The organism is Aeromicrobium sp. EU05-FHT14F07, from assembly GCF_058790455.1.
On sequence record NZ_JBYTCR010000011.1, the window covers coordinates 76,406 to 122,907 of the forward strand.

The window sequence follows — 46,502 nt, forward strand, 5'->3', positions numbered from 1 at the left end:
GGTCGTGACCTTGGTGGTGCGCTGGCTGCGGTGGTCGTGACCTTGGTGGTGCGCTGGCTGCGGTGGTCGTGACCTTGGTGGTGCGCTGGCTGCGGTGGTCGTGACCTTGGCGGTGCGCTGCCTCGGCTTGCGCTGGGTGTGGTCTCCGAAAGGGCCTCGACCGGCAGCGGGTCTGGGGGTGGCTTCGGGTCTCGGGGTCCGGTTTGGGCTCGTGGGTGACGCAGGATTCTTCCTTTGCGCGAGATCCGTCCAAGATTCTGCGTCTCGCGTGCCGGCGGTGGATGCGCCACCTTCTGAGCGCTGTTCAGGTGGCAGATCCACCGCTGAGCGGGGGAGGGGTGTGAAGGATTCTTCTTTCTCGTGGACCGTTCCACGAGAAAGAAGAATCGTTCGTCTCCCCAACGCAAAGGGCACCCAAGATTCTGCCTTCCCGCGAATGAGGTCGAACGCTTCTGCGTTCACGACGGGATCCCGTAGCAAACGCAGCATCCTTGGCCATTCCGCACACGAACGCAGCATCTTGCGTCCACCCACAGCGCGAGCCACAGCCCGAGACCCGAAACCGACCCCCGCCCAGCCGCCCGGTCGAGGCCTTTCGGAGACCAGACCCAGCGTCAGCCGAGGCAGCGCACCAGCACGACGAGATCCCCTACGGCAGCGCACCAACACGACGAGATCCCCTACGGCAGCGCACCAGCAAGGTCACGACGACTGCAGCCAACGCACCAGCAAGGTCACGACGAACCGCCGCCAGCGCGGCGGCGGGTCGAGACCGCTCAGCGGTCGACGAGGGTGACGTCGAAGCTGTAGAGGCCGGGGCGGTAGGCGTGGCGGCCGAACTCGACGGCGCGGCCGAGGTTGTCGTAGGCGGTGCGTTGCATGGTGAGCAGGGGGGCGTCGACGTCCTCGCGGAGGAGGCGTGCCTCGACGGGGCGGACGCCGCGGGCGCCGATGCTCTGGCGGGCGACGCGGATGACGAACCCGGCGTCGCGCAGGTAGGAGTACAGGCCCTGGGCCTCGAGGTCGACGTCGCCGAGGTCGACGATGGAGGAGGGCAGGTAGTTGTGCATGACGGCGAGCGGCTCGCCGCCGGCGATGAAGCGCAGCCGGCGCAGCGACCAGACGGGTTCGCCGAGGCCGACCTGCAGCTGCTCGGACACCTGCTCGTCGGCCGGCACGAGCAGCTGCTCCAGGACGGTCGTGCGGGGGTGCTGGCCGGCGGCCGCGAGGTCGTCGAACAGGCTGGTGAGCTCGACCTGGCGGCGCACCTGCCCGTGCACGACCTGGGTGCCGACGCCGCGGCGACGCACGAGCATGCCCTTGTCGACGAGCACCTGGATGGCCTGGCGCATCGTCGGCCGCGACAGCCCGAGGTCCTGGGCCATGGTGATCTCGTTCTCGAGCCGCTCCCCGGCCCCGATCTCGCCGGACACGATGGCGCGCTCGAGCTGCTCGGCCACCTGGAAGTACAGGGGCACGGGGCTCGAGCGGTCCAGGGTGATCCGGGGACTCGACATGCACGCAACCTAGCAGCCGAGGTTCAGACGTCAAGATGTCCTGACAAATGCTTGACAGTGACCCAGGACACGGTCCAGAGTCTTCCACGGACGTCATGTCCTGACATTCGAAACCGCCGCTCTTCCCACTCGAGGACCCCCATGTCGCAGATCGCCTCCCGTTCCCGCATCGCCGGTGCCCCCATCTCGTGGGGCGTGTGCGAGGTGCCGGGCTGGGGCCACCAGCTGCCCGCCGACCGCGTCCTCCCCGAGATGCGCGAGCTGGGCCTCGCCGCCACCGAGTTCGGCCCGGAGGGCTTCCTGCCCGACGCGCCGCAGGCCAAGGCCGAGCTGCTCGAGTCCTACGGCCTCGCCGCGGTCGGCGGCTTCCTGCCGCTCGTGCTGCACACCGACCACGACCCGATGCCCGAGGTCGACGCCTTCATCGACGACTGCCTCGCCGCTGGCGCCGGTGTGGTCGTCATCGCCGTCGCCACGGGCCAGGACGGCTACGACGCCCGCCCCGAGCTGAGCGACGTGGAGTGGAAGACACTGCTCGGCCACCTCGACCGGATCGCCGACCGCGCCAGGGAGCGCGGCGTCGTCGCGGCGGTCCACCCGCACGTCGGCACGCTCGTCGAGAACGCCGAGGAGACCCAGCGGGTCCTCGACGGGTCGCACGTCGGCCTCTGCGTCGACACCGGCCACCTGGTCGCCGCCGGCGCCGACCCGGTCGCCATCACGCTCGCCAACCTGGAGCGCGTCGTCCACGTGCACCTCAAGGACGTCGACGCCGCCCTGGCCGCCCGCGTCCAGTCCGGCGACCTCGCCTTCTCCGACGCCGTCTCCCAGGGCCTGTGGACGGTGCTCGGACGCGGCAGCGTCGACGTCGCCGCGATGATCTCCGCGCTCGAGGGCCACGGCTACACCGGCTGGTACGTCCTCGAGCAGGACCTCAAGCTCACCGGCGAGCCCGAGGGAGAGGGCCCGAAGGTCGACGTCGCCGCCTGCCTCGCGTACGTCGAGGGCGCGCTCGCCATGGAGACCGTGGCATGACGCACGAGGTCATCACGCTCGGCCGCTGCGGCGTCGACGTCTACCCCGAGCAGGTGGGCGTGGGCCTGGAGGACGTCGCGACGTTCGCGAAGTTCCTCGGCGGCTCGCCCACCAACGTCGCCGTCGCGGCGTCGCGACTCGGCCACCGCAGCGCCGTCGTCACCAAGACCGGCGACGACCCGTTCGGTCGCTTCGTGCGTCGCGCGCTCGAGGGCTTCGGCGTCGACACCGCGTTCGTCGGCACCGACCCCGACCTGCCCACGCCGGTCACCTTCTGTGAGATCTTCCCGCCGGACGACTTCCCGCTCTACTTCTACCGCCGTCCCTCGGCGCCGGACCTGCAGCTGCGCGCCGACGAGCTCGCCCCCTCCACCGAGCTGTACCGCAGCATCCAGGAGGCGGACATCCTCTGGTTCACGGTGACGGGCCTCAGCGAGGAGCCGAGCCGCGAGGCCCACCTCGCCGCGCTCGAGGCACGGGGCAAGGACCGGCTGACGGTCATCGACCTCGACTACCGGCCGATGTTCTGGTCCGACCCCGCCGACGCCACCGCGGCGATCGCGGAGGTGCTGCCGTACGTCTCGGTCGCCGTCGGCAACCGCGAGGAGTGCGAGGTCGCGATCGGCGAGACCGAGCCGCAGGCCGCCGCCAAGGCCCTGCGCGCAGCGGGCGTCGAGACCGCGATCGTCAAGCAGGGTCCGGCCGGTGTGCTGGGCGTGCGCGGCGACGAGTCCGTCGTGGTGCCGCCGGTGCCGGTCGACGTCGTCAACGGTCTGGGTGCGGGCGACGCGTTCGGCGGGTCGCTCGTGCACGGACTGCTCTCGGGGTGGAACCTGGAGCGCACGCTCCGTTTCGCGAACGCGGCCGGCGCCTACGTGGCCGGCCAGCTCTCGTGCGCGGACGCCATGCCCACGCCCGACGTGGTCGAACAGGTCCTGAGCAACGGGAAGGTCGTCGCATGAGCATCGCCGAGCAGGACCGGAAGGGTCGCGCCACGGTCGACCAGGCCGCGATCAGCCGCATCATCGAGCAACGGGTCAGCGACCCGGCCGCCATCGCCCGAGCCTGGGCCGAGCGTCGCCGTCCGACGTCGCTCGTCGGCAGCACGGGACGCCTCATGCTCGTGGCCGCCGACCACCCCGCCCGTGGCGCGCTGCGCGCCGGCGACGACGCCCTCGCCATGGGCGACCGCGCGCGTCTGCTGGACCGCATGGTCCGCGCGCTCGCCCGGCCCGGCGTCGACGGCGTCCTCGGCACGGCCGACGTGCTCGACGACCTGCTGCTCCTCGGCGCCCTTGACGACAAGGTCGTCATCGGCTCGATGAACCGCGGCGGTCTTGCGGGCACGGCGTTCGAGATCGACGACCGCTTCACCGGCCACGACGCCGCGACCATCAAGCGCGACGGCATGCAGGGCGGGAAGATGCTGTTCCGCATCGAGCCCGACGACGCCGGCACGGTCGCGACGATGCAGGCGTGCGCCGAGGCGGTGCGCGACCTCGCCGAGGCCCAGGTCATGGCGATGGTCGAGCCGTTCATCTCCCACCGCCGCGACGGACGCGTCGTCAACGACCTGTCGACGGCCGCGGTCGTGCGCTCGGCGACCGTAGCCGCCGGTCTCGCGCCGACGTCGGCCTACACGTGGCTGAAGCTGCCCGTCGTCGACGACATGGACGCCGTCCTCTCGGCCACCGGCCTGCCGGTGCTGCTGCTCGGCGGCGAGGTCTCGAGCGACCAGGAGGCGCAGTTCGCGGCCTGGTCGAAGGCCCTCGCGCACCCGGCCGTCCGCGGCATGGTCGTGGGTCGCAGCCTGCTCTTCCCGCCCGACGGCGACGTCGAGGCGGCGGTCGACGCCACGGTGGCGATGCTCTGATGTCGCACGTCGTGCGCAAGGGCGAGGGTGCGGTCGCACCCTTCGTCCTCGACGTCACCCCGAAGAGCGCGGGCTGGGACCACACCGGTCTCAAGGTGCTCGAGCTGGCGCCCGGCGACTCGCAGACCGTCACCGAGGACGGCCACGAGCTGCTCGTGCTCGCGCTGTCGGGCTCGGCCACCGTGGTCGTCGACGTCGACGGCAGCCAGACCTCCTACGACCTGGCCGGACGCCCCGACGTCTGGTCCGGGCCGAGCGACGTGGTGTACGCACCGCTGGGCTCGGCCGTCACCGTCACGTCGGCCGCCGGTGGCCGGTTCGCGATCCCGACCGCCGCTGCCACGGCGCGTCTGGAGCCCGCGTACCTGCCCGCGGCCGACGTGCCGGTCGAGCTGCGGGGAGCGGGCCAAGCGAGCCGCCAGGTGAACAACTTCGGCGTCCCCGGCGTGCTCGAGGCCGACCGCATCATCGCCTGCGAGGTGCTGACGCCCGGCGGCAACTGGTCGTCCTACCCGCCGCACAAGCACGACGAGGAGCGCGAGGGCGAGACCCGGCTCGAGGAGATCTACTACTACGAGGTGGCGAGCGGCCCCTCCGCACCAGGAGTCGGCTACCAGCGCGTCTACGGCCACGAGCAGGCCGAGATCGACGTGCTCGCGGAGGTGCGCGACGGCGACGTCGTGCTCATCCCGCACGGCTGGCACGGACCGTCGATGGCGGCCCCCGGCTACGACCTCTACTACCTCAACGTGATGGCCGGACCCGGCGACGAGCGCGCGTGGCTGATCTGCGACGACCCCGCCCACACGTGGGTCCGTGACACCTGGGCCGACCAGCCGGTCGACCCCCGACTTCCCTTCGGAGGGAACAAGTGACCAGGAACGAGACGGTGCGACTCACCGTCGCCCAGGCGACGGTCCGCTTCCTCGAGGCGCAGCACGTCGAGCGCGACGGTGACACCCACGCCTTCTTCGCCGGCTGCTGGGGCATCTTCGGCCACGGCAACGTCGCCGGCGTCGGGCAGGCGCTGCTCGAGCGCTCGCAGTCCGACGACCCGTCGCGCCTGGAGTTCTTCCACGGCCGCAACGAGCAGGGCATGGTGCACGCGGCCGTCGCCTACGCCCGCCAGTACGACCGTCTGCGCGCCATGGCGGTCACCGCCTCGGTCGGCCCGGGCTCCACGAACATGGTCACGGGCGCCGCGCTCGCCACCATCAACCGTCTGCCCGTGCTGCTGCTGCCTGGCGACGTGTTCGCGACCCGCCCGGCCAACCCCGTCCTCCAGGAGCTCGAGGACCCCTCGAGCATGGACACGACCGTCAACGACTCCTTCCGTGCCGTGTCGCGCTACTGGGACCGTGTGACCCGCCCGGAGCAGCTGCCCTCTGCGCTGCTGCAGGCCATGCGCGTGCTCACGGACCCGGCCGACACCGGCGCCGTCACCCTCTGCCTCCCGCAGGACGTGCAGGCCGAGGCGCACGACTGGCCGGTCGAGCTGTTCGAGACGCGGGTCTGGCACGTCGGCCGCCCGGTCCCGCAGCCCGCGGAGCTCGAGCGGGCCGTCGAGGCCATCAAGGCCAGCCGGCGTCCCCTCGTCGTCGCCGGCGGCGGCGTGATCTACGCCGGCGCCGGCGCCGCGCTCGCCGCGTTCGCGGAGGCCACCGGCATCCCGGTGGGGGAGACCCAGGCCGGCAAGGGCTCGCTCCCGTACGACCACCCGCAGGCGCTCGGCGCGATCGGTGCCACCGGCACCACGGCCGCCGACGCGGTGGCCGCGGAGGCGGACCTCGTCATCGGCATCGGGACCCGGTACAGCGACTTCACCACGGCGTCGCGGACCGTGTTCGCCGCCGACGGCGTCCGCTTCGTCAACGTGAACGTGGCCCGCATCGACGCGCTCAAGCTGTCCGCCGCCACGCTCGTGGCCGACGCCCGCGAGGCGCTCGAGGCGCTCACCGGCGCCCTCGACGGCTGGCGCGTCGACGACGCCTACGCGGAGCGCAACACGGCGCTCGCGCAGGAGTGGGACGCGGTCGTCGAGGCGTCGCACCAGGCCACGTCCGGCGACACGCGACTCGTCCAGTCCGCCGTCCTCGGCGTCGTCAACGAGACCTCCGACCCGCGCGACGTCGTGCTCTGCGCGGCCGGCTCGATGCCGGGCGACCTGCACAAGCTGTGGCGCACGCGCGACCGCAAGGGCTACCACGTCGAGTACGGGTTCTCCTGCATGGGCTACGAGATCGCCGGCGGCCTCGGCGTCAAGATGGCCGCCCTCGACCAGGCCCGCGAGGGCACCGACGAGGACCGCGACGTGTTCGTCATGGTCGGCGACGGCTCCTACCTGATGATGAACACCGAGCTCGTCACCGCGGTGGCCGAGCGCGTGAAGATCATCGTCGTGCTCGTGCAGAACCACGGCTACGCCTCGATCGGCGCGCTGTCGCAGAGCCTCGGCTCGCAGCGCTTCGGCACCCGGTACCGCTACCGCACCGACACGGGTCTGGACGGCGACGTGCTCCCGGTCGACCTCGCGGCCAACGCGGCGAGCCTCGGCGCCGACGTGGTCGTCGCGAGCAGCCTCGAGGACCTGCGCTCGGCCGTGGTGAAGGCCAAGGAGTCGACCCGCACGACCGTGATCCACGTCGAGACCGACCCGCTGGTGCCGGCACCGGCCAGCCCGGCCTGGTGGGACGTGCCGGTCGCGGAGGTCTCCGCGCTCGACTCCACCCGCGAGGCCCGCACCACCTACGAGCAGCACAAGGCCGACCAGCGCCACCACCTGGCGCCCACCGACACCCCTTCCACCGCACAGCAGAGCGAGGACACCCCCCGATGACGTACGAGACCACCTACGACCACTGGATCGGCGGACAGAGCGTCGCCGGCACCTCCGAGCGCGTCGGCGACGTGTTCGACCCGGCCCTCGGCACGCCGCAGAAGGGCGTCCGCCTGGCCTCCGTCGAGGACGTCGACGCCGCCGTCCAGGCCGCCCGCACCGCGTTCACCACGTGGAGCGAGACGTCCGTGACGGCCCGCTCGCGCGTCATGTTCGCCTTCCGCCAGCTGCTCGTGGAGCACGAGGAGGAGCTGGCGCAGGTCATCAGCGCCGAGCACGGCAAGACCCTCGACGACGCGCGGGGCGAGGTCGTCCGCGGTCGCGAGGTCGTCGAGTTCGCCTGCGGCATCCCGCAGCTGCTCAAGGGTGAGTACAACGACCAGGTCTCCGGGTCGGTCGACTCCTACTCCTTCCGCCAGCCGCTCGGCGTCGTCGGCGGCATCACGCCGTTCAACTTCCCGATCATGGTGCCGCTGTGGATGCACCCGGTCGCCATCGCCACCGGCAACACGTTCGTGCTCAAGCCGTCCGAGCGGGTGCCCGGCGCGTCGGCCCTGGTCGCGCGGCTCTACCAGGAGGCCGGTCTGCCCGACGGCGTCTTCAACGTCGTGCACGGCGACAAGGTGGCCGTCGACGCGCTCCTCGACCACGCCGACGTCGACGGCGTCTCCTTCGTCGGCTCCACGCCGATCGCCCGCTACGTGCACGAGCGGGCCTCGGCCGGCGGCAAGCGCGTGCAGGCCCTCGGCGGCGCCAAGAACCACGCCGTGGTCATGCCCGACGCCGACCTCGACTTCGCCGCCGACCACATCGTCGCCGCGGGCTACGGCTCGGCCGGCCAGCGCTGCATGGCCATCTCGGCCGTCGTCGCCGTGGGCCCCACGGCCGACACGCTGGTCGACAAGATCCGCGAGCGCACGCACGTGATCAAGGTGGGCGTGGGCACCGACCCCGACGCCGGCATGGGTCCCGTCGTCACCCGCGCGTCGCGCGACCGCATCGTCGACTACATCGGGCAGGGGGAGTCGGCGGGGGCGAAGGTCGTCGTCGACGGCCGCGACCTCGTCGTCGAGGACCACGAGGAGGGCTTCTTCGTCGGCCCGACGCTCATCGACCACGTCACGACCGACATGAGCGTCTACACCGACGAGATCTTCGGACCCGTCCTCGCGGTCCTGCGGGTCGACAGCCTCGACGAGGCGCTCGACCTGATCAACAGCAACCCCTACGGCAACGGGACGGCGGTGTTCACCTCCTCGGGAGAGGTGGCCCGCACGTTCCAGCGCCGGGTGCAGGTGGGCATGATCGGGATCAACGTCCCGGTCCCCGTGCCCATGGCCTTCCACTCCTTCGGAGGCTGGAAGGACTCGCTCTTCGGTGACCACCACGTCCACGGTCCCGAGGGCATCCGCTTCTACACCCGCGCGAAGGTGGTCACCGCCAGGTGGCCGCACGTGAGCGAGGAGTCCCTCGCCGCCCTCCATTTCCCGACGGCTCACTGACGCCGGGCCCAGAAAGAGAAGGAAACCCCCACCATGAAGAAGCTCAAGGTCATCGGCGCGGTGATCCTCGCCGGATCGCTGCTCGCCGCCTGCTCGGGCACCGGCAAGGAGGACACCGGAGCGTCCAGCGACACGAAGGACCTCACCTACGCGGTCATCACGCACTCCGGCCCCGGCGACGCGTTCTGGGACCGCGTCAAGTCCGGTGCCGAGCGCGCCGGTGACGACTACGGCGTCAAGGTCGACTACAACGCCGACCCCGACCCGGCCAAGCAGTCGCAGCTGATCGACAACGCGGTCGCGCAGAAGGTCAACGGCATCGTCGTCTCGATGGCCAACCCCGACGGCCTCGAGTCGAGCATCAAGAAGGCCGTCGCCGCGGGCATCCCCGTCGTGACGATCAACTCCGGTGTCGACCGCTTCAAGGAGTTCGGCGCGATCACGCACATCGGCCAGTCCGAGACCATCGCCGGCGAGGCCGTCGGCGAGAAGCTCAAGGAGGCCGGTCTGAAGAACGGCATCTGCGTCATCCAGGAGGCCGGCAACGTCGGTCTGGAGGAGCGCTGCAAGGCCGCCGCCTCGACCTTCGGTGGAAAGATGAGCAACATCCAGGTCGACGGCACGAACGACGCCGAGGTCAAGGCCACCATCAAGTCCAAGCTGCAGTCCGACGACAGCATCGACGCGGTGCTGACGCTCGGCGGCCAGTACGCGATCGACGCCGTCGGCGCCGTGGACGAGTCGGGATCGAAGGCCAAGGTCGCGACGTTCGACCTCTCCGAGGACGTCGTGAAGGACGTCGAGGCCGGCAGCATCCTGTTCGCCGTCGACCAGCAGCCCTACGTCCAGGGCTTCCTCGGCGTCACGACGCTCTACCTGAAGTCGATCAACGGCAACGACGTGGGCGGTGGCCAGCCGATCAACTCCGGCCCCGCGTTCGTCACGAAGGACAACGCGGCCGACGTGGCGAAGTTCGCCTCGCAGGGCACGCGCTGACCCCGGGGGACGGGGACGATCCGGGGGATCGTCCCCGTCCCACCCCGGCGGCCCCGCCCGCCGACCACCACCCCGCGCACCGCCCCACCCGTACGATCCCGCTCGGCCCCCGCCGGGCCCCACGAAAGGAGCTGTCATGACGACAGCCACGGCAGCACCAGACGAGAGACTGGCGACCACGTCGACGGTGTCGCGTCTCCTGACCCGCCCGGAGATGGGCGCCGCCGTCGCGGCCATCGCCGTCATGATCTTCTTCTCGCTCAACAGCGACCGCTTCCTCACCACGGCCGGTGCCGGCGTGTGGCTGGAGTCCGCCTCGACCTTCGGCATCATGGCCGTCGCGGTGGCCCTGCTCATGATCGGCGGCGAGTTCGACCTCTCCGCCGGCGTCATGACCGGCTTCACCGCCCTCGTGGTCGGCATCCTGACCACCAACTACGGGCTCAACATCTGGGCCGCGGTGCTCATCGCGCTCCTGCTCGCACTCGCCGTGGGCGCGTTCAACGGCTACATGGTCATGCGCACCGGCCTGCCGAGCTTCATCATCACGCTCGGCACGTTCTTCATCCTGCAGGGCATCGACCTCGCGGTGACGAAGCTGATCATCGGCCAGGTGACCATCCAGGGCATGACCGACGTGCCCTTCTACGACAGCATCCAGCCGGTCTTCGGCGCGTCGTTCACGATCGCGGGCGGCACCTTCTACGTCTCGGTGCTCTGGTGGCTGGCGGTCACCGCGATCGCCACCTGGGTGCTGCTGCGCACCAAGGCCGGCAACTGGATCTTCGCCGTGGGCGGCGCGCAGCAGTCGGCCCGCCAGGTCGGCGTGCCGGTGCTCAAGACCAAGATCGGCCTGTTCATGACCACGGCCGCGGCCGGCTGGCTGGTCGGCATGATCTCGCTGTTCCGCACCTCCACGGTGCAGGCGAACACCGGCGTCGGCCAGGAGTTCATCTACATCATCTGCGCCGTGGTCGGCGGCTGCCTCCTCACCGGCGGCTACGGCTCGGCGATCGGTGCGGCCCTGGGCGCGCTGATCTACGGCATGACCTTCCAGGGCATCACCTTCGCGCAGTGGGACACCAACTGGCTGCGCACCTTCCTCGGCGCCATGCTGCTGGCCGCCGTGCTCCTCAACAACTGGGTCCGGACCCGAGCGGAGACGTCACGATGAGCAACGACACCACCAAGCACCAGTCCACCGACACCGAGGCGCCCCCGGCGCCGGGCACGCCCCTCATCGAGGTCGTCGACATCGGCAAGCGGTACGGCAGCATCATCGCGCTGTCCGACGTCACCACGTCGGTAAGGGCTGGGGAGGTCACCTGCGTCCTCGGCGACAACGGCGCCGGCAAGTCGACGTTCATCAAGATCCTGGCGGGAGCGCACGAGCACACCGACGGCGAGCTGCGGGTCGACGGGAAGGCGACGACCTTCTCGGGACCCCGCGAGGCGCTCGAGGCCGGCATCGCGACGGTCTACCAGGACCTCGCGGTCGTCCCGCTCATGCCGGTCTGGCGCAACTTCTTCCTCGGCTCGGAGCCGAGCAAGGGGTTCGGTCCGTTCAAGCACATGGACGTCGACTTCATGAAGCGCACGACGAAGGCCGAGCTGGCCGCCATGGGGATCGACCTGCGCGACGTCGACCAGCCCATCGGCACGCTGTCCGGTGGCGAGCGCCAGTGCGTCGCCATCGCCCGCGCCGTGTACTTCGGCGCACGGGTGCTGATCCTCGACGAGCCCACCGCGGCCCTCGGCGTCAAGCAGTCCGGGGTCGTGCTGAAGTACATCGCGAAGGCCCGTGAGCGTGGCCTCGGCGTCGTGTTCATCACCCACAACCCGCACCACGCCTACCCGGTGGGCGACCGCTTCATGCTGCTGCGTCGCGGCAAGAGCATGGGCGACTTCCCGAAGAGCGAGATGACGCTCGACGACCTGACGTCGATGATGGCCGGCGGCGCCGAGCTGGAGTCGCTGGCGCACGAGCTGGAGCGCACCATGGGCACCGACTCGGCCGTGGCGCAGCAGCTGAAGGACGAGGTGGGGGCGTGACGCAGGAGACCACGCGGCGCCCGGAGCTGCGCGTCGGCGTCGTCGGCCTCGGCTGGATGGGGCAGGTGCACGCCCGGGCGATGACCCGCCTGCTGCACCACTACCCGGACGCCCCGCTGCGTCCGCGCCTGGTGGCCGTGGCCGAGCCGGTCGACGACGAGCGGACCCGGAGGGCGGTGGACGCGCTCGGCTTCGAGCACGTGCACACCGACTGGCAGTCGCTCGTCGAGCGCGACGACCTCGACGTCGTGTGCGTCACCGGCCCGAACTTCATCCACCGCGACGTCGCGGTGGCCGCGGCTCAGGCGGGCAAGCACCTGTGGGTCGAGAAGCCCGCGGGACGCGACGCCTCCGAGACGGCCGAGATCGTCGCCGCCGTCGAGGCGGCCGGCGTGCAGGCCGCGGCCGGCTTCAACTACCGCAACGTGCCCGCGGTCGAGCTCGCGAAGGAGCTCGTCGCGTCGGGTCGCATCGGTCGCGTGGAGCACTCCACCGTGCGCTTCCTCGCCGACTACTCCGCCGATCCCGACGCCGCGCTGTCGTGGCGGTTCCGCACCGCGACCTCCGGCACCGGCGTCCTCGGCGACCTGGTGAGCCATGCCGCCGACCTGCTGCGTCACGTGGTGGCGGACGTCGAGGAGCTCGTCGTCGACCGCGCGACGTTCATCGCGCAGCGGCGCGAGGCCGTCGCCGGCGCGATGCACTACGAGAAGGGCGCCGGAGCGCTCGGCGACGTCGAGAACGAGGACTACGTCAGTGCGCTGCTGCGCCTCGCCGACGGCTCGCGCGCGGTGCTCGAGTCGAGCCGCGTGGCCGTGGGGGAGCAGAACCGCTACGGCCTGGAGGTGCACGGCACCGAGGGATCGCTGTCGTGGGACTTCCGCCGCATGAACGAGCTCCAGGTGAGCACGCGCGGCGCGGACGGCGCCTACCTGAACGCGTTCTCCACGACGCGCTACGCCACGCCCGGCGACGGCGAGCTGGGCGTCTTCCAGCCCGGCGCCAACAACCCCATGGGCTTCGACGACCTCAAGGTCGTGGAGGCCCGCCGGCTCGTGGAGTCGATCGCGACCGGCAAGCCCGTCGGCGCGACCGTCCACGACGCCCTGTCGGCGGCACGGGTCGTCGACGCCATGATCACCTCCAGCGACGAGAAGAAGTGGGTACGACTGTGAGCAACACCAGGCTGCGCGTGGGTGTCGTGGGCGCGGGTGCGATGGGGGCGGCGCACGCGCGCACGCTCGCCACGTCCGTGCCGGGCGCCGAGGTCGTGCGCGTCTTCGACATGGACACCGAGCGGGCCAAGCAGGTGGCCCACGGTGTGGGCGCCGAGGCCGCCGACAGCGCTGAGGCGCTCGTGGCCGACGTCGACGCGTTCGTCGTCGCCTCGCCCGACTTCACGCACGCCGACCTCGCGGTCGCCGGCATCGAGGCCGGCAAGCACGTGCTGTGCGAGAAGCCGCTGGCCGTCACGGCCGACGACGCACGTCGCGTCGTCGACGCCGAGGTGGCCGCGGGCCGCCGGTTCGTGCAGGTCGGCTTCAACCGCCGCTTCGACCCCGGCTTCGTCGACCTCAAGGCCGCGATCACCGACGGCTCGCTCGGCGACGTGCGCGTGCTGCACGGCATCCACCGCAACGCGTCCAACAGCACCAGCACCGACGACGCCACGCTCGTGACCGGCTCGATGATCCACGAGCTCGACACCTTCCGCTGGCTGCTCGACGGCGAGATCGTCGCGATCCGCGTCGAGTCGCCGGTCGTCGACGGCTTCCGCGACCCGCAGGTCGCGACGCTGTGGACCGACGGCGGCCAGATGGCCACGGCCGAGGTGTTCGTGAACGCGGCGTACGGCTACGACGTGCGCGTCGAGGTCGTCGGCACGGGCGGCTCCGCGTCGCTCGAGCCGCGGCACCCCGTGCTGCGCCGGGTCTCGGGTCAGGGCGGCTCGGCGATCGGCAGCGACTTCGTCGCGCACTTCGCCGAGTCGTACCGCATCGAGCTGGCGGCCTGGGCCGACGCGTCGCTGCGTGGCGAGGTCGTCGGCGCGAGCGCCTGGGACGGCTACCTGGCCAACGTCGTGGCCGCGGCCGGCGTCGACGCGCTGCGGTCGGGCGAGAAGCGCGACGTCGAGGTGCCGGAGCGACCCTCCCTGTACGCACGATGAGCTTCACCCTCGCCATCTGCTCGGAGATGGTGCTGACGGAGCTGCCGCACCTCGAGCGGGTGCGGCGCATCGACGACGCGGGCTTCGCCGTCGAGATCTGGGACTGGACGCAGAAGGACGCCGAGGCGCTGCGTGCGACCGGAGCGTCGTTCACGTCGATGACCGGCTACGTCACGGGCGACCTCACGACGCCAGGCGGTGCCGACGACCTGCTGCGGACGGCCGAGGAGTCGATCCCGTTCGCGCAGGCGATCGGCTGCCCGTCCCTCAACATCCACGGCACGGGCCTGGGGGAGGGCGGCCTGCCGGTGCGGCCCGTCGAGGTCACGACCGGCGAGGACTGGGTCACCGCGGTGCGCACGCTCGAGCGCGTGGCCGAGCTGGCCGAGCGGCACGACGTCACCTACGTGCTGGAGAACCTCAACACGGCCGTCGACCACCCGGGCACGCCGTTCGCCCGGGCCGCCGACACGCTCGCCCTCGTGCGGGCGGTCGGCAGCCCGCACCTGCGGATGAACCTCGACCTGTACCACGCGCAGATCGGCGAGGGGAACCTCGTCGAGCTCGTGCGCGAGGCCGTCCCGTACACGGGGGAGGTGCAGGTGGCCGACGTCCCCGGCCGCTGCGAGCCCGGCACCGGCGAGGTGCGGTGGTCGTTCGTGGCGCAGGCTCTCGCCGACGCCGGCTACACCGGCGTCGTGGCGATGGAGGCGTGGGCGAGCGACCCCTCCGTCGACGGGAGCCGCCGCGCGATGGACGCCTTCCGCGAGGCCTTCACCGTCTGACCTCTGACCCTCCCCCTCGCGCTATCTATCCGCCCCCGCTGAGCGTGACGTTTGCGGGGCGAATCGACCGAATTCGCCCCGCAAACGTCACACTCAGCGGGGGCTGGTCACTCTCAGTGGGGGCTGGGCGTGGTCAGGGGGTGCCGAAGGCGCGGGGGAGGTTGAACGGCGTCACGACCTGGACCTGCGACGGCACCGACGTCGGCGCGCCGGGGAGGGCGCCGTGGTGCTGCAGGAGGAGGCGGCAGGCCCGCCGGGTGTCGGCGCGCAGGTCGTGGTGCAGGGCGTAGTGGACGCGGCGCGTCCGCAGCAGTTCGGTGTTGTCGGCGTCGAGGTCGTGCGCGACGAAGACCCGCGGCGCGCGTCCGGCGTCGGCGAACGCCTCGAGCGTCGCACGGTTGCCGCCGCCCACCGAGTAGACGGCGTCGAGGTCGGGGTGGTCCGCCAGCGCGGCCCGCACACCGGTGCCCGTGGTGGGGTCGAGGCCGTCTGTGTCCGTCAGGTCGACGACGCGACGGGCGGGGGAGAGGTCGCGCAGTGCGTCGACGAACGCCGACACCCGCTGCTCCTCGCCCCGGAAGTCGCTGCGGCTCAGCGTCACGAGGACCGCGCCCGACCCTGGCGCGCCCTGCGCGACCAGGTAGGCGGCGGTGCGCCCGGCGGCGTCGTTGTCGATGCCGACGTACGCCAGCCGGCGGCTGCGCGGCACGTCGGTGACCAGCGTGACCACGGGGACGCCCGCGTCGGCCAGGGCCGCCACCTCGTCCGCGACGTCGGGATGGTCGGGCGCCTTCAGCACGACGCCGTGGGAGCGCCGACGTCGTACGTCGCGCAGGGTCGCGACCATGGCACCGACGTCGGCCTCCTCGCGCAGGTGGAACCGCGAGCGCACCACCGCGGGTCGCAGCGACGGGAGCTCGGCCTCCAGCGCCTGGCGCACCGCCGTGCTGAACCGGACGGGAGCCTGCATGACGAGGTCGAGCAGGAACGTGCGCCCGACCAGCCGCAGCTGGGACGCCTGCCGGTCGAGCTCCTCGACGGCACGCTCCACCTCGGCCACGGTGGCTGCGCGCACGCCCGGGCGTCCGTGCAGCACGCGGTCGACGGTGGCCTCGCTCAGCCCGCTCTGCTGCGCGATCTCGCGGACCTTGTGACGGTGGGGCACCTGCGCAGCCTAGTGCGCGCGAGCTCTTCCTGAGGTGTTCTTGAGGGGTTCTCGACCCTCCACGCGCGAGCGGACGGACCTAGCGTGGTGGCGTACCCACCCGCCCCGCCCGACCCGAGGAGCCGAGCATGAGTCTCGTCGACCACACCGCCCCTGCCGACCGAGGCACCGCGCGCCGCGCGCGGTTCACCCCCGACGACGTGCGACTCGCCGACCTCGTCGAGGTCGTGTCCGAGCCCACCCGCGCCGACGACTACCCCCACGCCGACGGGGTCGAGCAGGGTGTCGTCGTCTACGCCTCGGCGACGCTGCGCGCTGCCGTCGCGTCGCCCGAGGGCGAGGACGCCGTGCGTGCCGAGCTCGTCCACGCCCTCACCGACGGACCGGGGATCGTCGTGCTCAAGGGGGCCTGGGACGACCATGACGTCGTCGACCGCGCCACGGCCGCCTTCGAGGAGGTCATCGCCCAGGAGAAGGCCGCCGGGGGAGCCGCGGGCGACCACTTCGCCAAGCCCGGTGCCAACGACCGCATCTGGAACGCGCTGGAGAAGCTGGCCGTCACGGACCCCGCCACGTTCGTCGACTACTACGCCAACGACGTCCTGGCCCTCGTCTCGACCGCCTGGCTCGGCCCCGCCTACCAGGTGACGTCGCAGGTCAACGTCGTCCGGCCCGGCGGCGTGGCCCAGGACCCGCACCGCGACTACCACCTCGGCTTCCTGTCCGACGAGGTCGCGGCGCGGTACCCGGCGCACGTGCACCTGCTGTCGCCCGTGCTCACCCTCCAGGGCGCGGTCGCGCACGTCGACATGCCCGTCGAGAGCGGTCCGACGCTCTACCTGCCGCACTCCCAGAAGTACGGACCCGGCTACCTCGCCTACCGTCGCGACGACGTGCGCGACTACTTCGCCGAGCACCACGTGCAGCTCCCGCTGGAGAAGGGCGACGCCGTGTTCTTCAACCCGGCCCTGCTGCACGGGGCGGGCAGCAACGTCTCGGCCGACGTGCAGCGCGTCGCGAACCTCCTGCAGGTCTCGTCGGCGTTCGGGCGCGCGATGGAGGCCGTCGACCGCGCGCGTGCGACGACGGCCGTCTACCCGACCCTGCTCGAGCGCAAGGCAGCCGGCTGGTCCGACGCCGCCCTGCGTCGCGTGGTCGCGTCGGTCGCCGAGGGCTACCCGTTCCCGACCAACCTCGACCTCGACCAGCCGGTCGACGGCATGACCCCGCTCTCGCAGGCGGAGGTCGTCGAGCAGGCGCTCGCCGCAGGCCGCGACGTCGACCAGGTGGGCCAGGCGCTCGGCGCGTACGCCGCGCGTCGTCGCACCGACGGGGCGGGCTGACGTGGGCTCCCTCGACGGGCGTGTCGTCCTGGTCTCCGGAGGCACGCAGGGCGTCGGCCTCGCGATCGCCCGCGCCGCGCTCCGCGAGGGCGCCCGGGTGGTCGTGACCGGACGTCGCGCCGACGTCGGCGAGGCAGCGGCCGCCGACCTGTCCGCGCTCGGTGACGCCACGTTCGTGCGCTGCGACGTGGCCGACGTCGACGCGTGCCGCGGCGCCGTGGAGGCCACCGTGGCCGCACACGGCCGGATCGACGGATTGGTCAACGCAGCCGGGTTCACCGAGCGCGGCAGCGTGCTCGACACGACGCCGGAGATGTTCGAGCAGCACGTCGCGGTGAACCTGCGCGGCCCGTTCTTCCTCATGCAGGCGGCGATCGGCGACATGGTCCGCCGCGGCGAGCCGGGGTCGGTCGTCAACGTCCTCACCATGAGCGCGCACGGCGGCCAGCCCCACCTCGCGCCGTACTCGGCCACGAAGGCCGGGCTCGCCGGACTGACCAAGAACGCCGCGTACGCCCACCGGTTCGACCGCGTGCGCGTGAACGGCGTGAACATCGGATGGACCGACTCCGACGGCGAGGACGTCATCCAGCGTCGCTTCCACGACGCCGGTGACGACTGGCGCGAGCGGGCTGCCGAGCGGCTGCCCGCCGGTCGGCTCGCGACGCCCGAGGACGCGGCCGGCATCGTCGTGCTGCTGCTGAGCGACGCGAGCGGGGTCGTCACGGGCTCGGTCATGGACTGGGACCAGACCGTCGTGGGCACGTCGGACTGACCGGGTCGGGGCGCGAGGCGTGTCACGCTGTCAGCGAACAGGGCGTGTTCGCGCGTGTCTCGCGCCCCTTCGCCCTCTAGGGTCGAGAGCGTGAACACACCAGACGTCAGCACCCAGCACGGTCCGGGTCCGGACGCGTCGGGCCTGCGCATGATGGCCGGCACCGACGTCGGGCCCTCCGACCTCGACGGCCACATCTACCAGCGCCTGCTGCGCGAGCGGATCATCTTCCTCGGGTCGGAGGTGCGCGACTCCAACTCCAACGCGATCTGTGCGCAGATGCTCCTGCTCAACGCGGAGGACCCGAACGCCGACATCTTCCTGTACATCAACAGCCCCGGCGGCTCGGTCGACTCCGGCATGGCCATCTACGACACCATGCAGTTCATCTCCAACGACGTCGCCACCGTGGCCATGGGCCTCGCCGCGTCGATGGGGCAGTTCCTGCTGGCCGCCGGCGCGCCGGGCAAGCGCTACGCCCTGCCGCACGCGCGCATCATGATGCACCAGCCCTCGGGCGGCATCGGCGGCTCCGCGTCGGACATCAAGATCCAGGCGCAGCAGTCCATCCTGCTCAAGAAGCAGCTCAACGAGCTCCAGTCGCTGCACACCGGCCAGACGATCGACCAGATCGAGGCCGACGCCGACCGCGACCGCTGGTTCACGCCCGAGCAGGCGAAGGACTACGGCTTCATCGACCAGGTCATCAAGAACGCCGGCGAGGTCGGGAACAAGGGGAGCGAAGCATGAGCTACTACATCCCGCAGTGGGAGGAGCGCACGTCCTACGGGTTCCGGCGCATCGACCCCTACGCGAAGCTGTTCGAGGACCGCATCATCTTCGTCGGCACGCCGATCAGCGACGACGTGGCCAACGCGGTCATGGCGCAGCTGCTCTGCCTGCAGCAGATGGATGCCGACCGCGACATCCAGCTGTACATCAACAGCCCCGGTGGCTCGTTCACGGCGATGACGGCCATCTACGACACGATGCGCTACCTGAAGTCCGACGTGCAGACCGTGTGCCTGGGCCAGGCGGCCTCCGCCGCCGCGGTGCTGCTGGCGGCCGGCACGCCGGGCAAGCGCTACGCGCTCCCGAACAGCCGCATCCTCATCCACCAGCCGTACACCGAGGGCACCGGCGGCCAGATCTCCGACCTGGAGATCCAGGCCAACGAGATCCTGCGCATGCGCGCGCTGATGGAGCAGATGATCGCCGACGCGACCGGCAAGACGCCCGAGGACGTCAGCAAGGACGTCGAGCGCGACAAGATCCTGACGGCCGAGCAGGCCAAGGAGTACGGGATCATCGACCAGGTCTTCGACTCGCTGAAGACTCCCGCCGTCTGACCGGCCCGGCGACGCCACGACACGCGCGTGGCGTCGCCGGTTCGCAGGTGGTGGTCCGAGCCGGCCGGTAGTGTGAGGCTGGCGACACGACGTCCGCGTCGTGAGTGTTCGTTCGACGGAAGGGAGCGCGCCCGTGGCACGCATCGGTGAGACCGCCGACCTCTTGAAGTGCTCGTTCTGCGGCAAGAGCCAGAAGCAGGTCAAGAAGCTCATCGCCGGCCCCGGCGTGTACATCTGCGACGAGTGCATCGACCTCTGCAACGAGATCATCGAGGAGGAGCTGGCCGAGGGCGCCGAGCTGAGCCTCGGCGAGCTGCCCAAGCCCCACGAGATCTTCGACTTCCTCAACGGCTACGTCGTCGGGCAGGACAACGCCAAGAAGAACCTCGCCGTGGCGGTGTACAACCACTACAAGCGCGTGCAGGCGCAGGCCACGAGCGGGCGCGCCAAGGACGACGGCGTCGAGCTGGCGAAGTCCAACATCCTCATGGTCGGCCCCACGGGCTGCGGCAAGACCTACCTCGCCCAGACGCTGGCGCGCATGCTGAACGTCCCGTTCGCGATCGCCGACGCCACCGCGCTCACCGAGGCCGGCTACGTCGGCGAGGACGTCGAGAACATCCTCCTCAAGCTCATCCAGGCCGCCGACTACGACGTCAAGAAGGCCGAGACGGGCATCATCTACATCGACGAGGTCGACAAGATCTCGCGCAAGGCCGAGAACCCGTCGATCACCCGCGACGTGTCCGGCGAGGGCGTGCAGCAGGCGCTGCTGAAGATCCTCGAGGGCACCACCGCGTCGGTCCCGCCGCAGGGCGGGCGCAAGCACCCCCACCAGGAGTTCATCCAGATCGACACCACCAACGTGCTGTTCATCGTCGGTGGCGCGTTCGCCGGGCTCGAGGAGATCATCGAGCAGCGCAGCGGCAAGGTCGGGCTGGGCTTCAACACCGGGGGAGTGGCGGAGAAGAAGCCCGAGACGGCCCCGGAGAAGCTGTTCTCCCAGGTGCTGCCCGAGGACCTCCTCAAGTTCGGCCTGATCCCGGAGTTCATCGGCCGACTGCCCGTCATCGCGGCCGTCGACAAGCTCGACAAGCCGGCGTTGGTCTCGATCCTCACCGAGCCGCGCAACGCGCTCACGAAGCAGTTCGTGCGGCTCTTCGAGCTCGACGACGTCGAGCTCGAGTTCACCGACGACGCCTGCGAAGCGATGGCCGACCTCGCGCTCGCCCGCGACACCGGCGCCCGCGGTCTGCGCTCGATCATCGAGCACGTGCTGCAGCCCGTCATGTACGACATCCCGTCGCGCGACGACGTCGCGAAGGTCGTCGTCACCGGCGCGACGGTCCGCGGCGACGAGGGTCCGACGGTCCTCACCCACGACGAGGTGGCCAAGAAGGCCTCCTGACCGTCGCCGCATACCGTCGGTATCCGGGGTCGGCTAGGGTCGACGGCATGACCGTCGACATCACCCTGTTCGGGGCGACCGGCTTCACCGGGACGCTCACCGCCGTCTACCTCGGCACCCACCTGCCCGAGGGCGGCACGTGGGCGGTGGCCGGGCGCAGTGCCGCGAAGCTGCAGAAGGTCGTCGACGAGGTCGAGGCCGCGGGCGGCGTGGCGCCGCAGGTCGTGGTCGCCGACGTGTCCGACGCCGACTCGATGCGGTCCATGGCCGAGGGCACGCGCGTCCTCATCTCGACCGTCGGCCCGTACGTCCAGCACGGCGACCCGGCCGTCCGGGCGGCCGCCGAGGCCGGTATCGCCTACGTCGACCTGACCGGCGAGCCCGAGTTCGTCGACCGCACCTGGTTGGAGCACCAGGAGACCGCGCTGCGCACCGGCGCGACGCTGGTGCACGCCTGCGGGTTCGACTCCATCCCCTACGACCTCGGGGTGCTGTTCACCGTGGAGCAGCTGCCCGAGGGCGTCCCGATCGACGTCAAGGGCTACATCCGCGCCGGGGGCACGGCGTCGGGCGGCACCTACCACTCCGCCATCGGCGCGTTCTCGCGCCTGCGTCAGTCAGCGGCCACGGCCAAGGAGCGCAAGCAGCGCGAGCAGCGTCCGCAGGGCCGCTCGGTCCGCGGCGGCGGCTCCATCGGCCGAGGCGCGGGAGGGAAGGGCTGGGCGCTCCCGCTGCCGACCATCGACCCGCAGGTCGTGCTGCGCTCGGCGCGCGCCCTGGAGCGCTACGGCCCGCAGTTCACCTACTCCCACTTCGCCCAGTTCAAGAAGCTTCCTGTCCTGGCCGGCACCGTGGTCGGGGCGGGCGTCCTGCTCGCGGGCTCGCAGCTCGCGCCGACCCGCAAGGCCCTGCTGAAGCTGCGCGCGCAGGGCGATGGCCCCAGCCCGGAGAAGCGCGCGTCGTCGTGGTTCTCGCTCCGCCTGGTCGGTGAGGGCGGCGGCAAGCGCGTCGTCACGCAGGTGAGCGGCGGCGACCCGGGCTACGACGAGACCGCCAAGATGCTCAGCGAGTCGGCGCTGTGCCTCGCGTTCGACGACGTGCCGAAGGTCGCGGGCCAGACCACGACGGCCGTCGCGATGGGCCGCCCCCTGATCGAGCGCCTCCAGGCCGCCGGCATCCGGTTCGAGACCCTCGAGTCCCGCTGACCCCTCGCGCGGAGTGCACGTGTGCGTGGGGCCCCACGCAAACGTGCAGCCGCGGGAGGGCTACTCGGTGGGGGCGAGGGTGGCGTCGGTGACGAGCTCGGTGGTCGAGTCGTCGGCCGACGTGGTCAGCTCGCCGGTCACGCGACCTGCGGCCTTGACGTCGTCGACGGCCAGCAGGAGGCGGTCGAGCGACGCCTGCGGTCCGCGGACCGTCACCGCCGTCACCTCGGTGCGCTGGCTCACCTTGGCCACCGACTTCGCGCCCCGGATGCCTGCGAGCGCCTCGGCGGCCGTCGGCAGCAGGGCGACGTCGCCGTCCACCGCGACGTCGTCGGGCGTCGGCCAGGACGCGCGGTGCACCGAGCCCTCCTGCCACCAGCTCCAGACCTCCTCGGTCACGTAGGGCAGGAACGGGGCGAGCAGCCGCAGCTGGGTCGACAGGGCGAGCACGAAGGTGGCCTTCGCCGACGTCCCGCCCTCGTCGTCGCGACGGGCGCGCTCCTTCACCAGCTCGAGGTAGTCGTCGCAGAAGTCCCAGAAGAACTTCTCCGTGACCTCCAGCGCTGACGAGTAGTCGTACGCCTCGAAGTGGGCGGTCGCCTGCTCGACGACCTGTCCGAGCGCCGCGAGCACCGACCGGTCGAGCGGCTGGGTGACGGCGTCGAGGTCGAGGTCGGCGGCGGTGGCGCCGAGTCCGTAGTCCTCGGGCGCCGCCAGGACGAACTTGCTCGCGTTCAGCACCTTCATCGCCAGCCGACGGCCGACCTTCATCTGGGTCTCGTCGAACGGGGAGTCCGAGCCGGGACGCGCCAGGGCGGCGCGCCAGCGCACGGCGTCGGCACCGTACTTGTCGAGGATCTCGTCGGGCACGACCACGTTGCCCTTGGACTTGCTCATCTTCTTGCGGTCGGGGTCGACCACGAAGCCCGACAGTGACGTGTGGCTCCACGGGACCTGCCCGAACTCCTGGTGGGAGCGCACGACGGTCGAGAACAGCCAGGTGCGGATGATGTCGTGTCCCTGCGGGCGCAGGTCCATCGGGAACGTGCGCGCGAAGAGGTCGGCGTCGCGCTCCCAGCCGCACACGATCTGCGGGGTCAGCGACGACGTGGCCCAGGTGTCGAGCACGTCGGGGTCGGCGACGAAGCCGCCGGCCTGGCCGCGCTGCGACTCCTCGAAGCCGGGCGGGGCCTGCGACGCGGGGTCGACGGGCAGCGTGTCCTCGGCGGCGAAGATCGGGTCGTCGTAGTCGGGCTGTCCCTCGGCGTCGAGGCGGTACCAGACCGGGAACGGGATGCCGAAGAAGCGCTGGCGGCTGATCAGCCAGTCGCCGTTCAGACCCTCGATCCAGTTGGTGTACCGGCTCTGCATGTACGCCGGCGTCCAGTGGATCTCGTCGCCGCGGGCGACGAGCGCCGCGCGCAGGTCGGCGTCGCGGCCGCCGTTCTTGACGTACCACTGGCGCGTGGAGACGATCTCGAGCGGCTTCTCGCCGCGCTCGTAGAAGTTGGCGACGCGCTGCGTCGGCTCGGGCTCGCCGTCGAGGTCGCCGCTGTCGCGCAGCGCCTGCACGATCGCCTCGCGCGCGCTGAACGTCGTCTTGCCGGCCAGCTCGGCCCACAGCTGCTCGCCCGGGCCGCCCGCGATCCACTCGGGCACGTCGCGCAGCACGCGGCCGTCGCGGCCGATCACGGTGCGGTTGGGCAGCTGCAGCTCGCGCCACCACTGCACGTCGGTCAGGTCGCCGAACGTGCAGCAGTGCACGATGCCGGAACCCTTCTCGGGGTCGGCCAGGGTGCTGGGGTGGATCGGCACCTCGACGCCGAACAGCGGCGACGTGGCCGTGCCGCCGAACAGGTGCTGGTACCGCTCGTCGTCGGGGTGGGCGATGAGCGCGACGGCGGCCGGGGTCAGCTCGGGACGCGTTGTCTCGACGTGCACGCGGCTGCCGTCGGGCAGGTGGTAGGCCACGCGGTGGTAGGCGCCGGGGTAGTCGCGGGCCTCCAGCTCGGCCTGGGCGACGGCGGTCTGGAAGGTGACGTCCCAGAGGGTCGGCGCGTCCTGCATGTACGCCTCGCCGCGGGTGACGTTGCGCAGGAAGGCGCGCTGGCTGGTGGCCTGCGCGTCGGCGCCGATGGTCGTGTACGTCTGGCTCCAGTCGACCGACAGGCCGAGCGTGCGCCACAGCTTCTCGAAGACCTTCTCGTCCTCGAGGACCAGCTCGTTGCACAGCTCGATGAAGTTGCGTCGGCTGATCGGCACCTGCCTCCCCCCGCCCTTCGACCCCGTGTCGGGCTTCGCGGGCGGCGTGAAGTCGGGGTCGTAGGGCAGCGACGGGTCGCAGCGCACGCCGTAGTAGTTCTGCACCCGACGCTCGGTGGGCAGGCCGTTGTCGTCCCAGCCCATCGGGTAGAACACCTCCTTGCCGCTCATCCGCTGGTAGCGGGCGACGAGGTCGGTGTGGGTGTAGCTGAACACGTGTCCGACGTGCAGCGAGCCCGAGACGGTGGGCGGCGGGGTGTCGATGGAGTACACCTCGTCGCGGCTCTTGCTGCGGTCGAACGCGTAGGTGCCCTGCTCGGCCCATACCCCGCTCCACCGCTCCTCGAGTCCTTCGAGGGCGGGCTTGGCCGGGACGCGGTTGTCTGCAGTGGTCACGGGAGCACAGTCTAGGAGGTCGCCCGGCGGGGGTGCCGGGCCGTGGGCGGCGACGGGTGCGGGGGGTGCCGGGCCGTGGGCGGCGACGGGTGCGCGGGGGTGCTCAGTCCAGGTCGAGGGAGAGCGGCTTGGGGTCGCGGAGGTCGGCCCGCTCCTCGGCCGAGAGGCTTCCGCTCTTGACTTCGGCACCGCTGGTCTTCGCCTTGAGGATCAAGCGCCGACGGTCTGCGTCCAGGGTGGCGACGACCGCGTGGTCGTCGGCGGTGGCGGTCATCCCCTGTCTGCCCTGAGGCAGGCTGGCGATGGCTCCTGGGGCGAGCCCCAGATCAGTCAAGGCGGCCCGGACCTTCTCGAAATCGATGGGGCGGTCGGCGCGGAAGGTGACCTGCGCGTCGTAGCCGTACAAGAGGGTGGAGCCGGAGTACCCCGCCTGAACGTAGCCGCCCACGGCCCGCTGCGGCTCGACCTCGATCGCAGCACCCACCGCGGGTGCCACCTGTTCCAGACCTCGATCCGCTCGGGTCTTGATCTCCTCGAGTCCTTGTCGGCCGTCGGACACGTGGCTCCCGCTGCCGCATGCGGCGAGCAGCGCGCCGGCCAGCGCCAGCGCCATCGCGGCAGCCGCCACCGGTGCGCGCCTCATGGTTCGAATCCCGTCGGGATCTCGTTCGGGCGTCGATCTTCCTCGGGATCCTGCATCGGCCCGTACCACGGATCGTGGCGGTGCTCGGCGGTCAGTACCTGGTCGTGGGTGCCTGCGACGATCTGGCCCATGTTGTAGAGCGACTCCGTGTCCGGTTCGTAGTACTGGTTGTGGTCCCAGATCCAGTCGTGGGTCCCGCGCTGGACGTTCTCGGCCTGGAACCGCTGTGCGCCGAAGTCCTCGTCGGTGGGGTCGAGCCCGAGGCCGGTCCCGACCCAGCCGTTGCGGGCGAGGTGGCTGACGGCGTCCTCGCTGGCCGACCCGGCCCAGACCTGGTCGGCCGCCAGGCCGAGGTCGGTGGCGTGGTCGGCGGCGTGTCCCGCGCCGGGGCTGCCGATGAGCACGACGTCGTCGGCAGGGATGCCGTGGTCGGTGGCGGCGTTGCCGACCGTGGTCGACCCGTAGCTGTGACCGATGACCGTCAGGTTCGCCCGTCCGTGAGCGTCCTCGTCGCGGACGGTGCGCATGCCGTCGAGGAAGTCGGCCAGACGGTCGCCGCCGGCGTCGGCGAGACCCTCGTCGATCACCTGGAGGGTGTCGAGTCCGTGCAGACCGAAGTTCGACGGTGCGTCGTAGCCGATCCACATCGTCGAGGCCACGGACTGGTCGGGGTCGGCCAACCGGGCCGTGCTGTAGAGGTTCCCCACGCTCTCGGTGCCACCCTCGATGGAGGCGCCGTCGTTGAGCATCCCGGGCACCGACACCGACACGTTCTGGGCGGTGTCGGGGTTGCCGACCGAGACGGCCACGGCGCCGTCACCGTCGAACGCCGTCGGGTCGTAGAGGCTCAGGTAGCCGTCGAGCGCCTCGCCGGTCACCGGGTCCTCCCGCGCTGCGACGTTGTCGAGGGCCGTCTGCGCGGCTTGTGCCCGCTCCAGGTGCCGGCGCTCGGCGAACGACATCGGCTCGCCGCTGTCCTCGCGGGTCTCGAGCCGGTCGAGGTCGAGGGCGAGGGAGATCCGGTTCGCCTCGTCGCGAGCGGCGGTGGGGATGCCGTCCGTATTGCCGATGATCTGGGGGTGCGCGGCGATGAGCGCCTGCTGCTGCGCCTCGTCGAGCGACGTCCACCAGTCGTGCACGCTCTGGACGGTGGCGCCGTCCGTGCCGGGGGCGCCGGGGCGCTGCAGCAGGGCGTCGGCCGGATCGGTGAGCCCGACGGCCGACTGCGTCACCTCGCCGGCGGTGTCGACGGCCTGCAGGTGCTGCACCATCTGCTCGTCGGCCGTCTGGCAGTCGGACACCAGCGTCGCGTGGTCCTGGTCGAACGTGGCGATGGAGACGCGCAGCTGCTCGGCCCGCTGCTCGAGGGCGTCGATCTCCGCGTCGCTGACGTCGACGGCGGCGTTCACGTCGGCGAGGAGGTCCTGCCGTCCGGACACCAGCGTGGAACGACGCTCGACGAGGTCGGTGCGCCGCCGCTGGCGGTCGGCGAGCCCGGTGGCGTAGTCCTCGACCTGCCCGGCGACCTTGCGCAGCACCAGCGAGCGGTCGTCGGCGTCGTCGGCGGTGCCCACGGCGGCCCGGCGGTACGCCTCGGCCGCGTCTCCGTCCCAGCGGTCGCCACTCAGCACGTCGCCGGCGAAGGTGGCGAGGTCGTCGAGGCCGGAGGAGACGGTGAGCAGGTCGGCGGCGAAGCCCTGGAGCGCCGCGACGTCGCCCGGCACCTCGGCGACCGCGACGGCGTCCGCGGGGATCGCGATCGTGACGGTGGTCATCGCTCGCCCTCGCCCATCTGCAGGAGCCACTCCTGGAAGGCCTCCTGGCTGCGGACGTCGGAGTCGACGTAGGCGGTGTGCGCGTCCAGCATCCGGCTCTCGAAGTCGCGGGACGTCGCCTCCAGGCTGTCGACCATCCCCGCCCACTGCTGCCGGAAGGTCGTGGCGGCGCCGCTCACGCCGGGCGGGAACCCGGAGACGTCGGCCGAGCGGAGACGCCGTGACAGGCCCTCCAGTGTGTCGGCGTGGTCGCGCCAGTCGTACGACGCGGTGATCAGCGCGCCGGGATCGACGGACCAGTAGCCGCTCACGACCGCTCCTCCGCCCGCAGCGCCCGGAGCGTCCGGGGGGCGATCGGCACGGTGGTGCCGCGCACCTCGAGCCGCGCGGCGTCGTCGTGCACGGTCAGCTGGAGCTCCTGCCCCTCACGCTCGGCGACGAGCAGCGGGAGGCCGGCGGGGGGCTCCGACGTCGACCAGCCCAGGTCGGCGAGGATCGGTCGGGCCGTGCCGACGAGGTCGAGGGGGACGTGCTCGCCGCGCTGCGACCGCACGGGACGGGCGGTGCCGGGCACCAGGCCGCTGGTCCAACGCACGGGCGACGCCTCGGGAGCCGTCCCGAGCAGCGTCTGCCACAGCGCCGCGAAGTCGTGGTCGAGCCGGTCGGCGACGCCGTGCGCCTCCTCGACGGTGACCGGATCGCCCTGGACGGGCGGTGGCGTCGTCGTCCCTGCGGGTGGCAGCAGGACGACGTCGACGTCGGGGTGTCGACGTCGCACGACGTCCCAGAACGGCTCGCGTCCCCCCGGTTCGCTCATGGGCAGGAGCGTAGTCGGGTTCCCGGTCTGGGTGAAGTGTCCAGGTCAGGTCAGCCAGCGGAGCGTGCGGCCGTGACCATGGGTCCACGCGACGGACCGACCGTCGACGCCGAGGACGAACGTGGGCCGGCCCGACTCCGGCAGCGGGCCGGTGGAGGTGACCGAGGGCAGGACGTTCGCCGACTCGTTGCTGACCCAGTGGCAGGCGCCGTCAGCGACGAGGCCGCGGACGAGGGTGTCGAAGGCGCCACGCTGCGCGTCGTCGAGGTAGGCGGCGACGGCGCTGTGGAAGACGACCACGGGTCCGTCCGCCGCGGCCTGCTCCACCTGGCGCGGGAGCTCGTCGAGCAGGTCGCCCCGGACGATGTGCGGTGGGTCGGTGCGGGCCACGTCGATCGCCTGGCGCAGGCGGGCGCGGCGGTCGTCGTGCTCGGGCCACACCAGGGCCTCCAGCCAGGCGGCGTCGTCCGGCGACGTCGGGTCGAGCGGGTGGAGGTCGATGCCCCGCCGTGCCGCGACGGGCGGCACCTCCTGGGGGAGAGGTGCCCAGCCCTTCACGCGGCACGGGAGGTCGGGACCCGCACCGACGACGACGTCTCCGTCGTCGGTGCGCCATCGGTACGTGTACCGGTCGGGGTACAGGCAGAGCCCCGCGCTCGAGCCGACCTCCAGGAGCGACAGCGCGGCGCCTCCGTGACGTGCCGAGAGCTGCGCGAACGCCGGGACGAGCGTCGCCAGACGACCGACCTCGTTGGTCTGCGTCGAGCGCTCCAGCACGGTCGCGCGGATCGGTCCGTCGGGTCCGTCGTCGAGGAGGGCCGCACGGAGGGCGGTGTACGGACCGGGGGCGGGTACACCGTGGACCCGGGCGGCCGCGAAGACCAGGTTCGGCTGCTGCTTGGCGCGCGGCAGGGTCGACAGCCAGTCGAGCACCTCCGCGTCGTCGGCGACCGCGGTCGACCAGGCGGCGAACGTGGGGGAGTCCGCGGCCTGGGCGGCGAACTCACGGTACTGGTCGACGACGTCGTGCCAGAGGTCCATGGGGTCAGTCTCCGCCGCGACGTGGGGAGCACGTCACCAGGGTCGGCCGCGCAGGTCGACGTCACCCGCCGGCCAGACCGTCACCGGCCGCCGGGCGCCGTGCACCAGGACCGGCGGACCGGGCTCCTGGACCTCCGCTCGGCCGTCGACGCGGCTCAGGCTGCGCTCGCGAGCGGTGACGCGGTCCATTCGCAGAGCAGTGAGGCTCGACCACGAGGACCTCCACCAGACGGCCCTCAGGCGCGGTGCTCGGGGGAGTCGTGGCGGGTCACGGGGTCGGCCGGGTGCCCGGTGTCGGCGACGTGGTGGGCCACCGCGTGCCCGCTCGCCGTCGCGTGCCCGCCGTCGGTGCGGAAGAGGGCACTGGGCCACCACATCCACCGGCCGAGGTCGAGGGTGAGGGCAGTGACCAGCACCGAGCGGACCACCAGCGTGTCCAGGAGCACGCCGAGCGCCACCGCGAAGCCGAGCTCGGCCAGGAAGACGATCGGCAGCGACCCGAGCGCGGCGAACGTGCCGGCCAGCACCAGCCCCGCCGAGGTGATCACACCGCCCGTGGCCGCGAGCCCGACGAGGGCACCGCGACGCGTGCCGTGCACGAGCGACTCCTCGCGCACGCGGGTCATGAGGAAGATGTTGTAGTCGATGCCGAGCGCCACCAGGAACACGAACGCGTAGAGCGGGAACGAGGAGTCGGTGCCCCCGAACCCGAACAGGTGCCGGAACACCAGGGCGCTGATGCCGAGCGCGGCACCGAACGAGAGCACCACGGTGACGAGGAGCACCACCGGCGCCATGACCGAGCGCAGCAGGACCCCGAGGATCAGCAGCACCGCGAGCAGGACGACGGGGATGATCAGCCGCGTGTCCGCCGCGGACGCCTGCTGGACGTCGTGGTTGATCGCCGTCGTGCCGCCCACGAGGGGGTCGCCCGGGACGTCGGCCATCGCGTCGCGGGCCCGGTCGACGGTGTCGGAGGCCGCCCGGGAGTCCGGAGCCGCCTCCAGCGTGCCCTCGACGTAGCCGACGTCGCCCCGCACGACGGGCTCGGAGACCGAGTCCGGGGCGATGCCGCGGACGTCCTGCAGCGCGGCGGCCGCCTCGTCGACGTGTGCGGCGTCGACGACCACCTGTACCGGCGCCCCGGCTCCTCCGGGGAAGTGGTCGGCGAGCTTCTCCTCGGCGACGATCGACGGCTGCTCGGTCGTGAACTGCTCGGCGTCGGAGAGTCCGTTGGCGTCGAGCTGCACGAGTCCGACGGTGAAGACGGCGAGGAGAAGCGTCGTCACCGCCCACACAGCGCGGGGACGACGGGCGATGCGACGTCCGACGCGACCCCAGACGCCGTCCTCGGCGGGCTGCGGGTCGCCGTGGTGCGGGACGAAGGGCCAGAACACCCAGCGTCCGCACACGACCAGCAGCACCGGCAGGAGTCCCAGCATGGTCACGAGGGCGACGACGATCCCCGCGGCGGCGACGGGACCCAGACCGGCCGTGGCCTGCATCTGTGCGAGCAGCAGGCAGAGCAGCCCCACCACGACCGTCGAGCCGCTCGCCAGCACGGCCGGCGCGGCCCGGTGGAGGGCGTGCGCCATGGCCTCGTGACGGTCGGCCGTGTTCCGCAGCTCCTCGCGGTACCGGGCGACGATGAGCAGGGCGTAGTCGATGCCCGCGCCGAGCACGAGGACCGAGAGGATGCCGGCGCTCTGCCCGTTGACGGTGAGGCCGGCGTGCTTGGCGAGGAGATAGACCACCCCCTGCGCCGCGAACACGCTCAGCACGCCGCAGAACAGGGGGATGATCCACAGCACCGGGCTGCGGTAGGTGAGCAGCAGCATGACGACGACGACCGAGATGGCCGCGAGCAGCAGGATCCCGTCGATCCCCGCGAACGCCTGCGCCTGGTCGGCACCGAGCGCGGCGGGCCCGGCGACGTACACCTCGGCGCCGTCGGCCTCCTTCTCCGCGAGGTCGCGCAGTTCCTGCACCGCGTCGGGGAGCCGCTCCAGCCCGGCGTCCGCGTCGACGCGCAGGTTCACGACCAGCTCGGCGGCCTCGCCGTCCCGCGAGGGGATCGGGCCGACGACGTCGCCGGTCACCTCGGGGACGCTCGCGAGCTCGGACTTCAACGCGGTGAGGCGCTGCAGGTCCTGCGGTCGCGCGCCACCGTCCCGCACGAGCAGCACGATCGCCGGCAGCACGTCGGGGTCGGCGAAGCGCGACGCCCGCTCGATCACCTGGGTCGACTCCGCGTCGGCCGGAAGGAACGACGACGCCTCGTTGCGCTGGACGTCGCTGAGCTTGGTGCCGAAGGCCAGCCCGAGGCCGAGGAGGAGGCCGACGAGGACGACGAGCACCGCCCACTTGCCCGCGCGGTGCGTGATCCAGCTGCTGACCTGCCGGCCCATCGGAACCTCCTCGACCCTCCGCGCGACGCTCGTCGCGGCGGGACCAGCATGGCGGACACCGGGTGTCCGGGGGAATGGGTGACAACCCTGGTCCGGTGTCGGGGGTGGGCACCTGCGCCGACCGACGCGGGTGCGGGCCCGCCTGGGATACTGGCGGCGATGAACCCCACCTACGCCGAGGTCGAGGCCGCCCTCCTGGGCCGCTGGCCCGAGACCAGGCTCGAGCCCTCGCTCGAGCGCATCACCGCACTCTGCCGCCTGCTCGGCGACCCGCAGGACGCCTACCCCGTCGTGCACCTCACCGGCACCAACGGCAAGTCGTCGACCGCGCGCATGGTCGACGCCCTGCTGCGCGCGCTCGACCTGCGCACCGGCCGGTTCACCAGCCCGCACCTGCAGAGCATGACGGAGCGCATCAGCCTCGACGGCGAGCCGCTCACCGAGGAGCAGTTCGTCGAGGCGTTCGCCGACGTCGCCGCCTACGCGCAGGTCGTCGACGACAGCCAGCCGCACCCGGTCTCGTTCTTCGAGCTGACCGTCGCCATGGCGTTCGCCGCGTTCGCCGACGCGCCGGTCGACGCCGCCGTCGTCGAGGTGGGCATGGGCGGCTCGTGGGACGCCACCAACGTCGCGCACGGCAAGGTCGCCGTGGTCACCCCGGTGGCGGTCGACCACGCCCGCTACCTCGGCGACACCGCCGCCGAGGTCGCCGTCGAGAAGTCGGGGATCATCAAGCCCGGCTCGCACGCGGTGCTCGCCGGGCAGGAGCCCGACGTGCTCGACGTGCTCGTGCGCCGCAGCCTCGAGGTCGGTGCCACGGTGCTGCGCGAGGGCGTCGACTTCGGCGTGGTCGAGCGGCTCAACGCCGTCGGCGGCCAGCAGATCTCGCTGCAGGGCCTGAACGCGCGCTACGACGACGTGCTCCTGCGGCTCCACGGTGCCCACCAGGCGCAGAACGCTGCCGTCGCGTTGGCGACGGTCGAGGCGTTCGTCGACGCCGAGCTCGACGCCGACCTCGTGCGCGCCGCCTTCGGCGAGGTGACCTCGCCGGGTCGTCTGGAGGTCCTGCGCCGCAGCCCGACGGTGCTGGTCGACTCCGCCCACAACCCGCACGGTGTTCGGGCGGCGGTCGAGACGGTGCAGGACGCGTTCACGTTCAGCCCGCTCGTGGGCGTCGTCGGCGCCATGGCCGACAAGGACGTCGAGGAGATGCTGCGTGAGCTCGAGCCCGTGCTGGCGCACGTGGTGTGCACGCAGAACAGCCTCGACCGGTCGATGCGCGCCGAGGAGCTCGGCGAGCTGGCCGAGGAGGTGTTCGGCGAGGACCGCGTGACGGTCGTGCGCAGCCTCGACGACGCCCTGGTCCGGGCGATCTCCATGGCCGAGACCGGCGAGGGCATGGAGGAGGCCATCGGCAGCGGCGGCGTCCTCGTCATCGGTTCGGTCGTGACCGCCGGCGAGGCGCGCATCCTGCTCGGCGGCGGACCTTCCGGCGGCGCCGCATGAGGGGCATGTGCGCCGCGGTGCTCACCTTCGAGGCGATCCTGCTCGGGCTCAGCACCCCGGTGATGATCACCGTCGAGGACGTGCCGGTGTCGACCGCGCTCCCGCTCGGGCTGGGGCTGGCCGCGCTGTGCATCCTCACCGCAGGCATGCTCCGCCGCTCCTGGGGCTACACCGTGGGGCACCTCATCCAGGTGGCGTCGGTCGCGCTCGGCTTCCTCGTGCCGGCCATGTTCTTCGTGGGCGGCATGTTCGCGCTCCTGTGGGTCAGCGCGTTCGTGCTCGGCCGGCGGATCGAGGAGGACAAGCGGCGCTGGGCCGAGGAGGGGCCGGACCCGGCCTGAGGGTCTCGCGTCGCGGGCCCGACCTGCCTACGGTGGAGCCATGGTGCGTGTGCTCGCGGTCTCCGACGAGGTGGTGGACTCGATTCACCACCCGCAGGTGCGTCGCCTCGCGCCCGACCTGGTCGTCGGCACGGGGGACCTGCCGTGGGACTACCTCGAGTTCCTGGCCTCTGCCCTCGACGTCCCGGTCGTCTTCGTCCCGGGCAACCACGACCCGGAGGTCGTCACGCGGGTGACCGGGTGGCGGGCGGTGCTGACGGGCGACGGCATGCCGCGCGCCGACCCGCGACCGATCGGCTGCAGGAGCGCCGACGGCCGGGTCGTCGAGGCGGCCGGTCTGCGCATCGCCGGCCTCGGCGGCAGCATCCGCTACAGCCACGGCGCGAACCAGTACACGCAGCGCCAGTTCGCGCGACGCGCCCGGCGGCTCCTGCGCCGCGCCGGCGACGAGCCCGTCGACCTCCTCCTCACGCACTCCCCGCCGAGCGGCCTCGGCGACGAGGACGACCCGCCCCACCGGGGCTTCGACGCGCTGCACCAGGTGCTCGACGTCCTGCGCCCGACGTGGCACCTGCACGGGCACGTGCACCCCTACGGCATGGCCAAGCCCGACCGGCACGTCGGGCCGACCACGCTGCGCAACGTCATTCCCTACCAGCTCATCGACGTCGAGCCGATCCGTCGGCCGGTCGGCGTCGCCGTCGAAGGAGGTCCCGATGGTCAGTGACTCCGGCTCGCCGAGGGTGGACGCCGAGAGCGACTTCCTCCGCGCCCGACGCGCGCAGGTGCTCTCCTCCCTGGCGGCGCGGCTGCGCAACGACCGCGACGACGTCGTGCGGTCCCTGTCGTTCGACGAGGTCGTGGAGGCGCTCGGACGTCGTGGTGAGCACTACGTCGGGACGAAGGTCATCCCGCTCGACGCGATCGTGGGGTCCGTGGACAAGGAGCGCGACTTCGACCGACGCTTCCGCCCGACGTCGACGCGCAGCCGCGAGCGCTGGGAGAGGCTCGCGCTGGCCACCCGCCGGGGCGAGGTCATCCCGCCGATCGAGGTGTACCAGGTCGGCGACTACTACTTCGTGCGCGACGGGCACCACCGCGTGTCCGTCGCCCGGAGCATGGGCGACTCGGTGATCGAGGCCCGCGTCACCGCGGTCGACACGCTCCTCACCCCGACGGGCGTCGACGTGCGGTCCGACCTCGAGCTGAAGCACTGGCGGAGGCTCATGCTGGAACGCGTGCCGTTCACGGGGGAGGCCCGTGCCGCGATCGCCTTCGACCACCCCGAGCAGTACGGGGAGATCGCCGAGACCGTCGAGGCGTGGGGAGCGCGGACGATGCACGCCGAGGGCGCCTACATGGACAAGCCGACGATGGCGGCGCGCTGGTACGCCGAGGAGTTCGAGCCCGTCGCGCGTCTGATCGAGGACGCGGGCGTCCGCGGCCCGAAGGAGCGTCTGGCTGCCGCGTACCTGCGGGTGGCCTGCGAGCGCTACCGCCTCATCCGCGAGCACGACTGGAACGCCGAGGTCATGGGTCAGGTGCGCGTGCGGTCCCGGCCGCCGCGACGCTGATGCGCCGCGACGACCGGCCCGCTGGTGCGGAGCACCAGGACGAGAGTCCCGCGGTCAGAGCCCGACGGTGAGGTTCTCGCCGCTCTTCGGGTCGAAGAAGTGCAACCGGTCGGAGTCGATGAACAGCGTCACGTCGTCGTCGCCCTGCGCGCCGCTCGCCGCGTCGAGCGAGACGACGAGCTGGGTGCGCAGCGACTCGCTGTCGGCCTCGCGGGCGAGGTCGCGCAGCTGGTCCTGGACCTGCGCCTCGGCGTCGTACGGGACGTAGGCGTACTGCTGGTCGCCCAACCACTCGCGGACGTCCACGTGCGCCTGGAACGTGCGCGTGCTGTCGACCGCGTCGTCGGCCATCACGGACACGTCCTCGAAGTGCTCGGGCCGGATACCGGCGAGCAGCAGGCCCTTGCCCTCGGTGCGCTCGGCCTTGTCGGCGGGCAGCGGGAACGTGCCGAACGGGAGCGTGACCTGTCCGTCCTCGACGGTGGCGGGCAGGAAGTTCATCGGCGGGGAGCCGATGAAGCCGGCCACGAACAGGTTGACGGGCTGCTCGTACAGCTCGCGGGGCGACGCCAGCTGCTGCAGCACGCCGCGCTTCATGACCGCCACCCGGTCGCCGAGCGTCATGGCCTCGGTCTGGTCGTGCGTGACGTAGACGGTGGTGATGCCGAGCTGCTTCTGCAGCCGGGCGATCTCGGTGCGCATCTGGCCGCGCAGCTTCGCGTCGAGGTTCGACAGCGGTTCGTCGAACAGGAACGCCTTCGCGTCGCGGACGATCGCGCGACCCATCGCCACGCGCTGGCGCTGGCCGCCGGACAGGTTGCCGGGCTTGCGCTCGAGGTGCTCGTCGAGGTCGAGCGTCCTGCTCGCCTGGCGGACCTTCTCGTCGATCTCCTTCTCCGGGCGCTTCTTGAGGCGCAGCGGGAAGGCGATGTTCTCGTACACCGTCAGGTGCGGGTAGAGCGCGTAGTTCTGGAACACCATCGCCAGGTTGCGGTCGCGCGGGGCGAGGTCGTTGACGCGCTCGCCGTCGATGACCATGTCGCCGGAGGTGATGTCCTCCAGGCCGACGATCATCCGCAGCAGCGTCGACTTCCCGCAGCCCGATGGGCCGACGAGGATCAGGAACTCGCCGTCGGCGACGTCGATGCTGACGTCGTTGACCGCGGGGAAGCCGTCACCGTACTTCTTGACGATGTTCTTCATCTCGATGGTGGCCATGGATCAACCCTTCACTGCGCCGGCGGTGAGGCCCGCGACGATCTTTCGCTGGAAGAACAGGACGAGGAGGATGACCGGCACCGTGGCGACGACGGCACCGGCGGCGAGCAGCGACGCCGGCCGGTTGAACGGGTCGGCGCCGACGAAGAACGACAGCGCCGCGGGGATGGGGCGAGCCCGTTCGGTCGACGTCAGCGAGATGCCGAAGACGAAGTCGTTCCACGCGAAGAAGAACGTCAGGATCGCCGCCGTGAACACGCCGGGGGCTGCCAGGGGGACGATCACCTTGCGGAAGGCCTGCCACGACGTGGCGCCGTCGACCTGGGCGGCCTGCTCCATCTCCCACGGGATCTCGCGGAAGAACGCCGACAGCGTCCAGATCGCGAGGGGGAGCGTGAAGCTCATGTAGGGGATGATCAGGCCGATCCAGGTGTCGTAGATGCCGAACGTGCGCCACATGTCGAACAGCGGGCCGACGAGCGAGACCACGGGGAACATGGCGATGACCAGCGCGGTGGTGAGCACGAACTTCTTGCCCTGGAACTCCAGGCGTGCCACCGCGTAGGCAGTGAGGGTCGCGAGCGCGACCGAGAGGATCGTGGCCGTCAGCGAGATGCCGATGGAGTTGAGGATGGCGCGACGGAACTGCTCGTCCTGCAGGACGTCGACGTAGTTCTGCCAGCCGGCGCCACCCCCGCTCTGGGGGAAGAACCCGGGGCTGCCGTTGGTGACGGCCTCCTGGCTCTTGAACGACAGCGAGATGATCCAGGCCACCGGGAGGAGGCACCACAGCAGGATCAGGACGAAGCCGACGAGCGTGCCGACGCGGGTGAGTGCGTTCTTGTTCATCTCACGCCTCCTGCCGTGCGTCCGCGAGGTTGACGCGGAAGATCTTGACGATGAGGAAGGCGACCACCAGCACCGACAGGAACAGCAGCACCGAGAGCGCGGAGCCGATGCCCAGCTGGAACTGCTCGATCACCTGCCGGTAGGTCAGGAACGAGATCGACTCCGTGTTGTTCGCGCCCGCCGTCATCACGAAGATGTTGTCGAAGATGCGGTAGGCGTCGAGCGCGCGGAACAGCACCGCCACCATGATCGCGGCCCGCATGTTCGGCAGGATCACCTTCCACAGCCGCTGCCACCACGTGGCGCCGTCGACCTTCGCCGCCTCGAGCATGTCCTCGGGCACCTGGGCCAGACCGGCGAGCAGGAGCAGCGCCATGAACGGCGTCGTCTTCCAGATCTCCGACACCATGATCGCGACCATCGAGCTCTCGTAGCTCGCGAACCAGTTGAAGTCCGAGCTGACGAACGGCAGCCAGCTGTTGACGAAGCCGTTGGTGTTCGAGAACGCGAACTGCCAGGCGAAGCCGGAGACCACGGTGATGATGCCGTAGGGGATGAGGATCGAGGTGCGCACCAGCCCGCGCGCGAAGACCAGCCGGTGCATGACCATCGCGAAGGCGAAGCCGATGACGAGCTCGACCGCGACGGTCACCACCATGATGAAGACGGTGTTGCCGGTGTCCCTCCAGAACAGGCTGTCGGTCAGGGCCGTCGCGTAGTTGTCGAGGCCGACGAACTCCCGCTCGTCCGGTGCCGTCAGCGAGTAGCTGAAGAAGGACAGGTAGAGGGCGCGCAGCATCGGGAACGCGGTGACGAGCAGCATCAGTGCGACGGCCGGTGCCACCAGCTTCAGGGCGAGCCGGTTCTCGCCGCGGCTGCGGTCGGAGGCGCGGGTGGCGGTGGAGGTGCTCACAGCAGGGCCTCCCCTCGGAGGACGGCGCCCAGGAAGTCGGCCGACTTCTTCGGCGTGGTGTCGGGGTCGACCTGGCGCGGCGAGTGCCAGACCGACTGGATCGCGCTCGAGATCTGGCTGTAGAAGGCGCTCTTCGGCCGGGGGCCGCCGGTGTCGATGCTCTCGGCCCACAGGGCGAGCAGGTCGGCCGGGTAGGCCTCCTTGAGCGCCGCGGAGTCGTACACCGACTGGCGGGCCGGCATAAGTCCCTCGTTGACGGCGAGGTCGCGCTGCGCCTCGGCGTTGGTGACGCACACGGCGGCCTCCTGCGCGAAGTCGGGGTGCTTCGAGAAGGCGCCGACGCCGATGTCGATGCCGCCGATCGGGGGCCGGGACTCCTCGCCCGCCACGGTCTGCGGGTAGCGCGCCCACCCGAGGTCCTTCAGCTGCTCCTCGTCCGCCGGCCCACCCGGCTTGCCGACGAGTCCCTCGTAGTTCTTGTAGACGAAGGTCCAGTTGGTCATGAACTCGCCCGGACCCTCCTGCGGGAACATCTGGCCGAGGCTGGTGCCCTCGTTCGACGTCGTCAGGTCGGGCTGCGCGGCCTTGGACCTCGCGAGCTTCTGGATGACCGCAGCGGCCTCCTTGCCGGCCTGGCTGTCGATGGTGACCTTGGCGTCGCGACCGTCCTCGACGGTGGACGGGTCGAGGATGTCGCCTCCGGCGCCCTGGATCAGGCTGTTGATCCACACGACGTACGCCTCGTACTTGTTGGCCTGCACCCCGACGGTGCCACCCTCCTGGGAGGCGGCGTCGATCACCTGGTCCCACGTGACCGGCTTGCTCATGTCGAGGCCCGCCGCCTGCGCGAGGGACTTGCGGTACCAGAGCACCTGGGTGTTGGCCCACTGCGGCGCGGCGACGACCTGGTCGTTCCAGGTGACCGTCTCGGCGGCGCCCTTGAGGACGTCGTCGTCGAGCACCGCGTCGGCCTGCTCGCCCTCGAACGGCCTCAGCCACTTCGCGTTGGCGAACTCCGGCACGAAGACCGGGTCCAGGCTCATGAGGTCGGTCGAGTCGTCGCCGGCCGCGAGGCGCCGCGCGAGCTGGGTGCGCTGGTCGGTGGCGCTGGCGGGCAGCAGCTGGATGGCGATGTCGTAGTCGTCGGTGCTGCACCGCTCGGCGAGCTGGTTGAGCGTGTCCTGGCCGTCGGGGTTGATGTACCAGTTCAGCGTCGGCTTCCCGCTCGACCCGCCGCACGCGGCGAGCAGCGAGGAGCCGAGCGCGACGCTCGCGACCACCGCTGCGGTCCGTCGTCGTCTGCCCGTCATGAGCTGCCTCCCGTTCGCTCGTCCCGTGGTGATCGGCGCCACACGGGACTCCTCAACGTAGGGGGGCGTCGGCGACGACGCAAGCCAGGACCGGGACGATCGGTCAGGACCCGACGGGCCGCGTCCACACGGTGGTGTCCGACGGGAGCCGGCCGTCGTCGAGGTCGCCGCTGGTCACGAGGACCTCGCCGGCGGGCAGCGCGACGGGTGCGTCGGACAGGTTGGTGCGCACCTCCGCGACGGCTGTGCCGTCGGCGTCGAGGAGCCGCAGAGCGAGCACCCCGGCCGGGGCGTCCGGCAGCCACGTGAGGGTGGCGGTGCCGATCCCGAGGGCGCGACGGACGCGCAGGAGACGACGGTAGAGCTCGAGCGTCGAGCCCTCGACACCGCGCTGGAGACCGGGTGCCAGGTCGGCGTACACGGCGGGCTGCGGCAGCCAGGGCTCGCCGGGGCCGAAGCCCAGGGACGGCCCCTCGGCCGCCCACGGCACCGGGACGCGGCACCCGTCGCGGCCGTGGCGGGTGCCGCCCGACCGCGCGAACGTCGGGTCCTGCAGCACCTCGTCGGGCAGCCGGGTGTGGTCGGGCAGGCCCAGCTCCTCGCCCTGGTACAGGTAGGCCGAGCCGGGGAGCGCGAGCATGAGCGCGGTGGCCGCGCGGGCGCGGCGCAGACCGAGGACGGGGTCGGGCTGCTCGTCGCGCGGCCCGATCCCCTCCACCTCGGCCACCTCGGTCGCGTCGGAGCGACCGAGACGTGTCGCGTGGCGCACGACGTCGTGGTTCGAGAGCACCCACGTCTGCGGCGCACCGACCGCGCCCGCGCTGGCCAGGGCGTCGTCGACCGCCGTGCGCAGGGCGTCGGCCCGCCAGGGCGTCATGAGGAAGGAGAAGTTGAACGTCTGGTGCAGCTCGTCGGACCGCACGTACGCCGCGAGCGCCTCGGCGGGCTGCACCCACGCCTCGCCGCACAGCATCCGGTCGTCGTCCTCGCCCCACAGGGCGGTCTGCGTGCCGCGGTACTCCTCCACGAGCGCACGCCAGCGGCGGTACACGTCGTGCACCCCGGGCTGGTCCCACATGGGCAGGAGGCTGCTGCGGTCGCGCGTCTCGTCGAGGGACAGGTCGGCGTCGGGCAGGCCCTCGGCCTTCACCAGGCCGTGCGCGACGTCGATGCGGAAGCCGTCGACGCCACGGTCGAGCCAGAAGCGCAGCACCGACTCCAGCTCGGCGTGCACCTCCGGGTTGGTCCAGTCCAGGTCGGGCTGCGTGGTGTCGAAGAGGTGCAGGTACCACTCGCCGGGGGAGCCGTCGGGGTCGGTCGTGCGGGTCCACGCCGGGCCGTCGAACTTCGACTGCCAGTTGTTCGGCGGCTCGGAGCCGTCGTCGCCGCGGCCCGGGCGGAACACGTAGCGGGCGCGCTCGGGACTGCCGGGACCCGCGGCGAGCGCGGCGCGGAACCAGCGGTGCTCGCTCGACGTGTGGTTCGGCACGACGTCGACCACGACGCGCAGGCCGAGCTCGTGGGCGCGTGCGACGAGGGCGTCGAAGTCGTCCAGCGTGCCGAATAGCGGGTCGACGTCGCGGAAGTCGGCCACGTCGTAGCCCCCGTCGTTCTGGGGGGAGACGTAGAAGGGCGAGAGCCACAGCGCGTCGACGCCGAGGTCGGTGAGGTGCTCCAGGCGCGACGTGATGCCGGGCAGGTCGCCGACGCCGTCGCCGTCCGCGTCGGCCCACGAGCGCGGGTAGACCTGGTAGATGACGGCGTGGCGCCACCACGGCTGGTTGCTCACGGGTTCCTCCGGGGCTCGCGGGTCGACGGTCGGGGACGCGTCGCGCCGACGCCGGGTCGAGGTGACCGCCCGCGCCCCCGCCGCCGGAGGTCGTGTCCCACGCTACCGACGCAGCCACCGCGGTCGGTCGGGGAGCCCTGCCCCGCTAGGTTGAGGGCATGTCCCAGCGCACGCTCGTCCTGCTCAAGCCCGACACCGTCCGCCGTGGCCTCGTCGGCGAGGTCCTCCGCCGCTACGAGGCGAAGGGCCTCACGATCGTGGCGATGGAGCACCGCGCCATCGACGCCGAGCAGGCCGACGCCCACTACGCGGAGCACGTCGAGCAGCCCTGGTACCCGCCGCTGCGCGACTTCGCGACCTCGGGCCCGCTCGTCTCCCTGGTGCTGGAGGGCGACGAGGCGATCGCCGTCGTCCGTGCCCTGAACGGCGCCACCGACGGCCGCGCCGCCGCCCCCGGCACCATCCGCGGCGACCTCTCCCTGTCGAACCGCGAGAACCTCGTCCACGCGTCGGACTCCGAGGAGTCCGCCGCCCGCGAGATCGCCCTCTGGTTCCCGTCCCTCGCCTGACCCAGGAGGACGCACGATGCTGCGTTCGTGTGCGGCCGTCCGAAGGATGCTGCATCCGTGACGGGATCCGGACACGAACGCAGCATCGTCGGCCGTCAGGCACGGGAACGCCGCATCGTGCGCCGGCTCGGGGACCACGATGACGGACGGGGCAGGAGCTCAGGTGCGGGCGCACCTTCCCAGCCGTGCGCCCGAGCCATGCGGTCGAGCTGGTCCATGACCCTCCCCGGGTGGTGGCGCACGGCGTAGGAGGAGAAGGTCAGGCCGTGCCGTCCGGTGATCACCACCTCGTTGGCGCGCAGGAGGTCGACGTCCCACTGCTCCACGGCCAGGTGCGGGATCCCGTGCACCTCCACACCGAACCCCAGCTGCTCGCACCAGACGTCGAGGTAGAAGCGCCCGCTCGGTCCGCGGACCGCCTGCTGCCGGGTGGCCAGCGGGAGCCCGCTCGCACGCCAGATCGCGGCGAAGTCGCGCTCCGGGACGGACTGGATGCCGCCCGAGGCGTCGAGGATCGACGAGACGATGACACTGCGGTGGCGGCACCGTCCGCGGCGGGTGAGCGCCTCGCGCAGGTGGCGGGTCGTGACCAGCCCGGACTGCAGGGCGCTGATCACGATCCAACGGGCGTACCGCTCGTTGCCGTGCCACGAGGCGGCGTCGAGCACTGACCGGGCGGGTCGAGTGCGCCGCGGGTGGCGTTCGGGGTGCACGTCGTCGTCACCGAGCGCGCCGGACCAGTGCGCCGTCGCGCCCTGCCAGGAGGGCGGGCGACCGCCTGACGGCAGCACGACGAGGTGTCGCGAGTCGTGCGCGTCGAAGCCGTCGTGGCGCAGCGCCGCGGCCCCGGCGAGGGCCGAGCGCGGTGGCGACGACGCCAGCGCGAGGAGGTCGCGCTCGTGCTGGTTCAGCGGTCCGTTGTGCGTGACGACGACGCCGCGGCACGGGCGTGTCCAGACGCCCTCGCGGATGCGCCGTCGCACGGGCCATGGGCCGAAGAGGTGCTCCGCCTCGCGGATGCTCAACACCGTGTCCATGGGTCCACGCTGCCCGGCTCCGCGACGTGACGAGGAGCCGTGTCAGCGGCCTGTGGACGACCGTGTCGTCGATGTCGGCGCGTCCACAACCGCACGCACGATGCTGCGTTCGCGTGCGGGAGCTCGAACGCTTCTGCGTTCGCGACGGGATCTGGACGTGAACGCAGCATCCTTCGGCCCGGTGCGCAGGATCGCTCAGGAACGCAGAATCTTGCGTCCCGGGGTCAAGCGGGGTCGAGCGGGGGCGGGTCGGCGGGGCCGGCCCAGGGGACGACGATGTGGGCGAGGACGCCGTGGAAGCGTCCGCGGACCTCCTCGGGCAGCCAGACCACCTCGTGCGACTGCGACGCGATGTCGACGGTGCCCTGCAGGGTCACGGCGTCGACCGCCTGACGCGGTGCGTCGCCGACCCGGTCCTCGTACTCGACCAGCGTGACGCCAACGCTGATCGGCACCTCGTTGCGGTTCACGAGGCCGATACCCCAGAACTCCGCCGGCTCCAGCGTCGCGCGCTCCTCGAGGTCGACCATGACGGCCTCCACCGGGGCGACGACGCCGTCGAGGTCGACCTGCTCCATCGCCTCGACGTGCACCTCGACGCCGCGCACGTTGCGGGCGCCCTGGCCGTGGAAGTGCAGCACGTCGACGGCGTTCGCGCCGGGCGGGGCGACGACCTCGCCGCGGTCGATGCCCAGCACGGTGCCGACCTCGACGTTCGGCAGCTCGCGGCCGTACACGTCGCGCGGGACGAAGCGCAGGATCGGGCGCAGCCCCACCTCGGAGCCGTTGCGCAGCGTCACCGTCTGGTCCGGTGCGTCAGGATCGCTCGACTTCGGGACGTACGACAGCGTGATCGGCGGCTTGCGCCGGTTGAACAGACCCATGGCAGGAGAGCCTACGGACGTCGGCTCAGTACCAGCCGGCACCCTGCTTGAACGACCACGCCTCGCAGGGGGAGCCGTAGCGGTCCTGGATGTAGCCCAGGCCCCACCGGATCTGCGTGGCGGGGTTGGTCTGCCAGTCGGAGCCGGCCGACGCCATCTTCGAGCCGGGCAGGGACTGCGGGATGCCGTAGGCGCCGGAGCCGGGGTTCTCGGCGTCGACCTGCCAGCCGGACTCCTGCGTCCAGATGTTGTCGAGGCACTGGAACTGGCTGGCGTCCCAGCCGAAGTCGGCGAGCATCGCCTGCGCGACCGTCCGGGGGTCGGCGTTCTCGAGCGCCTTCTGGCGCTCGGCCTCCGCCTTGGCCTCGGCGGCGGCCTTGCGACGCGCCTCGGCGCGGGCGGCTGCCTCGCGGGCCTCGTCGGCGGCCCGCTCGCTGGCGGCCCGCTGCCCCTCGGCCTTCGCCGTCAGCTCGTCGACCTTCGAGTCGGCCTCCTGCTGCACGAGCACGGCGTCGGACATCCGCTGCGCGGCGGCGAGCGGGGTCGCGATCGCGGCGACGGGGCGCAGCCCGGCCTCCTCGGTCGCGGCAGCGGCGGGGCTGGAGCCCACCGCCTGGGCACCGGCGGTCAGTCCGCTGACCACCACGACGCCGCCCACGGCGCACGCCGACAGGGCGCGCTTGCTGGGCAGCGCGTCGGTGACGTCGGCCAGGGTGTCGAGGGCGCGGTCGCGTCGGCGCTCGAACGCCGACGGTGCGCGGTGACGTGCCATCCGGTGCCGACCGCCCGACCGGTCGACGGGTTCGTCGTGACGCACACACTCTCCTGCAGGCTCGGGGACGGGGCGGGGAAGGGCCCGGGACGAAGCCTCCACTGTAGACGCCGAGACTGAGAGCCGCGGCAGGTTCTCTCAGGTGGGACGTCGGACCGCGGCCTGCGGGGTCTCGACGGCACCCGCTCGCCCCGTACCCTGGAGGGCATGTCCGTCGAGTCCGTCTTCCCTCGTCTCGAGCCCCTCCTGCCCACCGTCGGCAAGCCGATCCAGTACGTCGGCGGCGAGCTCAACGCGACGGTGAAGGAGTGGGACGACGTCACCGTCCGCTGGGCGCTCATGTACCCCGACGCCTACGAGGTGGGCCTGCCCAACCAGGGCGTCCAGATCCTCTACGAGGTGCTGAACGAGCGCGACTGGCTGCTCGCCGAGCGCACCTACGCCGTCCAGGCCGACATGGAGGCGGTGATGCGCGAGCACGGGATCCCGCAGTTCACGGTCGACGCGCACCGCCCCGTGCGCGCGTTCGACGTGCTCGGCGTCTCCTTCGCGACCGAGCTCGGCTACACCAACATGCTGACCGCCCTCGACCTCGCCGGCATCCCGCTGCACGCCGCCGACCGCACCGACGACGACCCGATCGTCCTCGCCGGCGGGCACAGCGCCTTCAACCCCGAGCCGGTGGCCGACTTCCTCGACGCGGCCGTGCTCGGCGACGGCGAGGAGGTCGCGCTGGCCATCAGCGAGGTCGTGCGGGAGTGGAAGGACGAGGGTCGTCCGGGCGGCCGCGACGAGCTGCTGCTGCGGCTCGCAGCCTCCGGCGGGGTCTACGTGCCGCGCTTCTACGACGTCGACTACCACGACGACGGACGCATCGCGTCGGTCCGGCCGAACCGCGACGGCGTGCCCTGGCGGGTGCGCAAGCACACCGTGATGGACCTCGACCAGTGGCCGTACCCGCGCAAGCCGCTCGTGCCGCTGGCGGAGACGGTCCACGAGCGCTACTCGGTGGAGATCTTCCGCGGGTGCACGCGCGGCTGCCGGTTCTGCCAGGCCGGCATGATCACCCGGCCGGTGCGCGAGCGGTCGCTGCAGACCATCGGCGAGATGATCGACACCGGGTTGAAGGAGTCGGGCTACCAGGAGGTCGGGCTGCTCAGCCTGTCGAGCGCCGACCACACGGAGATCGGCGACCTCGCCAAGCAGCTCGGCGACCGCTACGAGGGCACCAACACGTCGCTGTCGCTGCCGTCGACGCGGGTCGACGCCTTCAACATCACGCTCGCGAACGAGTTCAGCCGCAACGGCCGACGTTCGGGCCTGACCTTCGCTCCCGAGGGCGGCAGCGAGCGGCTGCGCAAGGTGATCAACAAGGCGGTCACCGAGGACGACCTGATCCGCACCGTCACCGCCGCCTACTCGCACGGCTGGCGTCAGGTGAAGCTCTACTTCATGTGCGGCCTGCCGACCGAGACCGACGAGGACGTGCTCCAGATCGGTGTGCTCGCCAAGAAGGTCATCGAGGCCGGACGCGAGGCGTCGGGCCGCCGCGACATCCGCTGCACGGTGAGCATCGGCGGGTTCGTGCCGAAGCCACAGACGCCGTTCCAGTGGGCTGCCCAGCTCGACCACGAGACGACCGACGAGCGGCTGCGCAAGCTGCGCGAGTCGGTGCAGTCGGACAAGCGGTTCGGTCGCGCGATCGGCTTCCGCTACCACGACGGCCGCCCCGGCATCGTCGAGGGACTGCTGTCACGCGGAGACCGTCGCGTGGGTCGGGTCATCGAGGCCGTGTGGCGCGACGGGGGCCGCTTCGACGGCTGGAGCGAGCACTTCTCCTTCGACCGCTGGGAGTCGAAGGCGGCCGAGGTCTTCGCCGACCAGCCCGTCGACCTCGACTGGTACACCACCCGCGAGCGCGGCCACGACGAGGTGCTCCCGTGGGACCACCTCGACGCCGGCCTCGACAAGGAGTGGCTCTGGGAGGACTGGGAGGACGCCCTCGACCCCGACGCGCTCGAGATCGAGGACTGCCGCTGGACCCCGTGCTACGACTGCGGCGTCTGCCCCCAGATGGGCACCGACATCCAGATCGGACCGACCGGCCAGAAGCTGCTGCCGCTCACCGTGGTCTGACCTTCCTTGCCGCGTCGGTCGTCGTGACCTTGCTGGCGCGTTGGCTGCGGTGGGTCTCGTCCTGCTGGCGCGCTGCTGCAGGGGTCCCGTCCTGCTGGTGCGCTGCCGCAGGGGGTCTGGGGTTGGTGGTCCCCTGCCGCAGGGGGCCTGTCCTTGATGGTGCGCTGCCTCGGCTCACGCTGGGGGTGGTCTCCGAAAGGGCCTCGACCGGCAGCGGGTCCGGGGGTGGCTTCGGGTCTCGGGGTCCGGTCTGG

Annotated in this window: 42 protein-coding genes; 24 read left to right on the forward strand and 18 right to left on the reverse strand. The window is 71.7% G+C overall.

What is annotated here, in order from left to right; translation table 11 throughout:
- Window positions 1-776: 776 nt before the first annotated feature.
- Window positions 777-1,517, reverse strand: a complete 741-nt coding sequence (locus AC3WRM_RS11305) for a GntR family transcriptional regulator (protein WP_492248523.1) — start codon at window positions 1,515-1,517, stop codon at window positions 777-779.
- 141 nt (window positions 1,518-1,658) lie between these two features.
- On the opposite strand from AC3WRM_RS11305, the gene AC3WRM_RS11310 reads away from it, so the two are divergent.
- The 12 genes from AC3WRM_RS11310 to AC3WRM_RS11365 all read left to right on the forward strand — a co-directional run bounded on the left by AC3WRM_RS11310 (window position 1,659) and on the right by AC3WRM_RS11365 (window position 14,763).
- Window positions 1,659-2,552 (forward strand): TIM barrel protein, encoded by an 894-nt coding sequence (locus tag AC3WRM_RS11310; RefSeq protein ID WP_492248524.1) that lies wholly within the window; start codon window positions 1,659-1,661, stop codon window positions 2,550-2,552.
- On the forward strand, window positions 2,549-3,514 hold the full coding sequence (gene iolC, locus AC3WRM_RS11315) for a 5-dehydro-2-deoxygluconokinase (protein ID WP_492248525.1): 966 nt from the start codon (window positions 2,549-2,551) through the stop codon (window positions 3,512-3,514). Before AC3WRM_RS11310 ends, iolC begins: the two co-directional genes overlap by 4 nt.
- Window positions 3,511-4,425, forward strand: a complete 915-nt coding sequence (locus AC3WRM_RS11320; protein WP_492248526.1) for a Cgl0159 family (beta/alpha)8-fold protein — start codon at window positions 3,511-3,513, stop codon at window positions 4,423-4,425. Before iolC ends, AC3WRM_RS11320 begins: the two co-directional genes overlap by 4 nt.
- The gene (gene iolB, locus AC3WRM_RS11325; RefSeq protein WP_492248562.1) at window positions 4,422-5,300 is read left to right on the forward strand and encodes a 5-deoxy-glucuronate isomerase; all 879 of its coding nucleotides are present in this window, start codon (window positions 4,422-4,424) and stop codon (window positions 5,298-5,300) included. Before AC3WRM_RS11320 ends, iolB begins: the two co-directional genes overlap by 4 nt.
- Window positions 5,297-7,261, forward strand: a complete 1,965-nt coding sequence (iolD, locus tag AC3WRM_RS11330; protein WP_492248527.1) for a 3D-(3,5/4)-trihydroxycyclohexane-1,2-dione acylhydrolase (decyclizing) — start codon at window positions 5,297-5,299, stop codon at window positions 7,259-7,261. The genes iolB and iolD overlap by 4 nt, the downstream gene beginning before the upstream one ends.
- On the forward strand, window positions 7,258-8,763 hold the full coding sequence (locus AC3WRM_RS11335; protein WP_492248528.1) for a CoA-acylating methylmalonate-semialdehyde dehydrogenase: 1,506 nt from the start codon (window positions 7,258-7,260) through the stop codon (window positions 8,761-8,763). The genes iolD and AC3WRM_RS11335 overlap by 4 nt, the downstream gene beginning before the upstream one ends.
- A 33-nt stretch (window positions 8,764-8,796) precedes the next feature.
- Window positions 8,797-9,759, forward strand: a complete 963-nt coding sequence (locus AC3WRM_RS11340; protein ID WP_492248529.1) for a sugar ABC transporter substrate-binding protein — start codon at window positions 8,797-8,799, stop codon at window positions 9,757-9,759.
- Window positions 9,760-9,895: 136 nt separating this feature from the next.
- Window positions 9,896-10,933, forward strand: coding sequence for an ABC transporter permease (locus tag AC3WRM_RS11345; protein WP_253022740.1), 1,038 nt, complete (start codon window positions 9,896-9,898; stop codon window positions 10,931-10,933).
- The gene (locus AC3WRM_RS11350) at window positions 10,930-11,811 is read left to right on the forward strand and encodes an ATP-binding cassette domain-containing protein (protein ID WP_492248530.1); all 882 of its coding nucleotides are present in this window, start codon (window positions 10,930-10,932) and stop codon (window positions 11,809-11,811) included. The genes AC3WRM_RS11345 and AC3WRM_RS11350 overlap by 4 nt, the downstream gene beginning before the upstream one ends.
- Window positions 11,808-12,986 carry a Gfo/Idh/MocA family protein gene (locus AC3WRM_RS11355; protein WP_492248531.1) on the forward strand — a complete coding sequence of 393 codons (1,179 nt, stop codon included), beginning with the start codon at window positions 11,808-11,810 and terminating at the stop codon, window positions 12,984-12,986. The genes AC3WRM_RS11350 and AC3WRM_RS11355 overlap by 4 nt, the downstream gene beginning before the upstream one ends.
- A complete protein-coding gene (locus tag AC3WRM_RS11360) occupies window positions 12,983-13,978 on the forward strand; it encodes a Gfo/Idh/MocA family oxidoreductase (protein ID WP_492248532.1) in 996 nt (331 codons plus the stop codon). The genes AC3WRM_RS11355 and AC3WRM_RS11360 overlap by 4 nt, the downstream gene beginning before the upstream one ends.
- Complete coding sequence (locus AC3WRM_RS11365) at window positions 13,975-14,763, forward strand: TIM barrel protein (protein ID WP_492248533.1); 789 nt, start codon at window positions 13,975-13,977, stop codon at window positions 14,761-14,763. The genes AC3WRM_RS11360 and AC3WRM_RS11365 overlap by 4 nt, the downstream gene beginning before the upstream one ends.
- 133 nt (window positions 14,764-14,896) lie before the next feature.
- Here AC3WRM_RS11365 and AC3WRM_RS11370 read toward each other — a convergent pair whose 3' ends face one another.
- Complete coding sequence (locus AC3WRM_RS11370; protein WP_492248534.1) at window positions 14,897-15,928, reverse strand: LacI family DNA-binding transcriptional regulator; 1,032 nt, start codon at window positions 15,926-15,928, stop codon at window positions 14,897-14,899.
- A gap of 128 nt (window positions 15,929-16,056) precedes the next feature.
- Between AC3WRM_RS11370 and AC3WRM_RS11375 the strand changes: the two genes are divergently transcribed.
- From AC3WRM_RS11375 to AC3WRM_RS11400, 6 genes are all read left to right on the forward strand, one after another.
- Window positions 16,057-17,271, forward strand: coding sequence for a phytanoyl-CoA dioxygenase family protein (locus tag AC3WRM_RS11375; protein WP_492248535.1), 1,215 nt, complete (start codon window positions 16,057-16,059; stop codon window positions 17,269-17,271).
- Window position 17,272: 1 nt separating this feature from the next.
- Window positions 17,273-18,046, forward strand: a complete 774-nt coding sequence (locus AC3WRM_RS11380; protein ID WP_492248536.1) for an SDR family oxidoreductase — start codon at window positions 17,273-17,275, stop codon at window positions 18,044-18,046.
- A 153-nt stretch (window positions 18,047-18,199) separates the two neighbouring features.
- Window positions 18,200-18,796: an ATP-dependent Clp protease proteolytic subunit gene (locus tag AC3WRM_RS11385; RefSeq protein WP_492248563.1), complete on the forward strand. Its 597-nt coding sequence runs from the start codon at window positions 18,200-18,202 to the stop codon at window positions 18,794-18,796.
- Window positions 18,793-19,395, forward strand: a complete 603-nt coding sequence (locus AC3WRM_RS11390; RefSeq protein ID WP_492248537.1) for an ATP-dependent Clp protease proteolytic subunit — start codon at window positions 18,793-18,795, stop codon at window positions 19,393-19,395. Before AC3WRM_RS11385 ends, AC3WRM_RS11390 begins: the two co-directional genes overlap by 4 nt.
- 133 nt (window positions 19,396-19,528) lie before the next feature.
- Complete coding sequence (gene clpX / locus AC3WRM_RS11395) at window positions 19,529-20,803, forward strand: ATP-dependent Clp protease ATP-binding subunit ClpX (RefSeq protein ID WP_492248538.1); 1,275 nt, start codon at window positions 19,529-19,531, stop codon at window positions 20,801-20,803.
- A 47-nt stretch (window positions 20,804-20,850) separates the two neighbouring features.
- Window positions 20,851-22,008 (forward strand): saccharopine dehydrogenase family protein, encoded by a 1,158-nt coding sequence (locus tag AC3WRM_RS11400; RefSeq protein WP_492248539.1) that lies wholly within the window; start codon window positions 20,851-20,853, stop codon window positions 22,006-22,008.
- Between the two features lie 60 nt (window positions 22,009-22,068).
- Here the strand turns inward: AC3WRM_RS11400 and valS are convergent, their stop codons facing one another.
- The 8 genes from valS to AC3WRM_RS11440 form a co-directional block, all read right to left on the reverse strand.
- On the reverse strand, window positions 22,069-24,666 hold the full coding sequence (gene valS / locus AC3WRM_RS11405; RefSeq protein ID WP_492248540.1) for a valine--tRNA ligase: 2,598 nt from the start codon (window positions 24,664-24,666) through the stop codon (window positions 22,069-22,071).
- Between the two features lie 103 nt (window positions 24,667-24,769).
- Window positions 24,770-25,309 (reverse strand): hypothetical protein, encoded by a 540-nt coding sequence (locus AC3WRM_RS11410; RefSeq protein ID WP_492248541.1) that lies wholly within the window; start codon window positions 25,307-25,309, stop codon window positions 24,770-24,772.
- The gene (locus AC3WRM_RS11415; protein WP_492248542.1) at window positions 25,306-27,084 is read right to left on the reverse strand and encodes an alpha/beta hydrolase; all 1,779 of its coding nucleotides are present in this window, start codon (window positions 27,082-27,084) and stop codon (window positions 25,306-25,308) included. Before AC3WRM_RS11415 ends, AC3WRM_RS11410 begins: the two co-directional genes overlap by 4 nt.
- Window positions 27,081-27,395 carry a hypothetical protein gene (locus tag AC3WRM_RS11420; RefSeq protein ID WP_492248543.1) on the reverse strand — a complete coding sequence of 105 codons (315 nt, stop codon included), beginning with the start codon at window positions 27,393-27,395 and terminating at the stop codon, window positions 27,081-27,083. The genes AC3WRM_RS11415 and AC3WRM_RS11420 overlap by 4 nt, the downstream gene beginning before the upstream one ends.
- Window positions 27,392-27,901, reverse strand: coding sequence for a hypothetical protein (locus tag AC3WRM_RS11425; protein ID WP_492248544.1), 510 nt, complete (start codon window positions 27,899-27,901; stop codon window positions 27,392-27,394). The genes AC3WRM_RS11420 and AC3WRM_RS11425 overlap by 4 nt, the downstream gene beginning before the upstream one ends.
- Window positions 27,902-27,946: 45 nt before the next feature.
- Complete coding sequence (locus AC3WRM_RS11430) at window positions 27,947-28,942, reverse strand: DUF2332 domain-containing protein (protein WP_492248545.1); 996 nt, start codon at window positions 28,940-28,942, stop codon at window positions 27,947-27,949.
- Between the two features lie 33 nt (window positions 28,943-28,975).
- Complete coding sequence (locus AC3WRM_RS11435; RefSeq protein WP_492248546.1) at window positions 28,976-29,131, reverse strand: hypothetical protein; 156 nt, start codon at window positions 29,129-29,131, stop codon at window positions 28,976-28,978.
- A gap of 47 nt (window positions 29,132-29,178) precedes the next feature.
- Window positions 29,179-31,350 (reverse strand): MMPL family transporter, encoded by a 2,172-nt coding sequence (locus AC3WRM_RS11440; RefSeq protein WP_492248547.1) that lies wholly within the window; start codon window positions 31,348-31,350, stop codon window positions 29,179-29,181.
- A 159-nt stretch (window positions 31,351-31,509) separates the two neighbouring features.
- On the opposite strand from AC3WRM_RS11440, the gene AC3WRM_RS11445 reads away from it, so the two are divergent.
- Genes AC3WRM_RS11445 through AC3WRM_RS11460 form a run of 4 tightly spaced genes read left to right on the forward strand, consistent with a single transcriptional unit; the run spans window position 31,510 to window position 34,771 of the window.
- Window positions 31,510-32,856, forward strand: coding sequence for a bifunctional folylpolyglutamate synthase/dihydrofolate synthase (locus AC3WRM_RS11445; RefSeq protein ID WP_492248548.1), 1,347 nt, complete (start codon window positions 31,510-31,512; stop codon window positions 32,854-32,856).
- Window positions 32,853-33,197 (forward strand): DUF4233 domain-containing protein, encoded by a 345-nt coding sequence (locus tag AC3WRM_RS11450; RefSeq protein ID WP_492248549.1) that lies wholly within the window; start codon window positions 32,853-32,855, stop codon window positions 33,195-33,197. Before AC3WRM_RS11445 ends, AC3WRM_RS11450 begins: the two co-directional genes overlap by 4 nt.
- 40 nt (window positions 33,198-33,237) lie before the next feature.
- Window positions 33,238-33,924 (forward strand): metallophosphoesterase family protein, encoded by a 687-nt coding sequence (locus AC3WRM_RS11455; protein WP_492248550.1) that lies wholly within the window; start codon window positions 33,238-33,240, stop codon window positions 33,922-33,924.
- Window positions 33,914-34,771 carry a ParB N-terminal domain-containing protein gene (locus AC3WRM_RS11460; protein ID WP_492248551.1) on the forward strand — a complete coding sequence of 286 codons (858 nt, stop codon included), beginning with the start codon at window positions 33,914-33,916 and terminating at the stop codon, window positions 34,769-34,771. The genes AC3WRM_RS11455 and AC3WRM_RS11460 overlap by 11 nt, the downstream gene beginning before the upstream one ends.
- A gap of 54 nt (window positions 34,772-34,825) precedes the next feature.
- On the opposite strand, the gene AC3WRM_RS11465 is transcribed toward AC3WRM_RS11460, so the two are convergent.
- The 5 genes from AC3WRM_RS11465 to AC3WRM_RS11485 all read right to left on the reverse strand — a co-directional run bounded on the left by AC3WRM_RS11465 (window position 34,826) and on the right by AC3WRM_RS11485 (window position 40,850).
- On the reverse strand, window positions 34,826-35,989 hold the full coding sequence (locus tag AC3WRM_RS11465; protein WP_492248552.1) for an ABC transporter ATP-binding protein: 1,164 nt from the start codon (window positions 35,987-35,989) through the stop codon (window positions 34,826-34,828).
- Window positions 35,990-35,992: 3 nt separating this feature from the next.
- On the reverse strand, window positions 35,993-36,838 hold the full coding sequence (locus AC3WRM_RS11470) for a carbohydrate ABC transporter permease (RefSeq protein ID WP_492248553.1): 846 nt from the start codon (window positions 36,836-36,838) through the stop codon (window positions 35,993-35,995).
- Between the two features lies 1 nt (window position 36,839).
- Window positions 36,840-37,751, reverse strand: a complete 912-nt coding sequence (locus AC3WRM_RS11475) for a carbohydrate ABC transporter permease (RefSeq protein ID WP_492248554.1) — start codon at window positions 37,749-37,751, stop codon at window positions 36,840-36,842.
- Window positions 37,748-39,061, reverse strand: a complete 1,314-nt coding sequence (locus AC3WRM_RS11480) for an extracellular solute-binding protein (RefSeq protein ID WP_492248555.1) — start codon at window positions 39,059-39,061, stop codon at window positions 37,748-37,750. The genes AC3WRM_RS11475 and AC3WRM_RS11480 overlap by 4 nt, the downstream gene beginning before the upstream one ends.
- Before the next feature lie 103 nt (window positions 39,062-39,164).
- Window positions 39,165-40,850, reverse strand: coding sequence for a glycoside hydrolase family 13 protein (locus AC3WRM_RS11485; RefSeq protein WP_492248556.1), 1,686 nt, complete (start codon window positions 40,848-40,850; stop codon window positions 39,165-39,167).
- Window positions 40,851-41,008: 158 nt separating this feature from the next.
- Here AC3WRM_RS11485 and ndk point away from each other — a divergent pair, with 158 nt between their 5' ends.
- Window positions 41,009-41,419: a nucleoside-diphosphate kinase gene (gene ndk, locus AC3WRM_RS11490; RefSeq protein ID WP_253024378.1), complete on the forward strand. Its 411-nt coding sequence runs from the start codon at window positions 41,009-41,011 to the stop codon at window positions 41,417-41,419.
- Between the two features lie 95 nt (window positions 41,420-41,514).
- On the opposite strand, the gene AC3WRM_RS11495 is transcribed toward ndk, so the two are convergent.
- The 3 genes from AC3WRM_RS11495 to AC3WRM_RS11505 form a co-directional block, all read right to left on the reverse strand.
- Window positions 41,515-42,456 carry a hypothetical protein gene (locus tag AC3WRM_RS11495; RefSeq protein ID WP_492248557.1) on the reverse strand — a complete coding sequence of 314 codons (942 nt, stop codon included), beginning with the start codon at window positions 42,454-42,456 and terminating at the stop codon, window positions 41,515-41,517.
- A gap of 224 nt (window positions 42,457-42,680) precedes the next feature.
- Entirely contained in the window at window positions 42,681-43,340 is a 660-nt protein-coding gene (locus AC3WRM_RS11500; RefSeq protein WP_492248558.1) for a hypothetical protein, read from the reverse strand.
- A gap of 25 nt (window positions 43,341-43,365) precedes the next feature.
- Window positions 43,366-44,157, reverse strand: a complete 792-nt coding sequence (locus AC3WRM_RS11505; RefSeq protein ID WP_492248559.1) for an aggregation-promoting factor C-terminal-like domain-containing protein — start codon at window positions 44,155-44,157, stop codon at window positions 43,366-43,368.
- A 162-nt stretch (window positions 44,158-44,319) separates the two neighbouring features.
- On the opposite strand from AC3WRM_RS11505, the gene AC3WRM_RS11510 reads away from it, so the two are divergent.
- Window positions 44,320-46,248 carry a TIGR03960 family B12-binding radical SAM protein gene (locus tag AC3WRM_RS11510; RefSeq protein ID WP_492248560.1) on the forward strand — a complete coding sequence of 643 codons (1,929 nt, stop codon included), beginning with the start codon at window positions 44,320-44,322 and terminating at the stop codon, window positions 46,246-46,248.
- Window positions 46,249-46,502 lie beyond the last annotated feature (254 nt).

Excerpts from the sequence above, each read along its gene's own strand:
- AC3WRM_RS11305 (WP_492248523.1), bottom strand. The coding sequence starts at position 1,517 with ATGTCGAGTCCCCGGATCACCCTGGACCGCTCGAGCCCCGTGCCCCTG.
- AC3WRM_RS11310 (WP_492248524.1), top strand. The coding sequence starts at position 1,659 with ATGTCGCAGATCGCCTCCCGTTCCCGCATCGCCGGTGCCCCCATCTCG.
- iolC (WP_492248525.1), top strand. The coding sequence starts at position 2,549 with ATGACGCACGAGGTCATCACGCTCGGCCGCTGCGGCGTCGACGTCTAC.
- AC3WRM_RS11320 (WP_492248526.1), top strand. The coding sequence starts at position 3,511 with ATGAGCATCGCCGAGCAGGACCGGAAGGGTCGCGCCACGGTCGACCAG.
- AC3WRM_RS11335 (WP_492248528.1), top strand. The coding sequence starts at position 7,258 with ATGACGTACGAGACCACCTACGACCACTGGATCGGCGGACAGAGCGTC.
- AC3WRM_RS11340 (WP_492248529.1), top strand. The coding sequence starts at position 8,797 with ATGAAGAAGCTCAAGGTCATCGGCGCGGTGATCCTCGCCGGATCGCTG.
- AC3WRM_RS11345 (WP_253022740.1), top strand. The coding sequence starts at position 9,896 with ATGACGACAGCCACGGCAGCACCAGACGAGAGACTGGCGACCACGTCG.
- AC3WRM_RS11350 (WP_492248530.1), top strand. The coding sequence starts at position 10,930 with ATGAGCAACGACACCACCAAGCACCAGTCCACCGACACCGAGGCGCCC.
- AC3WRM_RS11365 (WP_492248533.1), top strand. The coding sequence starts at position 13,975 with ATGAGCTTCACCCTCGCCATCTGCTCGGAGATGGTGCTGACGGAGCTG.
- AC3WRM_RS11375 (WP_492248535.1), top strand. The coding sequence starts at position 16,057 with ATGAGTCTCGTCGACCACACCGCCCCTGCCGACCGAGGCACCGCGCGC.
- AC3WRM_RS11385 (WP_492248563.1), top strand. The coding sequence starts at position 18,200 with ATGGCCGGCACCGACGTCGGGCCCTCCGACCTCGACGGCCACATCTAC.
- AC3WRM_RS11390 (WP_492248537.1), top strand. The coding sequence starts at position 18,793 with ATGAGCTACTACATCCCGCAGTGGGAGGAGCGCACGTCCTACGGGTTC.
- AC3WRM_RS11400 (WP_492248539.1), top strand. The coding sequence starts at position 20,851 with ATGACCGTCGACATCACCCTGTTCGGGGCGACCGGCTTCACCGGGACG.
- AC3WRM_RS11410 (WP_492248541.1), bottom strand. The coding sequence starts at position 25,309 with ATGAGGCGCGCACCGGTGGCGGCTGCCGCGATGGCGCTGGCGCTGGCC.
- AC3WRM_RS11415 (WP_492248542.1), bottom strand. The coding sequence starts at position 27,084 with ATGACCACCGTCACGATCGCGATCCCCGCGGACGCCGTCGCGGTCGCC.
- AC3WRM_RS11425 (WP_492248544.1), bottom strand. The coding sequence starts at position 27,901 with ATGAGCGAACCGGGGGGACGCGAGCCGTTCTGGGACGTCGTGCGACGT.
- AC3WRM_RS11430 (WP_492248545.1), bottom strand. The coding sequence starts at position 28,942 with ATGGACCTCTGGCACGACGTCGTCGACCAGTACCGTGAGTTCGCCGCC.
- AC3WRM_RS11435 (WP_492248546.1), bottom strand. The coding sequence starts at position 29,131 with ATGGACCGCGTCACCGCTCGCGAGCGCAGCCTGAGCCGCGTCGACGGC.
- AC3WRM_RS11440 (WP_492248547.1), bottom strand. The coding sequence starts at position 31,350 with ATGGGCCGGCAGGTCAGCAGCTGGATCACGCACCGCGCGGGCAAGTGG.
- AC3WRM_RS11445 (WP_492248548.1), top strand. The coding sequence starts at position 31,510 with ATGAACCCCACCTACGCCGAGGTCGAGGCCGCCCTCCTGGGCCGCTGG.
- AC3WRM_RS11450 (WP_492248549.1), top strand. The coding sequence starts at position 32,853 with ATGAGGGGCATGTGCGCCGCGGTGCTCACCTTCGAGGCGATCCTGCTC.
- AC3WRM_RS11455 (WP_492248550.1), top strand. The coding sequence starts at position 33,238 with ATGGTGCGTGTGCTCGCGGTCTCCGACGAGGTGGTGGACTCGATTCAC.
- AC3WRM_RS11460 (WP_492248551.1), top strand. The coding sequence starts at position 33,914 with ATGGTCAGTGACTCCGGCTCGCCGAGGGTGGACGCCGAGAGCGACTTC.
- AC3WRM_RS11465 (WP_492248552.1), bottom strand. The coding sequence starts at position 35,989 with ATGGCCACCATCGAGATGAAGAACATCGTCAAGAAGTACGGTGACGGC.
- AC3WRM_RS11470 (WP_492248553.1), bottom strand. The coding sequence starts at position 36,838 with ATGAACAAGAACGCACTCACCCGCGTCGGCACGCTCGTCGGCTTCGTC.
- AC3WRM_RS11480 (WP_492248555.1), bottom strand. The coding sequence starts at position 39,061 with ATGACGGGCAGACGACGACGGACCGCAGCGGTGGTCGCGAGCGTCGCG.
- ndk (WP_253024378.1), top strand. The coding sequence starts at position 41,009 with ATGTCCCAGCGCACGCTCGTCCTGCTCAAGCCCGACACCGTCCGCCGT.
- AC3WRM_RS11495 (WP_492248557.1), bottom strand. The coding sequence starts at position 42,456 with ATGGACACGGTGTTGAGCATCCGCGAGGCGGAGCACCTCTTCGGCCCA.
- AC3WRM_RS11500 (WP_492248558.1), bottom strand. The coding sequence starts at position 43,340 with ATGGGTCTGTTCAACCGGCGCAAGCCGCCGATCACGCTGTCGTACGTC.
- AC3WRM_RS11510 (WP_492248560.1), top strand. The coding sequence starts at position 44,320 with ATGTCCGTCGAGTCCGTCTTCCCTCGTCTCGAGCCCCTCCTGCCCACC.